Consider the following 56,534-nt stretch of genomic DNA (forward strand, 5'->3'; position numbering starts at 1 on the left):
TCGGCATTCAGGCGCCGTGCTTTAAGCACCGTGTGCTGTTGGGTTAAACGCCCCATCTCAATAATTTGCGTCCAGCGGTAGCTGAACCAGCCATTGCGAATGACCAGGGTTTTCTGGTCAACGGCAAACTGGCGCGCCACCGCTTCCATTCCAAAGGTACCGCTCCCCGGTACGATGACCGCAGCGTGGGCGTGATACACCTCCTTAAGCGTGGCGGAAATATCCCGCATCACACCTTGAAACTGCTGTGACATATGGTTCAGCGAACGGTCGGTATAGACCACTGAGTACTCAAGCAGGCCGTCGGGGTCGACGTTGGGCAGTAAGCCAGCCATGGCGTTCTCCTGGTGTTAGAGACAGCTAGTTAAACACGCGCTTTAGCGGCGCTAAAGCGCGTGGGAACACATCAGAATACGGATAACCAGGGCGCTATGCCAATAGCGTTAGCGAACAGTGTGCTCTCTCTAGCGCGACTAAAGTTGCAGATAAGTAAACGTTTACGTATTTGTAGTAAACGTTTACCTTGGCGGTTGAGAGTTACATAGACGTCATTTAGAAGCGACTGCCAGTCTGGCTGAGGAGAAGAGATGACCATTAACGTCACGGTGTGGGGGGAGAACGTCCACGAACAAACCAATGAAGTCGTGGCACGCATTTATCCAGATGGCATGCATCACTGCATCGCCGAAGGCCTCAACGAAGTGGCAGAGATCAACGCCACCGCCGTTACCTTGCAAGACCCCGAGCAAGGACTAAGTGAAGAGTTCCTCGACAATACCGATGTGCTGCTTTGGTGGGGACACGCTGCCCACGGCGATGTGCTGGAAGAAACGGTTGATCGCGTTCAGAAACGCGTGCTGCAGGGCATGGGGCTGATTGTGCTGCACTCCGGACACTACGCAAAAATCTTCAAACGCTTGATGGGCACCACCTGCTCGCTCAAGTGGCGTGAAGCGGGAGAGCGCGAACGGCTATGGGTGGTGAATCCTGGGCACCCTATCGTGCAGGGCCTGGGCGACTATATCGAACTGCCGCATACCGAAATGTACGGCGAGCCGTTTGCGGTGCCCAACCCCGATGAAGTGATCTTTATCAGTGCTTTTGAAGGTGGAGAGGTATTTCGTTCAGGGCTGACCTATAAGCGCGGCAACGGCAAGATTTTCTACTTCCGCCCTGGCCACGAAACCTACCCAATCTACTACGACACACAGGTGAAAATGGTACTGAAGAACGCCGTAAATTGGGCCCGCCCGGAAGGCTCTCGATGGATCGACAGTTGCCCTAATGTTCCTGCCGATCAGGCGCCCAACCCGGTGGAGATCAAAGGGGAAAGCCTGCATAAACCCGGCGAGGAGGGCTTCAAATGATCCGTTTAGCGATTATTGGCGCTGGCAGTATGGCGGGTGAACACGCCAAGCACTTTAGCCGGATCGAGGGAGTGGAAGTGGTGGCGGTATGCGATATGGAGCTGGCCAAGGCCCGCGACTTTGCTGGTCGTTTTGGTATCGCCGATGCGTATGACGACCTGGAGGCTATGCTGGCGCGGGAGGATATCCAAGCCGTTAGCAACGTCACACCAGATGGTGTTCATAAGCGCACGTCACTGGCCGTGATTGCCGCAGGCAAACACATTTTGTGTGAAAAGCCGCTGGCGACGAATGCCGACGATGCCCATGCAATGGCCCAAGCGGCAGAGGCTGCCAACGTCATCAATATGGTCAACTTTAGCTATCGGGATGCACCGGCCATTCAGCACGCCCGTGCACTGATTACCGCTGGGGCGATTGGGCAAGTACGTCACGTGGATGCCAGCTACCGGCAGAGCTGGCTGGTCAGCAATGCCTGGGGGCGTTGGGATCAGGATAGCCAGTGGCTTTGGCGGCTCTCGGAAGCCCACGGCAGTAAAGGCGTGCTAGGGGATGTGGGCGTCCATATTGTCGATTTCGCCAGCTTTCCCGTTGGCGATATTACCCGCGTTAACTGCGAACTGACCTGCTTCGAGAAAGCCCCGGATAACCGTATCGGTGACTATCTGCTGGATGCCAACGATACCGCGCTAATGCGGGTAACCTTTGCCAATGGGGCCAAGGGCACCCTTCAAGCCACCCGCTGGGCGACTGGGCACCACAACTCGCTAACCCTCAGCGTACACGGCGATAAAGGGGCTATTCGTGTCGATTTGGATACATCATTAGATGAGGTGCAGGTATGCCTGGATGACAATGTTCACCCCGCCCGCTGGAGCACGGTCAAGGCTCCGTCCACGCCGAATATCTATCAGCGTTTCATAGAAAGCATCCGCCGTGGTGAAAACGACCAGCCGGATTTTGCTCGCGGCGCGGCGATCCAAACCGTTCTTGATGCCTGTGTTATCTCCAGTCAGGAGGATCGCAGCCTGGACATTGCAGTGTAATCAGCGTCGCAACGCCGGGCGTTTTTCGGCACACTGGACGCTTTCCAGGTGAGAGATAGGGCGAGAAAGAGTCGGTGATAAAGAGCAAACAAAGCGCCCAAACGGCCACCATTCGGGAAATTGCCCGGCGGGCCCAGGTATCGATTGCCTCGGTCAGCCGGGCATTGAACGGCAAGCCGGGCCTTAGCGACGCCCTGCGTGAGAAGATTTTGGCGATTAGTCGGGAAGTGGCCTACCAGCCCAGCGCCGCGGCTCGTCAGCTAATAAGCGGTAAAATGGCGGTGGTGGGCATCTCTCTCGGCCGTCAGGATATTGAGCTGCGCCCTTACTATATCTTGCTCTACCAGCATCTTACCGTGGCGCTTCATCAGCAGGGTATGGTGCCGGTGTTCTTTAATCACCAGCAAACCGCTGAATTACCCGAACGCGCGGGGGCGGCTATTTTGCTTGGTGACGCCCCAGGCGATGAGCGCCCGGCACTGCTTAAGGCCGCTGCTATTCCTTTTGTACGCATAGGTGACGCCGGAGAAGGCTTTTCGGTCGCCCCGGACGATCGGCAGGGGCTGTATGAGATCACCCACCACCTCATTGCCCAGGGTCGCCAACGACTGGCCTTTATGGGCGGCGAGCTAGAGGTGCCGCGTCCCCATAGCCGTTTGGAAGGATACCGGCGGGCATTGGCAGAGGCGGGGCTCGCCGAACGCTTGATCAGTCTACCGCATCGCTTGGCGTCAGACTCCCTTAACAGCTATCGCTACCTAAATCGCTATTTAGACGAAGAGGGCACTCAACCACTGCTTTTTGATGCGCTGGTGTGCGCCACCGACGAACTAGCGTTGGGCTGTGTGGCCGCGCTGGAAGATCGCGGGGTTGAGGTGCCAGGCCAAGTGGCGGTCACCGGTTTTGATGACCTGCCCACCCTCGCCACCGGGCTCACCACGGTACGACAGGATATTGCCGAGATAGCGGCGACGAGCATGGCATTACTGGCAGAAGCGCGGGCGGGAGCAGCGCCCCGGCATGTATCGTTGCCAGTGGCGCTGGTGGTGCGGGATACGGCTTAACGCTGCGGCAGTTGCTCAGGCCCAAAACCGTCGGGTAGCAGGGCTTCCATGGTGTAGGTTTTCAGCAGTTCGCCGCTGCCGGAGAGCACTTTGATTTGCGTTTCTGGCGTGGCGAACTCGCGGATGCGCTGGCGGCAGTCGCCACAGGGCGTGCACAGGTGATCGCCCGGGCCCATCACGTAGACGGTGGCCAACTGGCGCTGCCCAGCGGTGATCATGGCGGAAATGGCAGAGGCTTCAGCACACAGGCCTTTGTAGTGGGCCACTTCTACGTTAGTGCCTGCAAACTGCTGGCCATCCGGCGTCACCATTACTGATGCCACCGGGTGTGCTGAGTAGGGCACATAGGCGTTAGCCCGCGCGCTGAATAGCTTCTCAACGATCTCTGCTGATACTTCATCCGTTTGCTGACTCATCACAACTTCCTCTTAAGCGCGGGCTTCGTCGTCGCGTAACACGGTGTCCAAAGCAATCAGCATCATGTCGTCAAAGGTCGTTTGACGGTCTGCGCTGGAGAGCGAATCGCCTTTCAGAATGTGATCCGACACCGTACAGATGGTCATGGCGCGAGCGCCAAACTCGGCGGCGACGCCGTAAAGGCCAGCAGCTTCCATCTCTACACCCACAATGCCGTAACGCTTAAGCATTTCAGCCATCTCAGTTTGCGGGTTGTAAAACAAGTCTGCCGAGAAGATGTTGCCAACTTTGACTGGCACGTTTTTAGCTTTGGCGGCAGCCACGGCGTGCTGGGTCAGCTCAAAATCCGCAATGGCGGCGAAGTCGTGGTCGTTAAAGCGCATGCGGTTAACCTTGGAGTCGGTGCTGGCGCCCATGCCGATGACCACATCGCGGACGTTAACGTCGTCGCGCACCGCGCCGCAGGAGCCCACGCGAATCAGTGATTTAACGCCGTAGTCGGTGATCAGCTCTTTGGCGTAGATGGAGACCGACGGAATGCCCATGCCGTGGCCCATTACGGAAATCTCGCGGCCTTGATAGGTGCCGGTATAGCCGAACATATTGCGTACATCGTTGACCTGGCGAACATTCTCCAGGTAGGTGTCGGCGATGTACTTGGCGCGCAGCGGGTCGCCTGGCATCAGTACGGTATCAGCGAAATCGCCCATCTCGGCATTAATATGCGGTGTAGCCATGTCACGCTCCCATATAATTTAACGGTCTGAATCAACCCTTCGCGGGGGCGCTGTGAACCCTTCCCTGGGCGCTACTTTCGCCATCCATGGCGAAAGACCCCCGCTACGGGCTGATTCAGACCTTGCACGATTTTGTGCTAGAGGTTGGTTATTTGCCTTTAAGCAGCGTCAGGTAGAAAGCTTTTGCCATCGGCCATGGCCGGAAGCAGGAAAAAGTCGGCGAGGGTTTGGCCGATATCGGCAAAGGTGCCACGCTCGCCCAGCGAGCCGGGGGTAAAACCGGAGCCGTGTACCAGAATGGGGATGTACTCGCGGGTGTGCTCGGTGCCGTGCCAACTGGGGTCGCAGCCGTGATCGGCGGTGAGAATCAGCAAGTCATCTTCGCTTAGCGCAGCCAACAAAGCTGGCAGCTTGGCATCGAAGTCTTCCAGCGCGGCGGCGTAGCCCGGCACGTCCCGGCGGTGGCCGTAGACCGAGTCGAAATCGACAAAGTTGGTCATGATCATGGCGCGTTCGCCGACCTCGCGCTTAGCGGTACGCTCGATCTCTTTGAGTGTTGCCTCCATTAGCGCGTCGTGACCGCTGGCTTTGACCTTGTGGGTAATGCCGCAGTGGGCGTAGATATCGGCAATTTTGCCAATCGAGACCACTTCACCACCAGCATCGGCAAGCTTCTGCAGCACCGTAGGCGAGGGCGGCTCTACGCTATAGTCGCGGCGGTTGCCGGTGCGGGCGAAGGTGGTGCTGTCCTCGCCGATAAACGGACGGGCGATGACGCGGCCAATGTTGTAGGGCTCTAGCAGTTCACGCACGGTTTCGCACAGTTTATAAAGCCGCTCGAGACCGAAATACTCTTCGTGGGCGGCAATCTGAAACACCGAATCCGCTGAGGTATAAACAATCGGCTTATCGGTGGCAATGTGCTCTTCACCCAGGCGGGCGATGATCTCGGTACCTGAGGCGTGGCAGTTGCCAATGACACCCGTTAGATTAGCTTCCTGGACAATAGCGTCGAGCAGCTCAAGGGGGAAGCTGTCGGTTTTATCCAGAAAGTAGCCCCAGTCAAAGCGTACCGGCACGCCGGCGATTTCCCAGTGGCCGGAAGGAGTGTCTTTGCCACTGGAGATCTCTTTAGCGTGGGCGTAAGCGCCTTCCAGGCTGTCCGGTAGCGTCACGCCTTCGGCAACGCTGCCGGTGGCGTCGCGGTGGGCGTGGAATAGCCCCATCTTGGCCATGTTGGGCAGCTTGAGCGGGCCTGAACGGTTGGCGTTATCGGCCGCATTACGGGCGCAGGCGGCGGCGATATGCCCCAGGGTGTCGGAGCCTTCATCACCGAAGGTGGCGGCATCCGGGGCGGCGCCAATCCCAAAGGAGTCCAGTACCAGGACTATCGCGCGGCTCATAAGGCTTCTCCACGGAAGGTGTCTTGTAGCAGGGTGTCGGGGGTAGCCGCCGCTTCGCCAATCGTAAACGCGGTACGGAGCTGCTCGGCGGCGCGCTCAGCGGCGGCGTCACTGCGGGCGTGCACCATGGCGATGGGGCGCTGGCTATCCACGCGCTCACCGATTTCGACGATATCGGTAAAGCCGACGCTGTGGTCGACGCTGGCATCGTTACGCAGGCGACCACCGCCCAGCTCGACCACGCTCATGCCCACGGCGCGGGTATCAATGCGCTGAACGGTGCCAGCCTGCTCGGCATATACGGGTTTAATGACTTCAGCTTTGGCCAGGTAGTGCTCGGAGCGCTCCATAAAGTCGCTGGGGCCGCCGAGTTCTCGCACCATACGGGCGAACACTTCCGCGGCAGCGCCGGAGGTCAGCGCTTTTTCAAGCTTCGACAGCGCTTCTTCTCGTGAGCCAGCCAGCTTGCCGGCAATCAGCATTTCCACTGCCAGTTCACGGGTGACTTGCATCACGCGGCTGTTGGGGCGGTCGCCACGCAGCAGGGCCAGAGTCTCCACGATCTCTACAGCGTTACCGGCGCAGGGTGCCAGCGGTTGGCTCATATCGGTAAGCAGGGCAGTGGTGGGTGTGCCTGCTTGGGTGGCCACATTGGCGATGCTTTTGGCAAGCTCCCGGGATTTTTCCGGCGTGGGCATAAAGGCGCCGCTGCCGACTTTTACGTCCATGACCAGCGCGTCCAGCCCGGAGGCCAGCTTTTTACCCAGGATAGAGGCCGTAATCAGCGGAATAGACTCTACCGTGGCGGTGACGTCACGTACGCCGTAAATGCGCTTATCGGCAGGAGCGAGGTCACCGGTTTGGCCAATAATCGCCACGCCGGTGGATTTCACCACCTCGCGGAAACGCTCTGGCGCGGGGTAGGGGTCGTAGCCGGGAATCGATTCAAGCTTATCCAGCGTGCCGCCAGTATGGCCCAGGCCACGCCCGGAGATCATCGGTACAAAGGCGCCGCAGGCGGCGACCCAGGGGCCGAGCACCAGCGATACCAAATCACCCACGCCGCCGGTGGAGTGCTTATCGACAATTGGACCAGGCAGGTTCAAATCGCTCCACTGCATCACATGGCCGGAGTCGCGGGTAGCGGTGGTCAGCGCGACCACTTCTTCACGGCTCATGCCGTTGAGAAACACTGCCATGGTAAAGGCGCCAATCTGGGCGTCGCTGATGCGGTCATCGGCAATGCCCTGGACAAAGGCTTTGATCTCTTCCGCGGGCAGCGGCTGGTTGTCACGCTTTAAGCGAATCAGCTCCTGGGGGAGCAGGGTGTGTTGAGTGGCGTTGGCAGACATTAGTAACCTCCCTCTGTAGTGGCCGCGTTGGTGTTGCCGGTCAACGTAGCCATCAGGTTGCCGAGCAGGCTAGAGGCCCCAAAGCGGAAGTGCGCGGGGGTCGCCCAGCCTGGGCCCATAATCTCGTTGGCAAGGGCTAGATACTCGGCCGCATCTTCGGCGGTTTTGACACCCCCCGCCGCTTTAAAACCAACGTCCTGGCCACTGGCTTTAATCGCCTTGAGCATAATTTCAGCGGCTTCCAGCGTAGCGTTAACGGCTACTTTACCGGTCGAGGTTTTAATGAAATCCGCGCCGCCTTCAATGGCGAGCTCGCTGGCACGTTTGATCAGCGCAGGCTCTTTGAGTTCGCCGGACTCAATGATCACTTTGAGCAGTGCTTGGCCCGCGCAGGCGGCTTTGCACATCTCGACCAGCTCAAGGCCGGTCTCCTCATCGCCGGCCATTAGCGCGCGATAGGGGAACACCACATCGACTTCATGGGCGCCGGAGGCAACTGCATCGCGGGTTTCACGGGCGGCGGCCATAATGTCGTCGCTGCCGTTAGGGAAATTTGTGACCGTGGCGATCTTCACCTGGTCATTTAGCTTGTGAGCAGTCAGGGCGCGTTGGGCGGTGACAATAAACTGTGGGTACACACAGACGGCGGCAGGCGTGCCAAAGGGCGTTTTCACCTGCTGGCAGAGCGCTTCAATGGTACTGTCACTGTCGCTTTCGTTCAGGCTCGTTAGATCCATGAGGGTGAGTGCTTGGCGGGCGGCTTGGACGATATGAGGAGAGGCGGTCGCAGTCATTGAATTCTCACAAATCAGTAAAAGATAAAAACGGGCACTGCGGATAAAGCCGCAGCGCCCGTCACCTTCAGCAAATCTCGCTGCGTTAAGCAGTCGCGTTACTGAGGGCGATAAAGAAGCCGGCAATCGAGGCCGACATCAGGTTGGACAGTGTACCGGCCAACACGGCTTTAACACCAAAACGGGCAATCTCTTTACGGCGGGTAGGCGCAATGCTGCCCAGGCCACCCAGCAGAATCGCAATGGAGGAGAGGTTCGCAAAGCCACACAGCGCAAAAGAGAGAATCGCCATGGTGTGCGGTGTCATCATCTGACCCGTAGCAGCCACTACCTGTTCCCCATCGATGTAGGGTGCCAGATTGATATAGGCGACAAATTCGTTGACTACCAGTTTTTGGCCAATGAATGAGCCAGCCAGCGTGGCCTCTTCCCAGGGTACACCCAACAGGAAGGCCAGTGGGGCAAACAGCCAGCCCAAGATCAGCTCCAGACTCAGCGAGTCAAAACCTACCCAGCCGCCCACGCCACCTAATATGCCGTTGACCAGTGCAATTAATGCGATAAATGCCAGTAGCATGGCGCCCACGTTGGCGGCCAGCATTAAACCTGAGGTCGCGCCTGATGCAGCGGCATCCAGGACGTTGGCAGGCTTATCTTCCTGGGCGTCAATCTCTTCTTCCACCTTGGAAACGCTGTCGCTGTCGGTAACGTCTTGGGTTTCCGGCATGATCAGCTTGGCAAACAGCAGCCCGCCTGGCGCCGCCATAAAGGAGGCCGCTACCAAATACTCCATGGGAATACCCAGGGCGGCGTAGCCCGCCAATACTGAACCGGCCACCGACGCCAGACCACCACACATAACGGCAAACAGCTGCGACGGTGTCATGCGGGCGATAAAGGGACGTACCACCAGCGGTGCTTCGGTTTGGCCGACGAAAATATTCGCGGTGGCGGAGAGCGACTCTGTACGTGAGGTGCCTAGCGCTTTCTGCAGCGCGCCACCCAGGATACGAATGACCCACTGCATAATGCCGATGTAGTAGAGCACGGCGATGAGTGAGGAGAAGAAGATAATAACGGGGAGTACTTTGATCGCAAATACAAAGCCGACATTATCCACATCCGCTAAGCCGCCGAATAGAAAACCGATACCGTCGTTGGCATACACCAATATTTGGCTAACACCGGACGAAATGGCCTGCAGCACCGCCTGGCCAAACGGCACGTAAAGTACAAAGGCACCGATACCCGCCTGGATAGCAAAGGCGCCCAGCACGGTACGCAGCCGGATCGATTTACGGTCATAAGAGAAGATCAGGGCAATGGCCACCAGAGTGACCATACCCACCAAGCTCATAAGGAGTGTCATAAGGAGATCCTTCGAGTCCGCGAGGGTTAAACGCGTTTAAAGTAAGTTGAGCTTGACGGAGTAGATCACCGCATTCTGATAGTCGTTGGGCGTGCCCAACTTATTCTCAGAGTAGCGGTACTGAATACCGGTGGTGATTAAGTCACTAGGATGCCACCACAGGCTCAGCGCACCGTTAGTGCCCACACTGCCAGCTTTGTCGCCCACGTAGTTCTGCTCCAGGTAGTCATCGTCGCGGCCAAACGTCTGTTCGTGCCAGTTGGTGACGCTGAAGTTCTGGTTGAGCGCGTTGAAATCATAACCCGCGACCCAGCCTGCCATATAGCCGTTCATACCGGTATAGCTGTTACTTTGCACCCGCGCAGCCCCGATAAAGGGCTTGAACCAGAGGCCGTTATCAAAGGTGGTACGGTAACCCAGACCCAGAATCTGATCCTGTTCGCGGCTGTTATAGCCGTAATCGCGGAAGTCATACAGGTGGGCATAAATCGACAGCGGGCTATCACCCAGGTAAATATGCGAGGTCACTTTGCCCGCAGTGCGGAAATTGTCTTTACCACCGCTTGACTCATCGAACTGGTCGTTGGTGGGGTTCTCGAAATCAAAGAAGCCATAAAACTCACCCCAGCTAAAGCCAGCGCCGCCTTCGATTTCGAGAAACATAAAGTCGCTTTTCGCCGCGTTGGAAGCGGTGCGATCTTCGGTACCGTTTGACCAATCAAGATAGTTAACCGAAACATTGGCGAATGACCACAACCGGTCAAGCGGATGGGGCTGAGCATCATCTGCCATTAGCGGTGTAGTGAGCATTGTTGCCAATACACCTGTTAAGCCAGCGCTAAGCGCGACAAAAGACGAGGTGTGAGAAGAGTGAGTACGAACTGTCATAGGAGCCTCAACAAGGTTATCGCGGAGCCATTTGGATGGGCTATCCGGGGGTTGTAATTGTGCGGGCTGGCGTTAATGTTAAAATTATAACATTTAGTGTTATTTTTCTAACGTTGATTTGCAAGTGTTGTCACATCAACGCTATTTAAATGTCATATAGCTCTCATTATGGCACTAATAGGATCAATGGCCGTCGTAGCAGTGGAAATTACGCCGCAGCTCGCTCAGCATAGATATGGAAATAGATATGCAAATAGCTATGCAAGGGGATGCAACACCCATGCTCCCGCTGGGAAGATCACAATAAGAGGGTTTGCCAGGAGATGCCCACCATGAATGGCCGTAGCGCGATGCGCCTTGCCAAACTTCAAGAAGCGCTTGCCAGTGGCGGCACTCTTCATCTGCGCGATGCCGCAGAACTGTGCAATGTTTCTGAAATGACCATCCGCCGCGACCTCACGACTCAGTCCACTGCCATTAGCCTGCTGGGTGGGCGCCTGGTGATGGCAAATTATCCTGGCGTTACGCCTATTTATGACTTATCCGAACAGCAGGCTAGCCACTACCAGGCTAAGTATCGTCTCTGTCAGCGGGCATTAGCCTACATAGAAGAAGGCGATACGCTGTTTATTGACTGCGGGTCAACGCTGATGCCGCTGCTAAGCCAGTTGAGCCATTTCCATGAACTGACGGTAGTCACCTATGCGCTGAATGTTGCTAATGCCGTCGCCGCTCTCCCCAACGTGCGCTTGGTGCTGTTAGGTGGGTTGTTTTATCCCGCTTCGCAGTCATTTGGCAGCGACAATATGGCCGCTGCCATCGAACGGTTGGGTATTAATAAAGCGCTGATATCGGCGGCTGGGGTAGATCTAGAGCGAGGTGTTAGCTGCTTTCACTTTCACGAGGTTGCTCCCAAACAGGCAGCCATTGCCACCGCCATGCAGCGACTGTTGGTGGTAGATGCCAGCAAGTTCGGCGTAGTACGCCCGGCCTATTTCGCTGCCCTGGAAGATTTTGATGTGGTGGTCACCGACGACGAGGGAGTGCATAGCAGTCAATACCTGGGGTGCGGCAATGCGCCACTTCTTTCATGATCTCGATCAATAGAAAATACTTTAGTCTTAACTGCTTAAGTCTTTAGTGCTTAAGCCAGCGAGGCTCGTCGCCAATTCCCATCCGGCGACGCATATTTTTCCCGGAGCAATGGCGCCCGGCGTCACGTGTGCACTGTCCTTGAGAGCGTTTTACTAGCGCGTTTTCAAGAGCGTCCTGCAGAGCATGTTTTGGGAAGAGTATGGGGTGGTAGTTAGCCTGCTATGTAGAAGGGCGGTATGGCTAGCTAGTGTTTTAAACAACCTCTGACGAGATCACACCATGCAACGACGCTCACTTTGGCGCAGGCGAGGCACGCTAGTGCTCCTTGCGCTGTGTCTGTTTCTAGCAGGCTGTAGTTCAGCGCTGCTAGACCCAAAAGGCCAGGTTGGCGCTGAGCAGCGCACACTGATTCTGACCGCCTTTGGCCTCATGTTGATTGTGGTTATTCCTGTGATTGTCATGACGCTGCTGTTTGGCTGGCGTTACCGGCGTAGTAATAGCCTGGCTAAATACACGCCTGATTGGGCGCACTCCAACGTGATCGAAGCGGTGGTGTGGATCGTGCCCTGTGCGATTATCGTGGTACTCGCCCTGTTGACCTGGAAGACCTCCCATACCCTTGATCCCCACAAACCGCTGGAAAGCGATGTGGCGCCGATCGAAATACAGGCGGTGTCGCTTGATTGGAAGTGGCTGTTTATCTACCCCGAGCAGGGTATTGCCACTGTTAACGAAGTGGCCTTTCCGGTAGATACACCGGTGCGCTTTCGGGTCAGCTCAGGCTCAGTGATGAACGCTTTCTTTATCCCCCATCTTGGCAGCCAGATTTATGCCATGGCGGGCATGGATAACGATGTCCATCTGATCGCTGATGAAATTGGTAGCTACCCAGGTCGTTCCACCAACTACAGCGGCGCGGGCTTCTCTGGCATGACCTTTGAAGCCAAAGTGACGATGCCTGCAGATTTTGACGCTTGGGTTGAAACCGTGCGCGGCGCCCCACAAACGCTGACCTACCCCGAAGGTTATGAGGCGTTGGCTGAGCCTAGCAAATCGAACCCGGTGGAGTACTTCTCGGCGATTTCGCCCTCGCTGTATGAAAGCATCTTGACAAGCTTCCATACCGGCGGCGGCCACCAGATGGGCAGCGACCATGCTGAGCCACACGATGGCGAAAGCGCTCACGCTATTGATCATGCGGCCGAATCAGGCCATGAAACCAACAACCATGCTAGTCAGGATAATGCCATGCGCAGCCACTCCTCTAGCGTAGAAGCGGGAGGTTAAGCCGTGTTTGGAAAACTCACGTTAGAGTCAATTCCCTACCACGAGCCGATCATCATGGTCGTCGCGGCCTTTATGGCCATTGGTGGGGTTGCACTGTTTGGTTTAATCACCTATTACCGTAAATGGGGCTGGCTATGGAACGAGTGGTTTACCTCCGTCGACCATAAAAAGCTCGGTATCATGTACTTCATCGTCGCCCTGGTGATGCTGCTGCGCGGCTTCTCGGATGCGATAATGATGCGCACCCAGTTGGCGATGGCCGCCGGGGATGCAGCGGGCTATTTGCCGCCACACCACTACGATCAGATCTTTACTGCCCACGGCGTGATCATGATCTTCTTTGTCGCCATGCCCATGGTCATTGGCCTCATGAACCTAGTGGTGCCGCTGCAAATTGGTGCTCGCGACGTTGCCTTCCCTTTCCTGAATAACTTAAGTTTTTGGCTGTTTGCGGTCTCTGCGATACTGGTCAATATTTCGCTGGTAGTGGGGGAGTTCGCAGCTACCGGCTGGCTCGCTTACGCGCCGTTATCGGGGATAGAGTTTAGTCCCGGCGTGGGGGTCGATTACTGGATATGGGCGTTGCAGATATCCGGTATAGGCACCACGCTCACCGGTATTAACTTCTTCGTGACCATCATTAAAATGCGCACCAAAGGCATGACGATGTTCCGCATGCCGATCTTCACCTGGACATCGCTGTGTGCCAATGTGCTGATCATCGCTTCCTTCCCGATTTTGACCGCGACCATCGCGCTGTTAACCCTGGATCGCTATTTGGGTATGCACTTCTTCACCAATGATTTTGGCGGCAACATGATGATGTACGTCAATCTCATCTGGGCCTGGGGCCACCCGGAAGTCTATATCCTGATTCTGCCAGCCTTTGGCGTGTTCTCTGAAGTGATTGCGACCTTTGCTCGTAAGCGGCTATTCGGCTACGCCACCATGGTGTGGGCGACCATTTCGATCACCTTGCTCTCGTTTGTGGTTTGGTTGCACCACTTTTTCACCATGGGAGCGGGCGCCAACGTCAACGCCTTCTTCGGCATTATGACAATGATCATCGCCATCCCTACCGGGGTGAAAGTGTTCAACTGGCTGTTCACCATGTTCCGCGGCAGTCTGGAGCTGACGTCGCCGGTGCTGTGGACGCTGGGCTTTATTATTACCTTTACCCTAGGCGGTATGACCGGCGTTATGCTGGCGGTGCCCGCGGCTAACTTTGTGCTGCATAACAGCCTGTTCGTTATTGCCCACTTCCACAACGTTATTATCGGCGGCGTGGTGTTCGGCATGATGGCGGGGCTTACCTATTGGTTCCCCAAAGCGTTCGGCTTCACGCTCAGCGAAAAGTGGGGCAAACGCTCATTCTGGTGCTGGTTTATCGGCTTCTATGTCGCCTTTATGCCGCTCTACGTGCTGGCCTTCTTTGGTGCCGTACGCCGCATGCAGTCTTATCCCAACACTGAGTGGCAGCCGTGGATGATTCTGGCCTGGGTTGGTGCGGTGATCATCATGTTGGGCATTGTCTGCACCATTATTCAGTTCTGGGTCAGCATCCGCGACCGCAAGCAAAATGCGGATGTCACTGGTGACCCCTGGGATGGCCGTACCCTGGAGTGGTCAACCTCTTCACCTGCACCGTTCTACAACTTTGCGCGCCTACCGGAAGTGGGTGATATCGATAGCTTCTGGTCGCAAAAACAGCGTAGCAACGAGCAGTTGGAAGAAGCCCCCTACACCGATATCCATATGCCGCGTAATACCGTGGCCGGGCCGGTTATCAGCTTCTTTGCACTGGTCATCGGTTTTGCCCTGGTATGGCATATCTGGTGGTTAGCCGGCGTCGGCGCTGTGGGTGTATTCGTCAGCTTTATGGCGCGTGTGTTTAACGACGATATCGACTACTACGTTCCTGCTGCTGAAGTTGAGCGCATCGAACGTGAGCATCAACTCAAATGTGAACAAAAACTAGGCGTGGAGGCGCAAGCGTAATGTCGACTGATACGCTAAATCATAGCTCGCACCACCCGGTAGAGCACGAAGAAGAGCATCACGATGCCTCGGGCACGAAACTGTTTGGTTTCTGGGTCTACTTAATGAGCGATTTGGTGATCTTCGGGTCACTGTTCGCCACTTACGCCGTGCTGATGAGAGGCACGGCGGGTGGGCCAACGGGCGCTGATATCTTTGAATTACCGTTGATCCTTTTCGGCACCTTTGCGCTGCTGATCAGTAGTTTCACCTTCGGCATGGGCGTTTTGGCCATGCATGCCAACCGTGTTGGCCAAGTGAAAGTATGGCTGATTATTACCTTTCTACTGGGCTTGTGCTTCCTGGGTATGGAGCTCTATGAATTCCAGCATCTGATCCATGAAGGGTACGGTCCGGATCGCAGCGCCTTTTTGTCATCCTTCTTTACCCTAGTAGGTACACACGGGTTGCACGTTACGTTCGGCATGATCTGGATTCTGGTGATGCTGGTACAGCTGTCGACCAAAGGGTTGAACGATATGACCCGGCCGAGGATTTTGTGCCTAAGCCTGTTCTGGCACTTCCTCGATATCGTCTGGATCTGTGTCTTCTCATTCGTCTATCTGATGGGAGTGCTGTGAGATGAGTGCAAGTTCAACCAATGCCCATGGCAGCGTTAAGTCGTATGTGACAGGACTGGTATTGTCGCTGATACTGACCATTATCCCCTTTGCGGTGGTGATGAGTGGTGCTTTTAGCGTACTGGCTACCGTGATTGTGATCGCCGTGACCGCCGTGCTGCAGATACTGGTACAGCTGGTCATGTTTATGCATATGAGTACCAAAGCCGACGAAGGCTGGAACCTGATGTCCTTCGTCTTCACACTGACGGTTCTCGTCTTAGTGGTAGGAGGCTCGCTGTGGATCATGCAGCATCTGCATCTCAACATGATGATCGGCTGATTTCAGCACCTAGCCGTTGGCGGGATCTGCTGGAACTGACCAAACCGGGCATTATCGGGGGCAACCTGATTGCTACGTTAGGCGGCTACTTTCTGGCCGCCCAGGGGCAGTTCGAGTGGCTCAGCTTTGTGGCGGTCATGGTGGGGATTGCATTAATCATTGCGTCGGGCTGTGCGTGTAATAACGTCATTGACCGCGATATTGATGCATTGATGGCGCGTACGCGCCATCGTCCCCTGGTCAGAGGCAGCATTTCCATCACCCAAGCGCTGGGCGTTTCGGCGCTGCTGGGGGTGTCGGGAGTGGTGTGTCTGGCGCTGGGCACCAATGGGCTGACGGTTGCCCTGGCGGTGATTGGCTGGGGCGTGTATGTGGGGCTGTATAGCCTCTACATGAAGCGCCGTTCAGAGTACGGCACACTAGTGGGCAGCCTTTCCGGCGCCATGCCGCCGGTAGTGGGGTACTGCGCAGTGTCAGGTCAGTTCGACAGCGGTGCGATCATGCTGCTGGTGATTTTCTGCTTGTGGCAGATGCCGCACTCCTATGCCATTGCGATCTTCCGCTACGCTGATTATCAACGGGCATCGATTCCGGTACTGCCGGTGGTGCGCGGGGTCAAAATGGCCAAGCACCATATCCTGGGCTACATCGTAGCGTTTATTCCCGCCTCGCTGGCGCTAGGGCTGGCCAGCCAGGCGGGCGCGGGGTATCTGTGTGTGGCGCTGACCATGGGCGGCTACTGGCTCTACCTGGCGCTGCGCGGCTACCGCTTAGACGACGATGTGCGCTGGGCCAAGAAGGTGTTTGGCGTCTCCATTTTGACCATCACCGCGATGAGTTTAGTGATGGTGCTGGAAGCCATGGTGCCGATGCTGGTGTAATACACTCACAGCGCCAGGCCCTCAACTAGATGCCCCGAGGAAATAGCTCGGGGCGTTTTTTTATGGGGTAGATTATAGTGTTTTAGGTTTTTCGCTGGGAGATGGAAATTGTTGAATACTGTCAGTCTCTAATTCGCTTTTTCTTAAAGTAAAGAACAAACGAAAGTATAAGCATCAAAATATTAAATAACAATTCAAAGTAAATATATGCCATATAGCCTGGGCCACCATGCTCACGGCTAGCCATGTGGAACACTTCATCATTAAAAATAAAGTCAGCATTTCCTAGGATTAGAAAAGAAAGCACTGCGACATATGGCCAAAAAATCCAACTTTTTCTAAACTTAGTTAATAATAAAAAAACACAAAGTAAAAAGGCTAGCATTAATAAGCTAGACTGGGGTGTTGTTACTTTATCTAAAACTTCAGAGTGTGCTATAGGTGTAAAAAATGAAATTGAGAATAATGTTAATAACTTCATGGAAGTACCTCGACAGGAATAGCCTCTTTTGACATCCTGATAATTGTTTTTACAGTGTCAGTGTCCTTGTCTCCTAGCAAACCTCCACCTATATCAATACAGCCTGCAGAGCCAGGGAGAGAACCACCATGAAGGAAAAAGTTATCTCTACCATATAAATCGAATTCAACTTCTTCTTGAGGATACAGCCTGATTCTCCAGTCACCCCAATCTCCATGTCTTAAATTTCGGTAGGCTCCCTTCAATAGCCCTGGGTCACTTAAATCTTCTTCTCGAATTTCATAGCTTCCCACAGGCAAAGGTCCTTCCCAAGCGGCTCTTTGACATTCAATGGAGCTGTTATTTAAACACTCCCCATTGCCAGTTGTGGCATCTATAGTCATTGAGAAGCTGGGGGTGACAATAAATAATTTACCAATAGAAATGTGAAACTCAAACCTAATGACATGTTCTGCCACAATTTCGACTGGTTGCGTGTTTTTATTACTTGTTGTTACTAGCTCTCCTATTTCTGCTAATAATTCAGTATCAATTAGCTGTAGTTCTGTATCATCCACAAGACTTATCCTTTAATAACTAATGAGACTTTTATTTTTTCAGGAGAATCATGATCTTGGACTAGGTGTGTTACACCATATTCATTGGTTTGACCGTATTCTTTCGTTCCATCTTTACGCACAACTACATACTTTTGATATGCAAAAGGAATTCCTCTGGGATCAAGAAGTTTTAATTTTTCGTTATACTTATTTTTTGTAATGTTTTTTAAATTTGAAAGCGAACTTCTCTCGCTACCAGTAGGGGCGCCAGTCTTGCTGCTAGAGCTAGCAATAACTTTTCCTCCACACGAAGTAGTGCTGCCATCTATAGCTGCAGGCAGTCCTTCAATTAGAAACCAACCTAGCCCTGATGTGATGGTAGCGCCACATGAGCATCTATCTCCCACTCTAGCAACTGGCGTACCGTCTAGGGTGCTTGAGTTAGCCCCTTCTACTACTTTATGGGGCCCACCTTTGCAGCTACATGCTACGAGGTCTCCTACTTTTGCTTGATCCAATAGTATTCTCCTTTTGCTTCAATGGTACCTGAATGTACACAATACTTAGTGTATAAGCTTAAGTTAATAAAAAAAACCGTATTGTCTGGTTTTTCTATATCAGAAGGGTCTAAGTTTATTTTTCTTAGTGCTTTTGTGTAACCTTATGGCTAAGAGAATTTGCTAGACTAGAGTTAAGAGAAGATATGGTTACTAACCAACCACCCCGAGCAGATAGCTGCTTGGAACGGTTGGATTTTAGAAATAAAAGCTATTGACCTAGGTCTAGTCTATCCTATCCTTCCCGCTGGCTGGCCTGAATCGCGGTTAGGGCGATGGTATAGACGATGTCGTCGACCAGCGCACCGCGGGAGAGATCATTCACCGGCTTGTTTAGACCTTGCAGCATGGGCCCAACGCTCACCACCCGGGCGCTACGTTGCACGGCCTTGTAGGTGGTATTGCCGGTGTTGAGGTCGGGGAATACAAACACGGTGGCTTTACCCGCCACCGGCGAGTCAGGGGCTTTCTGCTTGCCCACGCTCTCGATGGCGGCGGCGTCGTACTGTAGCGGGCCGTCGATGGCCAGGTGCGGCGCACGCTGTTTAGCAATCCTGGTGGCTTCGCGGACTTTATCCACATCGGCGCCAGTGCCGGAGTCGCCGGTGGAGTAGCTGATCATGGCCACTCTGGGTTCTATGCCAAAGGCCTCAGCGGAGCGGGCGCTTTGCAGGGCGATCTCGGCCAGGGTTTCAGCGTCCGGGTCGGGGTTCACTGCGCAGTCGCCGTAGACCACTACCTGCTCGGGGAGCAGCATAAAGAAGATCGACGAGACTTGATTATACTCCGGCGCGGTTTTAATCAGCTGAAACGCTGGCCGCACGGTGTTGGCGGTGGTGTGTACGGCGCCGGAAACCAGCCCGTCGACTTCATCCAACTGCAGCATCATGGTGCCGAGTACTACGTTGTCTTGCAGCTGCGCTTCGGCGGTTAGCTCGTTGAGTTTGCCGCGACGACGCTCAACCATCGGGCCAATATAGCGTGCGCGGCTGCTCTCGGGGTCGATGATCGTCAGCGTTTTGGGCAGCGTTAGCCCGCGGTTACGCGCTACGTTTTCGATATCGTCACGCTTACCCAGCAGTACGCAGTCAGCAATGCCGCGGCGCTGACAGATGATTGCCGCTTCTACGGTGCGCGGCTCATCACCTTCTGGTAGTACCACGCGCTTTTTAGCCAACTGGGCGAGTTTAACCAACTGATGGCGAAATGCTGAAGGCGAAAGGCGGCGGGTATAACCGCTGCTCAGGTGTTCTTTCAGCCACTCAAGATCAATATGAGCGGCAACGTAGCGAGCCACCTGTTCGGCGCGCTCGAAATCGTCCATGGGGATTTCGCTGCTTAACTGGCTGAGGTGCTGCGCGGTGGTCAGGCTGTCGGTCTCTACTGCTAATACCGGTAGGCCCGTTTTGAGCGCGGGGCGGCACATTTCAATCATGTTGTCATTAGGCATAAAGCCGTTGGTCAACAGGACGCCTGCCAGCTGAACACCGTTCATGGTCGCGAGCGCCGAAGCCAGCACCACATCATCGCGGTCACCGGAGGCCACTACCAAGCTACCAGGAGTGAAAATATGTAGTGCGTTGGCAGCACTGCGGGCGCAGAGGCTGGTGGAGAGTACCCGACGGCTGGCCGCCTCACCTTCGTTCAACAATTTGGCATTAAGCGCTCGGGCCACATCCAGGGTGCGCAGGGCGCTGAGCGTTTTGCTGTAAGGCACCACCCCAATCAGGTGGAATTTATCGGTTGCCAGGGCAGGGGAGTACTGGCGTAGCTCAGTGAGTACCGATTCTTCCAGCTGCGGTTTGAAGGTGCCGGGGGCGGCAGAAAGATCGTCTTCCTGAGCATAAGGCAGGTTCTTCATACGCATCAAAATACCGCCCAGGGTGCGGCTGGAGCTAACCCCGCCAAAGCTGCGGGCGTGCATATCAAGCTGCTCGGCCAGCGCCTGGGGCTCGTTTAAGTCACCCGATCCGACAAGAATAATCCGCGCATTAAGCGCGTTAGCGAGCTGGGCGTTGGTTTGGGTGGCGTAGGTGGTGTGCTGGGTGGGCACCACGCCCTCTACCACGACGAGGTCTAGGGTACTGCCATCGCGGTGGGCCTGCTGAACAACCTGATCATAGAGCTCGACGGCATTCTCCATCAGCTCATCGGTTTGGTCGTCGCGCAGCAAGCGTTCCAGACGAGCCTGGGAAATCGGTGACGGCGGGCGCTGGCTCAGCGCCCGGGAGACAAGTGCTGTGGAGCGATCCAGGCCTGGGCCGTTCAGCTCGTTCTGCATAAACGGTTTTAAAAAACCGGCTTTCAAACCGATGGTATCCAGCGCCTGAATTAACCCCAGGCAGGCGGAGGTAAGCCCGACGCCCTGGCTGGTGGGCACGAGTAGAATCGCTTGTGGCTGGTCGGGGTGGTTAGTCATACAGGTGTCTCTAAGCAGTGACGGGTTTCCATGGCAATGCGGCCCTCTTCATCGGTAGGGATTACCCATACCTGGGGGCCTTGGTGTCCAGCGCTATCCAACTTGCCCTCTTTGCCGCGGATAGTCGCTTCGTTAGCGGCGTTATCCAACGCGAAGCCGAAGTGGGGCATCAGTGACAATACATGACGGCGCACGATGGGCGAGTTTTCGCCGATCCCTCCGGTGAAAATAACCCCATCGAGCTGGGGCAGCGCGCAGGAGAGCCCTGCTAGCGATTTAGCGATCCGGTAGCAGAATACTTCTATTGCCAACTGAGCAGTGGCGTGGCCCTGTTCGGATGCCTCCTCAATTTCGCGCATATCGTTGGTTAAGCCTGAAAGCCCTAGTAGGCCGCTCTCTTTATTGAGCACGTCATCAATTTTGTCTAACGACCAGCCTAGTTGACGGTGCAGGTGGGCGTGCAGACCAGGGTCAACATCGCCACTGCGGGTGCCCATTACCAAGCCTTCCAAGGGGGTAAGACCCATGCTGGTGTCCTGGCTTTGATTGTTCCAAACCGCACTGGTGGAGCAGCCATTACCCAAGTGGGCGGTCAGCCAGCCGCCTGCGCCACGGCTACTCAGTTCACCGGTACGCTGGCTAACGTAAGCGTGGCTGGTGCCATGAAAGCCATAGCGGCGAATGCCATGCTCAGCGTAGAGTCTTTCAGGCAGAGCGTAACGGTAAGCACGCGGCGGCATGGTTTGGTGGAAAGCGGTATCAAACACGGCCACTTGGGGCAGCTCCGGAAAAACGTGCTGGGTCGCTGCAATGCCCGCCAAATTCGCGGGGTTATGCAGAGGGGCAAGCGCCGCGGTGGTTTGGATAGCCGCGATGACGCTATCGTCGATAAGTGCAGCTTGGGTGAAATGCTCGCCGCCATGCACGATGCGATGGCCCACCGCCGCTGGTAATCGTCCCTCCATACGCTCAAGAATGGCGTTAAGCGCTTGGGTATGGTCAGCCTCAGGAAGTGGCTGTGTAAAACGCTCACCGGCACTGTTTTTGCCCTTGAGGCGTGCTTCCTGGCTACCTAAGCGCTCTGCTATGCCTTCGAGTCGCGGTGCCTGAGGGTCTGAGTCAATCAACGCGTATTTAATCGAAGAGGAACCGCAGTTAATTACCAGCACCGGTGCGTTCATAAAAACCTTTTCGCTAGGAGGTTAGTGAGCAAAGAGATAGACTTTAGTTTAACATGCTGCGCTGCGGAAAAGCAGCGCCTGAATTTCGTTAGCCTTCTATGTAAAAGCGAGGCATGCTGGGCTATTGATGGCTACACGCCTGGTATTCACCTTACACCTTCTTACTCCCTTAATGAGCCGTTCTGTTCTTATGTCAGCGTCCCCTTTGCCTAAACTACTGCCGCGTCACCTGGCCATTCTGTTAATGATGACCGTGGCCACTATGTTTGCCGCCAATCATGTCTCGGCGCGGCTGGCGTTTGATAACGGTACTGGGCTGTTACTGGCGGTATTAACCCGTTCAGGGGTTGCCTGCCTGATTTTGGTGGCACTCGTTATCGTGCAGAAAAAGCGGCTCTGGCTGCCTGCGGGGAGTTGGCCTTGGCAGCTTGCGGTGGGGCTGCTAATCGCGATTCAGAGCGTTAGCCTCTACTCGGCCGTGGCCAGGCTGCCGGTGGTGATTGCGCTGCTACTGGTCAATACCTTTCCGATTCAACTGGCACTGCTCAGTTGGGCGCTGGGCGGTCCGCGGCCGACGCTGCGCAGCTGCCTGATTATGGGCACCATTCTAATCGGCTTACTGGTGGTGCTGGATATCCCTTCATGGATCGCCAGCGCCGATGGCATGGGGCCAGGGTGGATCGCGGGCATCGGGTTTGGATTGATGGCGGCCTTCGTCTTTGCCTGCGCGCTGTGGGTCACCGAACACCGCCTGGCGGGTGTGGGCAGCACGCTGCGCAGCCTATTGACCATGCAAACGGTGTTTATCGTCATGATCATTGGCGGCATCGCCGGAGTGGTACCTGGAGGAATGAGCCTGCCGGATAACAGCACTGGCTGGCTTGGACTAACGCTTCTGGGCCTGCTGTATGGCTCGGCATTCTCAACGCTGTTTATTTTTGTGCCGCGACTCGATATGGCGCGCAACGCGCCGGTGATGAATATCGAACCGGTGGCCTCCTTGGTGCTGGGGTACTTCGTGTTGGGGCAAATGCTCAGCCCTGGCCAACTGGTCGGCGGGGCCGTCGTCGTTGGGGGAATTGTCGTGCTGAGTTTATCCAAGGGGCGGTAAATGTTTGCGTTCTCCATAGTTATGAATCACAATACAAAAGCGTAAGGAAACACTGTTTTTTAACTGAGGTACAAGCTATGAAGATGTCTCTATTGTCACTTACATCGGCGGTACTCCTGGTAGGTGCAGGCGCATTTGCAACGAGTGCTCAAGCACAACAGTCCTTCGGTTATCCGCAAGCTTACTTGGGTGGCGATGCCATGTTCTGGAGCCTGGATCCAGACAGGGGCTCTTCCCGTGATGACGTGGGCTTACGCCTGCGTGGCGGCGCTCAATTTAATGACTACTTTGCGCTGGAAGGGCATTTAGGCACGGGCGGTTCAGATGGTGGCGCTGATCTGGATCATTTAGCTGGCGCTTATGCAAAAGGGATTTTTCCGGTGGCGCCTGAAGTGCGGTTATACGGTTTAGCAGGCTTCACGGAAGTTGAGGTTAGTAATAACCGGGAGAGTGATTTCTCCTACGGTGGCGGCGCTGAAATGGACGTAGCTCCCAACTTGTCGGTGAATGCCGATTACATGCGCTACCTGGATAAATCTGACTACACCTTTGATGCGGCCAGCGTTGGTCTACGTTATCGGTTCTAAATCGTTGGCTTGAAAGTGTAGCGAATCACTAAGCACTCAGTACTCAGCCCTGTGGCCTTTATGCCATGGGGTTTTTTGTTTTTATAACTTGTTATGGCGCGTTGATGCAGTGAATAAGTACACATATATTGTTAGCAAGCTAATTAATTGTTAGACTAAAGTCCCCTATGCTATTTCCTACACGATACGCGCCCGTATAGAGGCGCTGGCCAGGCAGTTGCCTGGTGGCTAACAAGTGAGTTCTGCATGACCCCTGATCAAACATTTGCCCGCTGGGTGAAAATAGCCCTTGCTGCCTTTGTACTGCTTTTTATCTATTTTCTGGTGGCCGATAGCTTTATGCCCATGACCCCCGAATCGCGGGTGATGCGGCCGGTAACGCGTATAGCGCCCGAACTGAGTGGCCCAGTGAGCGAGGTGTTGGTGCGTGATCACCAACATGTGGCTAAAGGTGATGTGCTGTTTCAGATCGACCCGACGCCGTTTCGTTTAGCCGTTGAGCAGGCGCAACTTAATCGCGAACAGGCCGAGCGAGAGAATGCCCAGTTGGAAGCGGAGCTTACCTCTGCCCAAGCGGAGCTGGCATCCGCTGAAGCGACGGCAGCCGAACGTCGGGGCGAGCTACGTCGTGCCGAAACCCTGGTGGCGCAGCAGAGCGTATCGCGCCAACAATATGAGCAGCAGGTGGCTGCTGAGCGTACCGCACAGGCCAGTGTGGCGGCAGCCAGGGCTAAAATAGTCAGCCTGGAAGTGCAATTGGGCGATGCCGGCGAAACGAACCTGCGTTTGCGCCAAGCGGAAAACGCGCTCTCCCAAGCGCAGTTGGATCTTGCCCATACTCAGGTGCGCGCCGCACAAGCCGGGAGTGTTTCCAACCTGCAGCTAGAGGTTGGTGACTATGTTCAGGCGGGACAGCCCGCGGTAGCGGTAGTGGCGGATGCGGTCGATATCATTGCCGATTTTCGTGAAAAGAGTTTGCGCCATGTGGCGCCCGGCGATGCAGCAAAAATAGTGTTTGATGCCTGGCCCGGCCATGTATTTGATGCCCAAGTTCTCGCCATGGATGCCGGTGTCCGCGAAGGGCAGTTGGCTGCCGATGGGCAACTGGCCGATATTCCCACCACTGATCGTTGGGTGCGCGATGCCCAGCGTATGCGCGTACACCTGGCGCTCACTCAGCCAATCGCGAACTTATTACCCAGCGGCGCCCGTGCCACGGTTCAGCTTCAGCCCGGTGATACTGTCCTGGCCAAGCCTTTTGTATGGTTACAGGCACATCTCATTAGCTGGCTGCACTATGTGTATTAAAAAAAGATTGGCGTGTATTAAAAAAAGATTGGCCAGATCGCGATCCCCTAGCATGGCGGCCACCAGGCGCAAGCCCGAACTCTCAAAGAATGGCTTGCGTCAGTGCCTTAGAGTGGCCGGGGGCGGTACGCTGGGGTTTATAGTTAGCCAACTGATGGGCTGGAACTACGGTGTATTTTTTACCGTTTTCCCGATGTTTTTACTGGGTATGGTGCCGGTACTCAATGGGCATATCATTCGTCAGTTTTTAGCCAATGTATCGATCAACGTGCTCGAAGTCAGCCTGGTGGTGGGGTTACTCAAACATATGCCGGTAGTGATGACCCTGGTGGTGCTGGGCATCTTTCTGTTTCGCTTTAATCTGATGGCGAAAGGGCCGCTGTTTCTGTTTGGCGCCAATGGCGTGCTGACACTCAGTATTCTGCTGCACTTCGCCAGCTACCCTAATGTGGACTTGAGCGATTTACTGGCCAGTAACCTGGTTGCCAGTGGTTTAGCAGTGTTTATTGCCATGCTGATGCATACGCTGTTTCCCGATGTAGAAGCCCGTCAGCCACCACCGAGGGCCACCAAGACATCTTCGCAAATTCGCCATGAAACCCTTATTGGAGGATTAACCGCCACGCTCTCGTTTGTGGTGTTTCAGGTGTTCGACTTGCAAGGGTCGCTTTCTGCGCAGATGGCCACCATTTTGGTGCTGTTTACGCTGGGCTACTCTGGAGCGAAAGTATCCGCCGCCAAACGCGCCGTAGGAACGCTACTGGGGTGCAATTTGGCGCTGCTCATGCAGTTGCTGCTATATACCCAGAGCCACCATTTTTTGCTGGTGGTGTTGCTCTACTGGCTGGGGTTAATGCTTTTCGCTCGGGAGCATATTCATGAAGGGGGAGGTTCGGGGATCGGCTTTGGTGGGCTGACCACCCTGGGGATTCTGTTTGGCCAGTCACTAGGCCCGCAGCAGGATCTGGTGTACAGCGCGCTCTATCGGTTCTCGTCAATGAGTGTTGCACTGACCCTCACACTGCTGACCATGGCTTGCTTACACGTTGTGTTAAACCGTTGGACACCAACGCGTTTACCCGCAAGCAACCGGCCATAAAAATCCTGACATCAATAAATCAGCGCAACTTTTTTAATACAGGCTACTCTGATGAGTGTGCCGACATGTGATTAGCCGTGCTATTGGCACCTTTCTCATACGGCACTTTCCCTACTAACGGATTAGAGGTGTTCGTCATGGCAACTGGTAAAGAAGATAAAGCGAAAGGAACGGCCAATAAAGCAGCAGGCAAAGTGAAAGAAGCCGCGGGCAAGGCAACGGGTAGCAGCAAAACAGAAGCCAAAGGTAAGGCCCAGCAGGCGAAAGGCGAACTGCAAAAAGGCAAAGGCGATGCCAAGGAGAGCCAGAAAAAACAGCGCTAGTTATATAATCCTGACACCAACAGGGGGCTTCGGCCCCCTGTTGGTGTTTATGCGGCCTGGAAACTTCCGTCTCCCATTTTCTGTTTGGGAATAGCCTAGAGAAGTTTGCTTAGTCGTGACCCAGTAGCTTCCACCACTCGCCTAGCCTTAGGTAGCCCGAGCCAAAAGTGACAGGCGATGTGCCCGTGGCATAGTGAGTTAAGGTCATCATGATGGAGGAAGTGGCGGCCATAATAAGCATGAACGGCATGGGCGGTGCGCCGAGCGTTAACCCAACGGTCAGAAAAACCGCCATCATGGCTGTGATATACGCGGTGGTGCTGGCAAAGAAGTAGTGGGTGTAGAGGAAGGTCAGCACCAGCAGCGCAGATGCTTCCATCCAGGCGATGCCCATCATAGTGATCCAGTTCTGTATGTTAGTGGAGAACCAATCGATCAAGCCGGTCTGGTTGAGCTGGGTTGCCATCATGATTAAAGCGCCGAACCAGAGTAGGGTATCCCAGGCGTTCTTTTCCGCCAGCACATCATCCCAGATTAATACGCCGCTCAGCAGCAGTATCGATTGCCCAATAAACGTCGACGTTGTGGTGTTAAGGGTGACCGAGTCTCCCAAAAATAGTGCTGGGATATCCGCCCTTAGTAGTAATAGCACCAAGAAGGCAAACAGCATAATGCCTTCGTCCCGGCTGATCTTACCCATTTCGGCAAGTTTATCCAGCGTCATCTGTGTGGCATGGGTGTCTGTTTAATGTCCGGCGGATAAAGCAGGTAAAGAGTATAGGGCATAGCCAGGATGGCGACCAAACCTGGGAGTAGCTCCATGAGATAAGTAATAGTGCCGTGCTCGCGACTAGAACTCAAAGAACAAAGAAGTGTATTTTTTTCTATTTTAGCCTAAATCTAGGAGGCGCTCGATAATTTGCTCTATGTCAAGATTGGCTCAATGGAAAGAACTTTTGAATGAATGCCCTTTTATATGGGTGGTTGGGTATCTCTCAAGATAAATACTTTATTGGAAATGTTTTTAAATATTTGTTTTTTTGATAATTTTTTATTTATTTTTTGTTTCTTGATGTTTGTCAACTTTTTATAATGAAGCAGGGCTATAGTTGATAAGTAAAAGACTAATGTTGATTGGTTTGTGTCGTGGTCATAGCTTTTTTAACCCGTAAAAAAGCAGGGGACGATAACTTATAGGGGAGAGGGCAATGGATAACATACCAACGAATGGTAATAAGAAAGTGAAAAGCTTTCGTTTTCCAACGGCTTTTACCATTTTATTTAGCCTGACAATCTTGGCTGCAATGCTGACTTGGTTCGTACCAGCAGGCCAGTATGAGCGGGAATTTGATGAATCGCTGGGGCGCGAAGTTACCGTTGTGGGTAGCTATCAGCAGGTGGAACCTAATCCACAAAATGCCTGGGATGTGTTAATGGCCCCAATTGCAGGGCTTTACGACCCTGAGAGCAATACGGCTAATGCAATCGATGTGGCGCTTTTCGTGCTCATTATTGGTGGCTTTATTGGGGTTGTGACGGCAACCGGTGCGATTGATGCGGGAATCGGGAGAGCCATGACACGCATGGCGGGGCATGAAAAATGGATCATTCCGTTGCTAATGGGGCTGTTCGCCCTGGGGGGCAGCACCTATGGAATGGCCGAGGAGACACTGGCTTTCTACATGCTGCTAATTCCTATCATCATCGCTGCTGGCTATGACTCAGTAACGGCCGTTGCCATTATTCTGCTGGGGGCGGGAGTAGGTGTGTTGGGCTCGACAGTCAATGCATTCGCTACGGTTATCGCATCCGATGCTGCAGGCATCCCCTTCACCGATGGCCTTGTTCTAAGGCTAGTGATACTGACGCTGTGCTTCGTGGCCACTGTTCTGTATGTGATGCGTTATGCGGCGAGTGTTCGCCGTAATCCCAAAGCCTCAATTGTTAGTGATCAGTATGAAGCGGATCGTGAGTACTTTCTAAGCCAGCGCGACGCGGAAACATTGCCGTTTACGCGTACCCGTAAGCTAGTGCTCATTCTATTCGCTTGCACCTTCCTCATTATGGTGTGGGGTGTACTGGCGCAAGATTGGTGGATGGGAGAAATGACGGCACTCTTCCTGGCATCCAGCCTGGTAGTTGGCGTCGTGTCCCGCCTGGGTGAAGTACGTTTTGTCGAATCGTTTGTCGGTGGTGCCAAAGAGCTGCTGGGGGTCGCGCTTATCATCGGCCTGGCCAGGGGGATTGTGGTCATCATGGATGCTGGCTTAGTCACCGATACGCTTTTGCACTGGTCTGAAGAGCGTGTGAGCGGCCTCTCCAGTGTTGCCTTCATCAATGTGATGTATTGGTTGCAAGTGATGATGTCGTTTTTTGTTCCCTCCTCATCAGGCCTAGCGGTAATGAGTATGCCTGTTTTAGCACCTATGGCGGACTTCGCTGGGGTAGGACGAGATTTGGTAGTGACCGCTTATCAGTCGGCGAATGGATTAGTGAATCTGATCAATCCAACCTTTGCCGTGGTAATGGGGGCGCTTGCAATAGGACGTGTGCCCTATGAGCGTTGGCTGCGATTCATGTGGCCGCTGCTGTTGATTCTGACAGTGATCATTCTGGTGTGTTTGAGTCTGGCAGCTCTGCTGGGCTGAAAGGCTCTCAATGTTGGCCGTGGCCACAAGCTGCTAAGTCGCAAATGACTAGGCCACAAATTACTGGGCTACAAGTTACCGGGCCACAAGCTTAACGATACATGCCTACCGGCATGCAAAGGAGAAACGTGATGTCTACCAATACCCGAATGCTAGGTGTCCATTCCGAAGCAGGCAAACTGCATAAAGTAATGGTCTGCTCACCTGGGTTGGCTCATCAGCGTCTGACGCCGAGTAATTGTGATGATTTGCTGTTCGACGATGTACTGTGGGTTAGCCAAGCCAAGCGTGATCATTTTGATTTTGTGACAAAAATGCGTGAGCGGGGCGTGGAAGTGCTGGAGATGCACAACCTATTGACGGATACGCTGAAGCTTCCCGAAGCTCGCAGTTGGCTCCTGGATCGTAAGATTACCGCTAATCAGGTGGGTCTAGGGCTACAGGATGAGGTGCGTGCCTGGCTTGATGAGATGGAGCCGCGTCGGCTAGCTGAATTTCTTATCGGTGGGGTATCAGGCAGTGATATGGCGGGCTCCGAGGGTGGTGAAATACTTAAGATGTTCCGCGATTACCTGGGCCATTCAAGCTTTATTCTGCCGCCTTTGCCGAACACTCAGTTCACTCGGGATACCACATGCTGGATCTACGGCGGTGTAACACTGAACCCTATGCATTGGCCAGCTCGGCGTCAGGAAACGCTGCTTACCACGGCGATCTATAAATTCCATCCTGAGTTTGAAAAGGCCGATTTTAAGGTTTGGTACGGTGATCCTGATGTCGACCATGGCTTAGCGACTCTGGAGGGTGGAGACGTGATGCCGATAGGCAACGGGGTGGTGCTTATTGGAATGGGCGAGCGCAGCTCCCGTCAGGCCATTGGTCAAGTAGCGCAGGCGTTATTCTCTGCTGGCGCGGCCAAGCGAATCATTGTTGCAGGTCTGCCTAAATCTCGCTCGGCCATGCATTTGGATACCGTTTTCAGCTTCTGTGACTATGATCTGGTGACGATTTTTCCTGACGTCGTGCGCAACATCGTCGCGTTCAGTCTGAGGCCCGATGAGAGCCGCCCAGGCAGTATTGATGTACGCCGAGAAGAAAGTAGCTTCCTTGATGTGGTGGCAGAGTCTCTTGGATTGCCCGCTTTACGTGTTGTTGAAACAGGTGGCAACAGCTTTGAATCAGAGCGTGAGCAATGGGATGACGGCAACAATGTCGTGGCACTGGAGCCCGGTGTTGTCATTGGCTACGACCGCAACACCTACACGAATACCTTGCTACGTAAGGCAGGCGTGGAAGTGATTACCATCAGCGCCAGCGAATTGGGTCGTGGCCGTGGCGGCGGCCACTGTATGACCTGCCCAATCATTCGTGACCCCATTGATTACTGAGAGCACCCACCATGGCATTTAACATTCATCACCGTAGCCTGCTAAGCCTAATGCATCACAGCGAGCGAGAGCTTTGCTATCTGCTCGACCTTGCCCGCGACCTCAAACGCGCCAAGTACTCCGGTACGGAGCAGCAACTTCTCAAGGGGCAGAATATTGCATTGATCTTCGAGAAAACCTCGACCCGTACTCGCTGTGCTTTCGAAGTGGCCGCCTATGACCAAGGTGCCAACATTACCTTCATTGACCCAGGATCCTCACAGATTGGCCATAAAGAGAGCATGAAGGATACCGCCAGGGTGTTGGGGCGTATGTATGATGCTATCGAATATCGTGGCTTTAAGCAGGAGGTTGTCGAAGAGCTGGCCAGATATGCCGGGGTACCGGTATACAACGGTCTGACTGAGGAGTATCACCCGACTCAGATGCTAGCTGATGTGATGACCATGCGGGAAAGCACGGACAAACCACTCCATCAGATTAGCTATGCCTATGTTGGTGATGCACATAACAACATGGGAAAGTCGTTGCTGCTCATTGGTGCCAAACTTGGCATGGATGTGCGTATTGCTGCGCCCAAGGCGTTGTGGCCTCACCAAGAGCACATTGATGCCTGTCAGCGCTTCGCTGATGAAAGTGGCGCCACTATTACCTTGACCGAAGACCCAGTAGCGGCAGTTAAAGGTGTCGACTTTATTCACACGGATGTTTGGGTCTCAATGGGCGAGCCAGTAGAGGCCTGGGGGGAGCGTATCGAGCAGTTATTGCCTTATCAGGTCAACAGTAAATTGATGCAGCTCTCCGGTAATCCGCGCGTAAAATTCATGCATTGCTTGCCCGCTTTCCATAATACGGAAACTAAAATCGGCAAGCAGGTTGCCGACCAGTATCCGCACTTGGCAAATGGCATCGAAGTGACCGAGGAGGTCTTTGAATCGCCCGCTTGTATTGCATTTGAGCAGGCGGAAAACCGTATGCACACTATCAAAGCGCTGCTTGTTGCCACCTTGGGTGGGGTTTGATCATCTGTGGTTAATTATGCCGTTGGGGATCAAGGAGGACGGTCTATGCGTATCGTTGTTGCACTGGGTGGAAATGCTTTACTACGCCGGGGAGAGCCAATGACAGCAGAGGCTCAACGTGGAAATATCAGAATCGCGTGTGAACAAATTGCCAAGATTGCGCCAAATAATGAACTGGTCATCGCCCATGGCAATGGCCCTCAGGTTGGATTGCTGGCCCTGCAAGGGGCCGCTTACACAGATGTTAGTGTCTATCCTCTGGATGTTTTAGGTGCGGAAACTGAGGGCATGATCGGCTATATGATCGAGCAGGAGCTTGGCAATCTGCTGCCGTTTGAGGTGCCACTGGCCACCCTGTTAACGCAGGTGGAGGTTGACCTGAATGACCCCGCTTTTCAGCACCCTAGTAAGCCCATAGGCCCCGTCTACACAGCAGAGGAAGCCGAACGCCTAGCGAAGGAAAAAGGGTGGAGTATTGCCCCTGATGGCGATAAATTCCGCCGTGTAGTGGCCAGTCCCCGTCCCAATAGAATTTTTGAGCTTCTCCCAATAAAGTGGTTGTTGGAAAAAGGGGCCATCGTCATTTGTGCAGGAGGCGGAGGCATTCCTACCACTTATGATGAACATAATAAGCTGCATGGCGTTGAGGCCATAATCGATAAAGATCTCTGCTCAGCCCTGCTAGCTGAGCAACTACAGGCAGATTTACTGATCATTGCGACAGATGTTGATGCTGCTTATGTCGACTGGAATGGGCCAAACCACAAAGCAATTGCGAGTGCTCATCCGGACGTACTCAATGGCATGAAGTTTGAGGCGGGTTCCATGGGGCCAAAAATAGCAGCGGCTTGCAGCTACAGCAGAAATACCGGTAAGGAAGCTGTTATTGGCTCTTTGTCTGATATCGAAGAAATCCTTCAGGGAGTCGCAGGTACAAGAGTCAGCACTGGCATACAGGGTATTAGCTTTCGTTAGTGAGTCTCTGTGCGGCAATACGTTAATCACCCAGATCGCCTTCGGTTAAATATTCGTCGTGATGTAGCCTGACACGATACCGATGAGGCATACATTAACTAAGTCGAAGAAGCTGTGTTGTGAGAATTAGTACAAAGCTGCATACGCACGCAGGCTTTCAAACCCATTGGAGTACTTCCGTGCATTAACAACATGAAGAATTCGCTCAATGCTGGCGACAGCCAATGTTGCTAGTTAGCTTACCTGGAACAAAGCCAAAAGAGATGTATGGCTGCCGTCGATTGGTACGAGCAATTTGGTGTACAAAAGGGCACCTGCTTGATGGGGAGTGATTAACTTCAGACCATTTGACTGATGGTCTTACGGAAACGGGCCAGGGAAATGGTGAATAGCACACTACCAATCACGATGAGCGCCAGGAACTGGCCCCAGACGACATCGAAGCCAGCGCCGCGGAACAAAATAGCTTGGCTGAGCTCGACGAAATGCGTGGTGGGGGCGATGAGCATGATGTTCTGGACGAGCTCGGGCATGCTTTCACGTGGTGTGGCACTCCCTGAGAGCATTTGCAGCGGTAGCAAAAACAGGATCATCAGCATGCCGAATTGCGGCATGCTACGGGCCAGCGTAGCCAGGAAGATGCCCATTGAGGTGGTAGCGAACAGATGCAGTGCGGTTCCCGCCAGGAACAGGGCAACCGAGCCCTCCACTGGTACCTGCAGCAGGCCCTGCACAACGAAGGTGAGCGAAAGGGTCACGGCCAGCAAGACCACCACCCCCATCGACCACACCTTGGCCAGCATGATCTCCGTCGGAGTGACCGGCATAACCAATAGGTGTTCGATGGTGCCGTGCTCACGCTCGCGGATCAGTGCGGCACCGGTGAGAATGATGGAAAGCATTGTGACGTTATCGATAATCGACATCAGCGAACCGAACCAGAACTGCTCCAACCCAGGGTTGAAACGCGCGCGCAGGGCTAGGTCTACCGGTGGTATAGCGCTTGTGCGGTAGCGCTGGACAAACGCATTGACCTCGCCCATGACGATCTGCTGTACATAGTGGTTGCCCGAGAAGGCCTGACTCATACGAGTGGCGTCGATATTGAGCTGGAGATCGGGGGTGCGTCCGGCCAGCACGTCGCGTTGGAAATTGGCGGGAATGACCAGCACAAAGGTATAGTCTCCAGCATCCAGCCCCGCGTCCATTTCTGGAAACGAGATGATTTTCGGTTTCACAAATTGGGGAGGGTAGAAGGCCGTAGTGATCCTTGCGGAGAGCGGCGAGTCGTCTTCATCAACGATAGCTACAGGAGCGTTGTTCAGCGTCTCGGGCATCGCCGTTGCAGAGGTGTAGACGGCGATGCTGAACACGTAGACGATAAGCACCAGCATGATCGGGTCTCGCAGCAGGCTCCAGAACTCCTTGATGCCGAGACGAAAGATAGTGGCAATCTGGCGCATCTTAACGCTCCTGCTTTTTGAGTAGGATGATCGCCATTCCCATGATCACGGGAACCGACAGCAGCAACGGTAAGAACGAACCGATAAGGTCGCGAAGGTCTAGCGCCTTGCTGAATACGCCGCGACTGATGGTGAACATATGGCTTGCCGGGTAGATATTGCCGATGAAGCGGCCGACGCCATCCAGTGATGAGACGGGGTCGGTCAGACCTGAAAACTGGGTAGCGGGGATTAGAGTGCCGATCATGGCAAAAAACATGGCAGCGATCTGACTCTTGGTGATGGTCGAGGCCAGCAGGCCCATGCCGGTAGCGATGACGGAGAACACCAGCGCCGAAAGTGCCAGTGTCAGGAAACTGCCGGTGATAGGTACGCCGAACAGGGTGATCGCAAGCCCGGTCATCAACAGGAAGTTGACCATTGCCAAGCCAATATAGGGAATTTGCTTGCCGATCAGAAACTCGGCTCGAGTGACCGGGGTGACATAGAGGTTGATGATCGACCCCATCTCTTTTTCACGCACCACCGAGAGCGCGGTAAGCATGGCCGGGAGCATCAGCAACAGCAATGGGATCACCGCAGGTACCATGGCCGGAAGGCTCTGGACATCAGGGTTGTAGCGGTAGCGGTTCTCAATGTTGGCCGCCATTGAACCGGCTGCGATGCCAGACTGCCGTGCTTGTTCCTGCAGCCACTGTTGGTGCATGCCCTGGACATAGCCCTGCACGGTTTCAGCGCGCTGGGGCATGGCGCCATCGATCCAGGCGCCTATCGCTACATGGCGACCGCGCATCACGTCACGTGCAAATCCCGGAGGAATCTCGATCGCCAGGGCCAGTTCCCCGCTGCGCATGCGGCGATCAAGCTCTGCATAGTCAGTCAGGGGCGGGCGCTCAATGAAATAGTGAGGTGCGCCGGAGAGGTTCAGCGCGTAATCGTGACTAAGCGAGGTTTGGTCGCGGTCGAGGATGGCGTAGGGGAGATCCTCCACATCCATGCTGATACCGAAACCAATCACAAACATCAGGATCAGCGAGCCGACCAGCGCCAGGGCCGCACGCACCGGGTCTCGGCGTAACTCCAAGATTTCGCGCCACATGTAGCTAAGCATGCGCTGCAAGCTGAAACGCCGGTGGCGCGGTGCATTAAAGTGAGTTACTTCAGTGAGAGGGGATGTTGTCGGTGCGTTGCCAGACACTTGTAATGTGGCTTGTGACGCGGAGCTCTCCTGATCGGCCCCAGCCTCAAGTAAGTAACCGATAAACGCTTCTTCGAGTGTCGCCGCGCCGCGCTTTTCGACCAGCGCCGCCGGTGTATCGCTGTCGAGTACACGGCCGGCGTGCATCATCGACATGCGGTCGCAGCGCTCGGCCTCATTCATGAAATGAGTGGAGATGAAGATGGTCACCCGGTCACGTCGAGACAGTTCGACCAGCAGGCGCCAAAAGTTGTCGCGAGCGATGGGATCTACGCCGGAGGTGGGTTCATCGAGTATCAATAACTCGGGCTTGTGAACCATTGCTACTGCCAGCGAGAGCCGCTGACGCACGCCAAGTGGCAGGCTTTCCGGTAGGTCGTCGAGTACATTGTCGAGCTCGAAGCGGTTGACCATCTCCGCGACACGTAAGGAGATATCGTGTTTTGAAAGTTGGAACAGATTGGCATGCAGCACCAGATTCTGGCGTACCGTGAGCTCGCCATACAGTGAGAAAGCCTGGGACATGTAGCCGACTCGTCGGCGAGTGTCGATATCGCGGGGGTCGACCTTCTGGCCGAACAGCCAAGCTTGGCCTTCGCTGGCGGGCAGCAGGCCGGTGAGCATCTTCATGGTGGTTGACTTGCCGCAGCCATTGGAGCCGAGGAAGCCGAAGATTTCGCCGCGTCGGATACGAAAACTAACATGGTCAACGGCAACAAAGTCGCCGAAGCGCATGGTCAAACCTTGGGCTTCGATAGCGATGTCGGTGTCGGCACCAACTTCCAGCGCGGGAATATCCACAGGTTGATAGTTGCGCTTTTTCTCCTCCGGCAGCAGCTCGATATAGGCGGCGTCCAGTGAGTCGCTGGCGGTGCGCTCAAACAGTTCCTGGGAAGTTCCGGTAGCGAGTATCCGCCCAGCATCCATCACCACCAGCCAGTCGAAACGCTGTGCTTCGTCCATGTAAGCCGTTGCAACTATCACGCTCATCTGCGGGCGATCAACGCGGATACGGGTGATCAAGTCCCAGAACTGAGCACGTGCTAGCGGGTCTACGCCAGTGGTGGGTTCATCAAGAATCAGCAAGTCAGGGTCGTGAATCAGCGCACAGCACAACCCGAGCTTCTGCTTCATGCCGCCAGAGAGCTTTCCGGCAGGGCGCGTCAAGAACGAGTGTAGCCCGGTGCTGCGAGTCAGGTCATCAATGCGACGACGACGCTCCCTGGCCCCGTGGCCGAATAGCCGGGCGAAGAACTGTAGATTCTCCTCCACGGAGAGGGTGGGGTAGAGGTTTTTACCTAACCCTTGGGGCATGTAGGCAATACGTGGCCCTATGCGGCTGGTATGCTGCTTGTCACGCATGTCACCACCTAGCACGGTGACCTCGCCCTCTTGCACCTTGCGAGCGCCAGCGAGTAGCGCTAGCAGGCTGGATTTACCGACACCATCCGGGCCGATCAGGCCGATCATGCAGCCAGCCGGCAGCTCCAGATCTAGTGCGTCAAGTGCCGTGATACGGCCGTAACGCAATGTTAGGGCGCTGACGCAGGCGACGGTGAGCTTCTCTGGGGTCATGGTGAAACATTGACCTCAAGATGGTCGGGCCAGGGCGCCTCCTCCTCAATCTTCAGGTAAGCCATGCCCGGCAGTCCTGTCTTGACCTGATTGATGTGCTTGAGAAGTAGATCTGGATTTATCTGAGCGCGAACTCGGAACATCAGCTTTTCCCGCTCGCTCTCGGTTTCCACGGTTTTGGGGGTGAACTGAGCGGTGCTGGCTACGAAGCTGACTTGAGCGGGGATTACATAGTCGGGGGCGGCGTCCAGCACCAGTCGTACCTCGTCACCGATGGCAATTCGACCAGCCTCTCTAGTGGGCAAGAAAAAGGTCATGTAGACCTTGGTGAGGTCGACCAGATTGAGTACTTTGCCTCCGGCGCCGAGCACCTCGCCCGGTTCGGCCACCCGGTACTGTACTCGGGCCAAGCGGTCAGTTTTCAGCTCACTGTCGTCCAGGTCGGCCTCGATGCGTTGGATGGCGGCCCGGGTAGCTTCCACTTCCGACTCAGCTTCAATAACCTGGGATTCGGCAGCGCGGATAGCAGCCTGGGCAGAGAGCACCTGGGAGTTGGCCGAAGCCAGGGCGGCCTGCTGGCTTTGGTAGTCGGCTAGGGTATCGTCGAATTGCTGGCGAGAGATGGCGTTTCGCTCCACCAATTCAGCCGAGCGCTCGTAGCGCTTTCGAGAGGCATTCAGTTCAGCTTGTCGCTGGTTGACTACGGCTCGCGCGGTTTCCAGTTCGCTCTGGCGCATGGCAACTATGGCTCTGGCTGTCTCCAGGGCGTTCTCGGCCCGGCGAGTCTGTGCTCTGGCCTGGGCCAGATCGGCCTCTAGGGTGGCGGTATCCATGCGGGCGACTACTTGGCCGACTTCGACGAACTCTCCCTCCTCGACCAATACCTCGGCGAGGCGGCCAGCGACGCGGGTGGCAATATCTATCTCAGTGGCTTCAATACGTCCGTTGCCTCTAGTGATACCCTTGCCTGGGCCATCTGGCTGCAGTTCCCGCCAGACCAACCAAGCCACGATACTGATAGCGGCAAGGGCTACCAGACTCTTGATCAACTTGCTTCTGCTGCTTGTCTTCATGATATCGAATCCACGGTTGGCAGTCGGTTAATAGGTGAATGTTCTGTGTCGAGCCACAGCATCAGTGAGATGGCTGCCATAGCTCAGCAAGTTTGGCCTGAACCCAGTCGATATCGGCAGTGGTTGGTGTTGCTGATGAGCTTGCGAGCCTATCTTGCTAGTGGGAGGGCAGCTCCACATAAGGGGTGAATCGTTGTGAGGGAGACGTCAGCCAACGACAGCACAAGCTTATACTGTGTTCTTGGAGAATAAAAAAATGAAACTTCCAATGTTGCCGCCATACTCAAAGTAAAAACGTTAGGATAAATTAGGAAACCTTTTCAATTATCCTAGTGTTGTTAATATAAATTTTGATTTGAATCAATTAAAAACAAGCTGGCTGGTTTTAATTGATGGAAACTTATCCTCGCGAGGATAAAAGAGAAATTACTTTTGCCGTCAGTTGATTACTGCGGTGAATATGAGTGCGGCGACGCTTTCGATGGCCTCCGATGTTAAGCGCGGCGTGCAGTTTCTCTCGGGCGCTAATTTCTGGGTGAGTATCGCGGTAGTGGGTTTCATACTATTGCTTGGCTCGATCTAGCACCTAAGTGCACTAACCATGGAATCTGCTGATGACTGCCATACAGAGCGGCCTAAGGCACATCGCATTTGCGCTCAAAGTGTTGCGCAATAAGCGGTTTGTTGCTCGTGCCAGCTCGCGCACCGAAGCTTCATACGAGCCGTGGGTAGACTGGGAAGATGCCGGAGTTCGTTCAACCGACGCCAGCTCCGCTGTGTAAGAAATTTAAGCTCAATTGAGGTAGAGTTGGGCCTTTGGCATTGCAGTGCCAGTTTATTGAGTATTGTAAAGCTTGATCCAGCGCAATCTTACTCGCTTTCAGCTATGCCTTAATGGTGAGGTGCCATGACTCCCCTCACTGAGGAAGCGACCCATGCCTACCATGATGAAAGCGGCCATCTTCGTTGAACCTGGCCGTATCGAAATTGATGATAAACCCATCCCCGAGATTGGCCCCAACGATGCCTTAATGCGCGTGACCACCACCACGATCTGCGGCACCGATATCCATATCCTAAAAGGCGAATATCCAGTAGAGCGCGGCTTAACCATCGGCCATGAGCCAGTGGGCGTTATCGAAAAACTGGGTGCCAACGTTAAGGGTTACCAAGAGGGGCAGCGGGTTATCGCTGGTGCGATCTGTCCCAGTTTTACCTCCTACGCCTGCCAGGATGACTGCTGCTCGCAAGATGGCGGCCACCACAGCCACGGTTATAAACCGATGGGCGGCTGGCGCTTTGGCAATACCATTGACGGCGCCCAGGCGGAATACTTGCTGGTGCCCGATGCCCAGGCTAATCTCTCGCCGGTGCCAGACGGCCTGACTGACGAACAAGTGCTGATGTGTCCGGATATTATGTCAACCGGTTTTGCTGGCGCTGAAGCTGCCGGTATCAAAATTGGCGACACGGTGGTGGTGTTTGCTCAAGGCCCGATTGGGCTATGTGCGACCGCTGGAGCGCGGCTGCGTGGGGCGGGGATGATCATTGCCGTAGATGGTGTTGATGAGCGCCTGGCAATGGCTAAGCAGATGGGCGCTGATGTAACGTTGGATTTTCGCAAGGTCGATGTAGTCGAGGAGGTTCTCAGGCTCACAGGTGGGCGCGGGGTCGACTCCGCCATTGAAGCACTCGGCTTGCAACAGACGTTCGAATCCGCTCTGCGCGTACTAAAACCCGGTGGAACGCTATCAAGCCTTGGCGTTTACTCCCAAGATCTAACGATTCCGCTAGGCGCTTTCTGTGCTGGTCTTGGCGACCACAAGATCATTACCTCGCTATGCCCCGGTGGCAAAGAGCGCATGCGCAGACTGATGAGCATCATCGCCGCCGGTCGGTTGGATCTTGGCCCCATGGTCACCCACCGCTACGCGCTGGAGAATATCGTCGAAGCCTACGATCTCTTCGCCCACCAACGCGACGGCGTATTGAAAGTGGCGCTTGAGGTCTCTTAAGACATCAACGCCACATTCAGCAGTCAGTCTATCAACGAAAACCCGCTAACGAGCACTTGTATAGCATTCACTTATACAACCAAAAGCGGGTTATTTCGAATAACGGACGCAGCCTAATCTCAATTCAATTCCAGCGAGAAGCTCATTTCAACCCCAGCGTCATCCACTCTGAACCAGTACTCTGTGTTCTGGTAAGCGTCACCATACTGCTTGAGCACTTCAATATCAGATGCAGTTATTTCATCGGACGGTGTCTGCTCCATAATATTGGCCAGGGCCTGATAAAACTCGCCTGTCATATGGCCATGAAATAGCAGATCACGCTCCGAAGCGGAGGCTTGTAGCTCTGACTGCAGTGCCGCTGAATCGCTAATACCCACGCCTAACGCAACCGCCGTCTCAGACATGGCGGCGTAGAGCGGGGGTGAGTCAGGTGGCAGCATCATGCTCTCGACCTGCCTGGCTTTTCCGCCTGGTTCAAGCCCAAGAGCCCCTATCTCCGGCATGAAAGCGCTCACTGTAGACAGCAGCGCCAGCGGATTTTGTGAGGCGAGGGTGAGGATGCCAACACCGTTGGGTGCACCGTTTTTCATCGTTAGACTGTCAATGCGAGCATTGAAGCCAGACAACGACGGGCCAATCATCATGGTGATCGGGTTATTGATCGCCATGTTAATTTCATCCCAAGTGCCGTTTAGCTCCTGCAGTTCATCACAGCTGAACGGGTTTTGACGCACTTCCTGCGCATATTTTTGAACGGTTTGAAGCAGTACAGGCAGATCCAGGCCCACTCCAAAGCTGGCCATTCCATCTGTGCTGCCAAGGCCCGGAACCTGTGTGGTCAGGGCGCGTAGATCGCTGACAATCGCCTCATCGGTTTCCAGGATGAGGTTCATCTCCATACGGTCGAGGTTGTACTCACGCATGCCCATGACAAGACCAGGGAAGCGGCTGGTGATGCGGTCAATATCTGCCTGGCAGGTGGAGAGATCCAGAGGTTCCCCATCGACGGCATTCATCAACGCTTGAGTACCTGAATGCGTAGGGCTGCTTAGCTCATCAAACAGCCGAGAGGAGTCAATCTGCCCAGCACCGTAAGGTGTGAAGTCATGGCGCTGTTCAAGCTCTGCCAGTGCATCGGTATCACCGATACTGCTGTCAGGCAGCGTTTTACCCAGCACCTGCGCTAGCAGCTCATCGCTGGCATCCTGCGGCACCACCGATACCAGTAGCTGCTGGTCTTCAATGACTAGAATGGCCTGGAGTGGGCCCTCAGGCGTCAGTATCCAGTAGTCGGTGCCGTTAGTGGTGGCCGTGCGCGGGGTGATGTCTGCTTTGGTCAGGATGCGCTGCAGCGTTTCACGAAAAGCCTCTTCATCCTGCAGTTGCATGCGCATAACAGGCAAAATACCCAGCCCATAGAAAGCCGCCTGAGGGCTCATCTTGAGGCCCAGCGCATGCACATCTTCCAGTGATTCAACCCCGATTAGCTCTTCACCCGTGGCGATTAACAGCGTCATTATCGAATGCAGTACTTCATCGTCTTCTATCTCGGGCAGCGTGTTGCGCAGTTCATCCAGATCCGACTCAAGGGTCGTCATGGGCTGCATACGCTGATAAAGATCAAAGGCATCTTGCTCAGGCAAGGCTTCGCGCGTTGCCATGAAGTAGGGTGAGTTAGCCGGAACGTATTTCAGCATTGGTGCAGCGTTATTTTTCGGCGCTTCCTCTTGCGTTGCCGCTTCGGTTGGCTCGTTATCATCGCTGCAGCCGCTGAGCAGGCCAGCACTGAATAGGGCAAGGGTAACCGCTATGGAAAGTTTGGTTTTCATCTGGAATCAGTTCTTTGAAAGGTATTGGTTTTAAATGGGCCGTGTCTGACAGAGCACTCGTAAATGGGAATCATACACGAGCAATGTATAATTAACCTCTACTTAAGCGAAAATTTATTATTACTTCAGAGCTGATTGAGCAAGGGAAAGGTCAGAAAATTATGCAGAATAAAGGTGGCCCTTGAGTTTTGCTAAGACGCAAGAGCCACATTCCACAGCGAACCTGTTAGTTATATTTAAACTTCCTGATACAGCTCGCTGCCTTTCTGGCGAAACTTCTCTGCCTGCTCTTCCATCCCTTTCATCACCGCTTCCTGGTCGCCATTTAGGCCGTGCTCATTGGCGTAGTCGCGCACTTCCTGACTGATCTTCATGGAACAGAACTTCGGCCCGCACATGGAGCAGAAGTGGGCCACCTTGGCGGAATCCTTGGGCAGGGTTTCGTCGTGGTATTCCCGGGCGGTGTCCGGATCTAAGCCCAAGTTGAACTGGTCTTCCCAGCGGAATTCAAACCGCGCCTTGGAGAGGGCATTATCACGCCGCTGCGCCGCCGGGTGGCCTTTGGCCAAATCCGCCGCGTGGGCAGCAATCTTGTAAGTAATAATGCCGGTTTTAACGTCGTCTTTATTGGGCAGCCCCAAATGCTCTTTAGGAGTGACGTAGCAGAGCATCGCACAGCCAAACCAACCGATCATCGCCGCCCCAATGCCCGAGGTAATGTGGTCGTAGCCGGGGGCGATATCGGTGACCAGTGGGCCGAGGGTGTAGAAGGGCGCTTCGTCGCAGTACTCCAACTGCTTATCCATATTCTCTTTCACCAAGTGCATGGGCACATGGCCGGGGCCTTCGATCATCACCTGCACATCGTGCTTCCAGGCAATGTGAGTAAGTTCGCCCAGGGTTTTCAGCTCTGCCATTTGCGCTTCGTCGTTGGCATCCGCCACCGAGCCGGGGCGCAGGCCATCGCCGAGGGAGAACGCCACGTCGTACTGTTTGCAGATCTCGCAGATCTCTTCGAAATGGGTATACAGGAAACTCTCCTGGTGATGGTACAAACACCACTTGGCCATAATGGAACCGCCGCGGCTAACAATGCCGGTGACACGCTTGGCGGTGAGCGGCACATAGCGCAACAGTACGCCCGCGTGAATGGTGAAGTAGTCCACGCCCTGTTCGGCCTGCTCAATGAGCGTATCGCGGAACACTTCCCAGGTGAGGTCTTCGGCCACTCCTTTGACCTTTTCCAGCGCCTGATAGATAGGCACCGTACCAATCGGCACCGGCGAGTTGCGCAGAATCCACTCGCGGGTTTCGTGGATATTTTGCCCCGTGGAGAGATCCATAATGGTGTCCGCGCCCCAGCGGATGCCCCAGGTCATCTTGTCCACCTCTTCTTCGATAGAAGAGGTCACCGCGGAGTTACCCAGGTTGCCGTTAATCTTGACCAGGAAGTTACGGCCAATAATCATCGGCTCGCTTTCCGGGTGGTTGATGTTATTGGGAATAATCGCCCGCCCGCGGGCTACTTCATCGCGTACAAACTCGGGTGTGATCTCTTCTGGTAGGCTGGCGCCAAAGCTCTGGCCTTTATGCTGTTGGCCCAGAATACGCTCCACTTCTGCGCTACCTAGCGTTTGGCGACGCTGGTTTTCGCGAATGGCAATAAACTCCATTTCCGGAGTGATAATGCCCTGGCGCGCGTAGTAAAGCTGAGTGACGTTTTTACCCGGCTTGGCCCGCCGTGGAGTGCGGGTTAAATCAAAGCGCAGCTGGGCCAGCGTCGGGTCGTTGGCGCGGCGGTTACCGTACTCCGAGGTGGGGCCGGTGAGAAACTCGGTGTCATCGCGTTCTTCAATCCAGGCTCGGCGTAGGGCGGGTAAGCCTTTGCGTAAATCGTTGATAGCCTCTGGATCGGTGTAGGGGCCAGAAGTGTCGTACACCAGCAGCGGCGGGTTCTCTTCATCAATGCCGGTGGTTTTGGTGGGTGAAAGTGAGATCTCCCGGAAGGGCACGCGGATATCCGGTCGCGAACCTTCAATGTAAACCTTGCGCGAGCCGGGCAGTGGTGCAATGGCGGCGGCATCGACCTGGGCGGTTTCGGCTAAAAAGTGACTGGTTCTATTGTTGACGGACTTAGTCATTACGGTCTCCATAGGTTGTTGTAGTGCTGTATTAAGCTGTCAGGTCTTGGTCTATTAGCGCTAACCCCATCTGCCAGAAGTCGATTTCCAGGCGAGTGGCATCGCGGAAAATTTTGCTGAGTTCAGCAAAGCGGGCGGGGGTGACATCGGCTAAGCGGGCGTTGAGCCATTCAAGCTCCGCCTGCATGGCGGCCTGAAACTCGTCGCCTTCATACATGGCAATCCAGGCGTCATAGGGGTTTTGCGCGCCGCGCAGGGTTGTGGGCTGGGCGTTTAGCCAATTAGCGATTTCGCCATAGCCGACCAGACAGGGGGCTAGCGCCACGTGCAGATCGAGTAGATCGCCGCGGTTGCCGGTATCCAATACATAGCGGGTGTAGGCAAGCGTCGCCCTGGCTTCGGGGAGCGCTTCCAGCTCTTGCTCGGAAATCCCCCACGCCTGGCAAAAGCCCACGTGCAGGCCCAACTCCACATCCACAATGGCTTTTAAGCCTTCATGGGCCTGGCGAAGATCGGCAAGGGTGGGGCTTTTATAAGCCGCCAGCGCGTAGGCACGGGCGAAGTGAATCAAAAACAGGTAGTCCTGCTTCAGGTAGTGGCGAAACGATGCTTCAGGCAGCGTGGTACTGCCCAACTGACGCACAAAATCATGCTCAATATAGGCGCGCCAATCGTTATGGCAGGCGGTGGTGAGATCAGTAAAGCGGTAGCCCATAATGCCTCCGGTGGTACAACGAACCGGCGCACGGGCGAAGGGAGAGTGAGTTGGGGCAAGCTATCAGGTGAAAACGGTGCACCCCAACCACCGCTTGATTCCTACGCCGGTACTAGCCGGATCAGGTTCAACGGGCCCCGCCGTGACGACTTGCTGTAGCAGCCAGTCGTATAGCGATCTCAGCCGGTTCCACCGGCACCCCGTCAAGCAGTATTCAGGGCAGTGTAGGAGGCGGGTGGGGGAGATGCAAGGGGGTAGTTGCCGGAGCTGTGTGTTAGTTTTTATTCGATAGTGCCATCAATACTCAGCCTCACGGTGTGATGTGATACGGGAATACCGACATTGAAAAACAAACACGGAGCGGGCTGGGAAGCCTTCTACCAAGCCCATCAAACACGCGCCGCTTCCCCGCTGTTAAGGCGCGCTCTAGGTGATGAATGCTTACCCATCGGTAACGGTCACGCCGTCGATTTGGGCTGTGGCAGCGGTATCGAAACTGCCATGCTGTTGCGGGCGGGCTGGAGTGTTCTGGCAATCGACAAGGAGCCCCAAGCCATTGCACGCGTCGAGGCATTAAAAGCCGAGCAGTTCTCTGCTGATCTGACGGTCATGCACTCGCCATTCGAGGAGTTGAAAAGCCTAGCACCTTCAGCACTCATCCATGCTGGGCTAAGTCTACCGTTCTGTGAGCCAACGCACTTTACCGCGCTGTGGGACAAGATCCTATCAGCGCTGGAACAGGGAGGTGTCTTCGTTGGCCACCTCTTTGGCGACAGACACGACTGGGCTACACATTCAGCGATGAGCTTTCATTCACAGCAAGCAGTGGAGGAGATGTGTGGAGGCTTGAATATCGAGCTTTTACGTGAAAGCGAGGGCGAGGGTGGGCTGGTCCCGCACCACTGGCATCGGTTTGATCTTATCTTGAGAAAGCCGGTAGTTTGATTGAACACCAAGTTTTGGGTGGCGGCTGCCACATGCCTTTTGATGGCCAGATACTCTAAAAATTGCCCTACTTCTTGACCTGTCTTGGTGGCAGGGTGCCTTAAGTTGTGGAACTGAATGTAATAGCGGATCCGGTAGCAATAGGTTTTCTCAGTACGCAGGCTGTAGCGCTTGACCCTCATGGTTGCCTTGACGCGTTCCATCAGTTTCATGGAGGAAATCCTCAATGTTTATGTTTATATGTACAGTGTTATTGAGGAAGGCAAAACGCGCAAGCCCACGAATTTTGGCTACATCGCCGAAATTCTCTTTGCACGCTGTAGAATCAATGAAGTAGATTCAATTTGGTGGCAATGAAACCTCAGTCATTGTGACGTCGCGTTCATTGAGGTTTCATCGCAGGGTGTATAATCTCTGTTAACTGCTTAGGAGTGTCATGCACTACTTCGCTTACGGATCGAATATGTCACTTTCTCGACTAAGGGAAAGGGTTCCAAGTGCCGAGGCTATTGGTTGTTTTACTCTTAGTCACCATGACTTGAGGTTTCACAAGTTGAGCAAAGACGGTTCGGGAAAATGTGATGCATTTTTCACTTCTGATTCGGAGAGTGTCATTTATGGTGTCTTGTTCAAAATTGATTCTGCTGAAAAATCTGCTTTAGATAGGGCTGAAGGCCTTGGATATGGATACGAAGAAAAAGAAGTAACTGTATTATCAGTCCATGATGAAAATCCAGTAACTGCTACAACCTACGTTGCCACCAAAATCGATGAAAAATTAAAACCGTACTCTTGGTATGTAAATCACGTTCTGATAGGTGCAAATGAGGCTTCGCTTCCACAGGATTACATTGATATAAAAATCACCTCGGTTGAAACGGTCGAGGATAGTGACAAGGAAAGAGATGCAAAGCAGCGTGCCATATACAGTTAACAAGGCCAGGCACAGCGACGGCTTTTTCGTTGAGGCTTTGCCTTCACTACAAAGCCGTGCATGCTGGCGGCGCTATGCATGAGTGTTGAGAATGGAATGGCCTAAATTAGTACCGGAACTTACTGTTCTTGATTTTAATGAATCTTATAAGTTTTACGTCGATGTCCTAGGGTTTGAAGTGGAAAATTTAAGAACCAGTCCAAGCTTTGCATACTTAAAACTAGATGAAGCTCACTTAATGATTGAAGAGCACCATGAGGAAGGCTGGAATGTTGGAAGTTTAAAGTACCCTTTGGGTTCGGGGTTAAATTTTCAAATTGAGTGTAATGATGCGATCTTATTGAAGCATCAGTTAGTGAAAGCCGGATACGAGCTTTATAGAGACGTTAAAGAGTCCTGGTACAATACCGGTAAAGAACTTAGTAGATTTAAGGAATTTCTTGTGCAGGATCCAAGTGGCTATTTATTACGTTTTTCCCAATATTTGGATGAGAAGCCATTACCTGCATAACAAGGCCCAGCAACAACAGGCCCAAAATAGCCCCTCCGCGTTGCTACGGACGGGCCTTGGATTCGCTGCCGCTCGCGGTTGTGGGCAGCGTTAGCTCTTTCGGGGTGGAAATTTGAAACGTATAACTAAAGATTTCATAACGTTATTTAATGTTCTCTGGTATCGGGACTTTCCCTTGACTAAGGAGCACAAAGAAATAGCCTCAAGAGCTGAATGGACAACACATATTGGGTTCTGCGCAAGAACTGCTTCAGATCTACTTGGCTATTTCATGTATTTTGAGCATGGCAATAGAACCGATGCTGTTATTAAAGACAATGCCGAACAAATAATTGCAAATTTAGAATGGGAGTGGTATGAGCCTCGTAAAATTGAAAAGGTAAATGAAGTTAGGCAGTTACATGAAGCAAAAGAAAGCTGCCAGTTTTCAGTTTTTGTAACATATTCTGATAACAGATTTTATAACGATAATTTAAATGCAGTTAAAAGCCAATGGGGCGATTCTGCCGAGCCTATTATACTTTTTTTGGTGCGATTCAACCGTAAAGGCAAGAGAATCTTTGACACCATAGAAACACATCATATTCAAAATGGCAGAAGCAAAAAGATCAGAAGCCAGCCAGCATTGCCTTGGCATGCGGAAGGCAAGCGTTGGGAAGATTGGAGCTAACAAGGCCATTAAACATCGTGCAGCAAGCTGCACTGGACTCGCAACAAGTTTATGGCGGCGTTATGGGGTTTATAGGATGGAGGAGTATACAGGTACTGAATTGCGCTATAGCAGATATTGAACAAGCGGCTGTGATCTTTTGCGAGGCGTACACTGTCCCACCGTATAACGAAACTTGGGAGTTGGCCAATGCACAGGCCTACTTACAGAGTTTTTTCGAGATTGACCCAGCGAACTGCTTTATTGCTGAGGAGAACGGCGAGGTGTAATCCCCCCCGAAAATCCGAAGCGGCTGTAAGTAGAAAATTCCGATAAAATGAGCGTGAGGAGTTTTCCATGAGAAAGTCACGATTTACCGATAGCCAGATTCTAGCCATCCTCAAGCAGGCCGACTAGGGCGTGCCTGTCCCAGAACTATGCCGTGAAGATGGCATGAGCCGCGCCACTTTCTAAAAGTGGCGCGCCAGATTTGGCGGCATGGACGTCTCGCTGATCGACGGTCGAACACTGCGAACCTTCAATGTCATTGATGATTACAATCGCGAAGGCTTGGGTATCGAAGTTGACCTGTCATTGCCGAGTGCCCGCGTTAACCGCTCTCTGAAGCACATTATCGAGTGTCGTGGAAAAACCGGCAGCCATCCGGCTGTATAACGATTCTGAATACTTCGCTCAACCGATGATCGACTGGGTTAACGGCAACCGGATAACGCTTTTATATATTCAGCCGGACAAGCCGACTCAACATGCCTATATTGAACGCTTCAAATGGACGGCACGGTATGAATGGTTGGAGTTGCACCAGTTCGACTCGGTCAGCCATGTCCATGAACTCGCGACTGAGTGGCTATGGCAATGCAATAACGAGCAGCGGCCCCATACCGCTATCGTTGGTGTTCCTCCACGGCAGCTACTGATGGCGGCTTAAATTTCTACGAAGAGCTGCTTCGTAAAATGGGGGAATTACAGCAGCTGGCGATAGAAGTGGCTCTAAAATAGGTGTTTCTACAGCCTCGTTAGGCTCCACATTAAAAAAATTGAAGGTTCTTATTATAAAAGCTGTGTTTGCATCATTAGTTTCAATCTTGCTCAGTCCCAGTGTTTACTCTGACGATTTGTGTAACACAGACGAAAGAGTGTCTTTTTCCTGCAGCGCTGAATCCAAACGTATTTCGGTGTGTCGAAATAGCGAAGAAGTCTTGATTTATCGGTTTGGCACTCCGCAAAAAATCGAACTGGAGCTAGAGTCTGACATCCATTTTAGTCGTACCGCATACAGTGGTGGTGGAGAGGGTAATTTAACCTTCCAAAATGGTGACTACAGTTATGTTGTGTACTCGAGTATCAGCAATGGAGATTGGCTTGAGGACAGTACGAGAGAGAAAATTGAGCGTGCCGGAGTATATGTGGTTGAAGGTGATAAGTTACTCGCAGATATTGAGTGTCAAAGTGATTCAGGTATGCCATTTATCCATGATTTACCTGCATTTGAAGAGCAGGAGTTTCGATACTATGAGTGATACGTACTCACTAGTTTAACAAGGAGTTCAGGTATGCACTGTTTAGCAGCCCAATGGATCGTGGGATTATTGAGAGACAGGAGTATCCCTTTTCTAATCTGCGGAGGGCTCGCCGCAAAAGGATATGGCTCTGAGAGGGAGCTGAATGATATCGACCTTTTCGTTCCTGGTGAACACTTTTCATCAGTGGTTCAGGCTGGCCAGGAGTTTATATCCAAAGCTGCCGCTCATCGCCAAGAGGAAGGCTGGGATCTAACCTATGTCCAGTTCAAATATCACGGTATCAAAGTGGAGGTAGGTAGCGCTGATAGCCCGCATATCTTCGATGCAGGCAAAGAGACCTGGGCTCCACTCGATATAGATTTTTCTCGATATGCGACCGTGCATTTGCTGGGCCTTGAGCTTCCCCTTATGTTGAAGGAAGATTTGATTCGATATAAAACGTTACTTTCGCGCCCGGTTGACATCCAAGATGTTCGTGCTATCCGTGAGAACGCATAACCAAGCCAATCACGTGGCATTTTTTTCGTTTCGGCCGCGCCTTCCCTACAAATCAGCGCGTGTTGGTAGCGTTAAGGAGTACATTCGAGTGCAGTTAATACTTCCGAACTCAGACTTTGAGAGAAGCTATCGAGAATACATCCAGGAGCTGGGTGAGGAAGAGCGCTATCCATTCCCTCTGGACTTTGATCACTCTGATTTCCCAGCGCTGCTAGCAAGATTGGAGCAGTTCAGGTATGGGGATGATCTTCCAGAGGGATTTGTCCCCGCATCCACATACTGGCTGGTGGATGAAGGCGAAATACTGGGAGTGTCCAATCTCAGGTACCACCTCAACGAGAGAATTCGCAACGCGGGAGGCCATATTGGGCTCGGCATAAGGCCTTCCAGCCGGGGTAAGGGGCTTGGTAATACACTTATGAAGTTCACTATCGAGAAGGCTATTGAACACGGAATTCGGGAAATAAATATCCATTGCCACAAGCACAATGAGCCTTCAACGAGAATGATTAAAGCGAATGGTGGAAGCCTGGAGTCTGAGATTCTCTATGGCGGAGCGGTTGTCCAACGCTATGTGGTCATTGCTCCTTAAATAGCAGGCAATACGATCCTTCGGGCCCGGACGTCGCTGAGATAGAATCCCAGTGGTCTTTACTGGCTTTCAAGGAGCGATTATTCATAGTTGTACGCGTTACTCTAAAGTAGGTTTTATTTTTCCAGGAGGCACCATGCCCTTTACCCAACGCGGTGCAAATCTCGCCGTCACTCTGTTAGCAAGTGTGCTGGCCATCACCTTGATCACCGGCTGCTCCAACCCGTCCTCGGACGCAGAGGAAGAGGCGGCGCAATCGTCGTCGACCTCACCGTCAGCCGAGGCGCCGAATGATTCCGATCAACAGGAAAGTGCCGCTCCCTCGGGGCAGACCCAGGGCGGTGATGGTTCCGAGATTACGCTGAACGCTCTTACGGAGGAGGACATGAACGAGGCCAGCCTTCCCGGCGAGCTGGGTTGCCAGTTCACCACGGATGATAGGGAAGTGTTACTGATAGCCATGGGCAATGTGGGGTCGTCCGATGCGGCGCAAGGGGTGGTCAAGGTCGCCGGTTATGTGGAGCGCGTGTCGGCACCGGGGGGCTTTAATGGCATAACGGAGTCTCCAACTTTCAGTGGCAAGGGCAAGACCGTCCACATTGAGGTCATCGGTGAGCCCACTGAAGGCGGGGAGTCGCCGCCAAGGCCGGCGACGTTGACGTATGACCGGGCCGACGGCGCTCAGCGTGATTGGCAGGGCGAGTGGCGCTGCGGGCCTTAAGGCGCTGGATGTCCCAAGATATAAGCATCGCAAGGCGTATATTAGAGCTCAGACGATCATATCTGAGCAGCTAGCGGTCACTTATCATCAGCCAGGCACGGCGATGCCTTGTTCGTTGCGGCTTTTGTCTCCACTAACAAGGCGCGCATGCTGCAGCGTTAGATGCGGAGCTTTCAACTGAGGTGTGTCATGACACAAAAAATATTTTGGCAAAACCCATACCAAACTAACCACGATACATTCGTTGCTTCAGTTGATGGATCTCAGATTACTTTGGAATCAACCATCTTTTTTGCCTTTTCAGGGGGGCAGGAGAGCGATTACGGAACTATTGGGGGTTATCCGGTTATTTCGGCAGTGAAAAAAGGTTCCGAGATCATCTACACCTTACCTGACGATCATCAGCTTGGGCTTGGCCAATCTGTCCGCATAGAAATTGACTGGGAGAGGCGCTACCGGCTTATGCGTCTCCATTTTGCTGCCGAACTTGTTCTGGAACTGTTTTATAAAGCGGTGCCAGGGATAAATAAAGTGGGTGCCCATATCGCCCAAAATAAAGCGAGGATAGATTTTGAGTGGCCTGAAAGCATATCTCCCATGCTGCAAGGATTTGCCGATGAGGCAAACCGAATTATTGAATCAGGATTAACGATACAGACTGGCTTTGATGACAGTAAAAACGAGCGCAGATATTGGGAGATTGAGGGGTTCTCAAAAGTACCTTGCGGGGGAACCCATGTCAGAACGACCAGAGAGATCGGGCCTATCAGGTTGAAAAGAAATAACATCGGTCGAGGAAAAGAGCGAGTCGAGATTTTATTAGATACTCAATAGTCAAATTTTCATTTTATGAAAGCTTCTGAGACTTGGGTGATGTCACCACGCTGTCACCCAGACTTCCCTAAAATGGGTGCACTCGTTGAAAGGGCACCGGTGCTTCTCTCGTGATGCACCGAGCCTGGAAGCCCCCGCAAGGGTTGCCGTTTTCGCCCATCCAGCGGGCGTTACCCAAAGGCCCACGGCAAACGGCCGATGAATCAGGCCGAGGAAGTAAATATGCCCACGATTGCTGAGTAAGGTCATGAAACATCCCGATATTGGCCTGCACATACGTACCTATGACGATGAAGTGAAACGTCATTCCCACGACCATCATCAACTGGTACTGCCCTTGGTCGGTACGCTTTTTCTGTCGATAGATGCCATGGCGGGGGAGGTGGCACAGCACCGTGCGGCGATCATTCCTTCAGGAAGCGTCCATGGGTTTGCTGCAACAGAAGATAACCGGTTTTTGGTGGTCGATTTGCCGGAAGGGCTGGCGCCTGCGCTAGATAAGCTGCCTTGTTTCGCCGAGCTTGATTTGGCACTGCGCCATTACATCCAGTTCCTACATGCTCAGGCTATGAGCGGGGCGGTGGCGGGTGCTACCCAGCATCACATGCTGCTATTGCTGATCCAACTGCTGCAAGAGCGCCATGGAAGTCAATTGCAGCTGGATCGCAGGGTTCACGCAGCGCAACAGTTTCTGGATGATCACTTTCAGCGACCGATTTCCATGGCCGAGGTAGCCAGCGTGGCCCATCTGAGCATTCGTCAGTTGAACGATCTTTTTCGCCATCAGGTGGGTGTGACGCCTCATCAATATCTCACAGACGTACGGATGAAAGAGGCGTGGCGGCTTCTTGAGCATTCAGGCCTCAGCGTTCAGCGGGTGGCTGATGCGGTGGGCTACTCGTCGTTATCGGCCTTCAGCGACCGCTTCAGACGCCACTTTGGTAAACCGCCTAGCCACTTCCGCCGTCTCTCGACATAATTCCGCCAGGATTCAAAAGATCCTCATCGATGCTATGGATACGCTCTCCCGTCATTGCTAACGCACGACAATTTCGGGGAGAAGAGACATGGCAACCGTTAACGCCGCTACCTGGATCGGATCCATTTCCGTGCTGCTGTGGGGCACGTTGGCTTTGCTGACCAAGCTATCCGGTGGCGAAATTCCTGAGTTCCAACTGATGGCCATGACTTTCGGCATCGCGTTTCTGTTGATGGGTGGGCGTTGGATCTTGGCTGGCCATACGGGCGTTCGCTATATACGCCAACCGCCGTTTGCCTGGTGTATCGGTATCGTCGGGTTATTCGGTTATCACTTTGCCTATTTCAAGGCGATGACGCTAGCACCGGCGGTGGAGGTCAGCCTGTTGGCTTACCTCTGGCCACTACTGATCGTGCTGTTGTCTGCGCTATTGCCAGGCGAGCGCTTACGCGCGACGTCTATCGTGGGGGCGTTGCTGGCTCTGTTGGGCTGCTGGCTGTTGATCAGCCGTCAGGCCGGTGGTTTTGCATGGGAGCACCTGCCTGGCTATCTGGTCGCGTTGGCGTGTGCATTGATCTGGTCTTCTTACTCTGTGCTCAGCCGATTGGTGCGTACAGTGCCAACGGATGCCGTCGGTTGGTTTTGTGGCGTGACGGCGCTGCTGGCTTTAGGATGCCATATGCTGTGGGAAGAGACGGTGTGGCCGGATGGCTTGATGCAATGGGTAGGTGTGGTTGGGCTGGGCCTGGGGCCGGTTGGCATCGCATTTTTTACCTGGGACTATGGCGTCAAACACGGGAACATCCAGCTACTTGGCACCTTGGCCTACAGCGCGCCACTCATTTCGGTGGTGCTACTGCTCCTGGCGGGATACGGCGAGGCCACGGTGGCCGTATTGAGTGCCAGTGTGCTCATCGTCATTGGTTCCTTGATTGCAGGTAGCGCGAAGCAGCGGGGCTCGCATCATAAGCAATGATGACGCTGGTGCTGCAAATGGCGACTTGCTCGCGTTATCTCCAACTCCGTCAAGACCGAAGTGGCCACCGAGATTCAGTGTTCAAGATAGAGGGCAAGCTACTTATTCGTTAGCAATAATAGAAAACGCTTTGTTTGGCGCTAACACGACAACTAAAGCTCTGATTTGCAACTTCAATAACGAGCCTATTGGTTTTGCCGTTTATTTTTTCAACTTTTCAACATGGCTCGGCAAGCATGGGTTATATCTTAAAGATTTGTATGTTTCTCCTGAGTATCGAAGCGTTGGTGCTGGCAAGGCGCTTTTGAAGTACCTTGCTAACATTGCTGTGTCAAAAGAGTGTGGTCGTTTCGAGTGGAGCGTGCGTGACTGGAATGAGCCCGCGATTCAGTTCTATGAGTCAATAGGTGCAAAGCCACAACATGAGTGGGAGGGCTACCGTTTGGCAGGAGAAGCGCTTGAAGCGTTTGCAGGTAGCTAGCAACCCATTGCGACTTAGCGAAGCGCAATAGAGTAAACATGAATACAATTTATCGAAAGTACACTCACCAAGACACTCAAGCGCTGATCCCGCTAATGGCCCAGCTCGGCTATGATCTTTCTGGGGAGGTGCTCGTAAGCAGTGTTAGCGCTGTGCGGAAGCAGGGTGGGGAAGTGTTTGTCGCGGAGGTGTCTGGTAACGTTCTCGGCTGTGTATCCGCTATTTTTGATGTGCGTTTGGCTGAGGGCGTCAAGGGAGAGATCGTTAGCCTGGTAGTAAGCAAAAACGCCAGAGGACAAGGGCTTGGTAAAGGCTTGGTTCTCGAAGCGGAAAAGTGGCTGTCAGGAAAAGTGGATGTTATCCGAGTGCGCGCTAATGCGCTTAGGGGGCAGTCACACCTCTTCTATGAGTCTCTGGGGTACAGGAAGGATAAGGCCCAGGTTGTCCTTCTGAAGAAGAGCCCCTAGATATGATCACTGGTTCAGAACGGCTAGGATTGCGCTACTACAGGCCTGAGGATACCCCGTCGATCTTTAAGATCTATACTGGCGACCTGGGCTCAGCGAAGTACTTGGCTCGGCAGCCACACATCGACGTTGCGCAAACTGAGAGCATGCTCAAGAAGCTCTCTAATCCTAGTAGCCTGGCATCTAATGGCACGTGCGTCTGGGTAATAGAGGCCATTAGTTACGGTACTGTTGCAGGGCTGATAACCGTTGCCAAGGATGATGCGTCGATGGCTGTTCACTTCGGCATCGGCATCCCATACAGAGGTCGCGGGTTCGCAGCAGAGGCTTTGGCACTAACCTCCCAACACTTGCTCGCAACCGGCCAGGCGGCAGGCGTTAGCTCTTTCACAGACGTAGATAACGCTGCCGCTCAAAGCGCTTTAGTTAAAGCGGGGTTCGTGCTTACTGGAAGAGCCCCGAGTTTTTATCAAGCTCCACAGCTGGGCGGAGAATATAGAGATGTTTACCGTTACCAGTACATAGTTTAATTAAGATTAGCCCCCGAGTCGTTTTGCTCCAGCTTCGGTGCATCAAGGAGATGGGTACCTTACCCAGCGAGATCAAGTCGATGTGCATCTCGCACTAGCTTCGTCAGCCGCCGTGCCTATGAGATTAAAGCGCTGTTCGAACAAAACCTGCCGCTTTGCAAACTTGATGCGCATATAATGCGCGCATATTATAAGTCTATGGTTCCGCGCGAGGATTGAACCATGCACGCTACTGAAGTGACCAAATCCACCCGAAAACCAACGAACCTATCGCTAGATAGTGCGCTTCTCAAAGAGGCAAAAAGCTTGGGAATCAATGTATCGAGATCCGCAGAGGAAGGGATTGCGGAAGCTGTGAAGCGGCATAAGCAGGAGAAGTGGCTGGAAGACAATGCCAGCGCCCTGGCAAGCTCGAACGCATACGTGGAAGCTAACGGCTTGCCTCTCGCACGGCACCGTCAGTTCTGATGGCTCGTTTCGACGTTTTTGAAAATGAGGGTGGGACTGGCTATTTGCTGGACGTTCAGTCAGACCTTCTCAGCGGCTTGAACTCCAGAGTTGTTGTGCTGCATGTGCTAGCTCTGCTCGTTAATAGTCGCAACACAGTGTGCAACATCCAGGTCTTTGAATAACACTCCAGCCATAAAATCAGTAAATACGCTTAGCTTGGATGCCAGCTCCTTTTCACCCGCACTGCTGGTACTGCTTACGACAACACTGCTGGTAGTATTGGGTGCACGGTGGCATGGTTTCTCCGTTTTATAATAAGTAAACAGGACGGTAGTCTTCGTAAGAATCCTAGCTGCGTTGTTGCGTCCGATACTCTGTGGGGCTGACCCCTGTCTCCGCACGAAAGCGGTTGCTGAAATGGCTGCTGGAGCCGAAACCGCAGCGCAGCGCGATCTCAGTCATATTTAGCGAAGTTTCCGCCAACAAGTGTCGCGCCCGGATAAGGCGACGGTGCAAGACATAACGATGGGGCGGGTAGCCAGTGGTCTGTTTGAACATCCGGGCGAAGTGGTAGTCGCTTAGGCCAGTGATGCCCGCCATGTCTTTCAGTGTGAGCGGCTGGTTCAGGTGGTGCTCAATAAACTCCACCACTCGTTTTAATTGCCACGTAGGCAGCCCACCCGTCGGGCGTAGAGTCGGCAGACGGCGCTGGCTGTAGTGGCGTAGGGTGTGTATCAATGCCGTTTGGGTGGCGGAATCCAGCGCTAGCTGATCCAGCGGGTCTTGCCAGTCGCTCTGCCCAAGGGTAGTGCAAAACAGCTGAGTGAGCAGGGCGTCCTCGGCAAAGTCGATTTCGTCCAGTTGTACACGTTGGCCATCTTTATCCCATACCTGTTCGATCAACTGGCTCAGGTGAGTGTCGCTGAAATAGAAATGCAGATGTGAGATAGGCCCGCGTACTTCCCAATTGGTGTCCAGGTTGGCGGGCATTAAACACACGCTGTTGCTGGTCGCGCTGGCAATGGTTTGTGAACCCTGCCAGCGCAGGGAGTTCTCTGCACCGTTAAGATAAACGCTCAGAGTGTGGTGGTTTGAGTGAATGTTCTCAATACGGTCTTTTAAGTTACTCCAAC

At 53.7% G+C, this 56,534-nt stretch carries 57 protein-coding genes, 2 pseudogenes and 1 riboswitch (2 of these 60 running past the window's edge); of the genes and pseudogenes, 37 read left to right on the forward strand and 22 right to left on the reverse strand.

The features are described from left to right. On the reverse strand, positions 1-335 hold the beginning of the coding sequence (locus tag ACFIOZ_RS05345) for an aminotransferase class V-fold PLP-dependent enzyme (protein WP_386082661.1). 790 nt of this gene lie to the left of the window's left edge; the window shows 335 of its 1,125 coding nt (coding positions 1-335); its start codon is at positions 333-335; its stop codon lies beyond the left edge, outside the window. Positions 336-587: 252 nt separating this feature from the next. Here ACFIOZ_RS05345 and ACFIOZ_RS05350 point away from each other — a divergent pair, with 252 nt between their 5' ends. The 3 genes from ACFIOZ_RS05350 (at position 588) to ACFIOZ_RS05360 (ending at position 3,477) form a co-directional block, all read left to right on the forward strand. Beyond that, the gene (locus ACFIOZ_RS05350) at positions 588-1,367 is read left to right on the forward strand and encodes a ThuA domain-containing protein (protein WP_386082662.1); all 780 of its coding nucleotides are present in this window, start codon (positions 588-590) and stop codon (positions 1,365-1,367) included. Beyond that, positions 1,364-2,413 carry a Gfo/Idh/MocA family protein gene (locus tag ACFIOZ_RS05355; protein WP_386082663.1) on the forward strand — a complete coding sequence of 350 codons (1,050 nt, stop codon included), beginning with the start codon at positions 1,364-1,366 and terminating at the stop codon, positions 2,411-2,413. The genes ACFIOZ_RS05350 and ACFIOZ_RS05355 overlap by 4 nt, the downstream gene beginning before the upstream one ends. Positions 2,414-2,487: 74 nt before the next feature. Next, complete coding sequence (locus ACFIOZ_RS05360) at positions 2,488-3,477, forward strand: LacI family DNA-binding transcriptional regulator (RefSeq protein WP_386082664.1); 990 nt, start codon at positions 2,488-2,490, stop codon at positions 3,475-3,477. Here the strand turns inward: ACFIOZ_RS05360 and cdd are convergent. The 7 genes from cdd to ACFIOZ_RS05395 all read right to left on the reverse strand — a co-directional run bounded on the left by cdd (position 3,474) and on the right by ACFIOZ_RS05395 (position 10,437). Beyond that, positions 3,474-3,893: a cytidine deaminase gene (gene cdd / locus ACFIOZ_RS05365; protein WP_386082665.1), complete on the reverse strand. Its 420-nt coding sequence runs from the start codon at positions 3,891-3,893 to the stop codon at positions 3,474-3,476. The two genes, ACFIOZ_RS05360 and cdd, sit on opposite strands and share 4 nt — an antisense overlap. Before the next feature lie 12 nt (positions 3,894-3,905). Beyond that, complete coding sequence (gene deoD, locus ACFIOZ_RS05370; protein ID WP_386082666.1) at positions 3,906-4,631, reverse strand: purine-nucleoside phosphorylase; 726 nt, start codon at positions 4,629-4,631, stop codon at positions 3,906-3,908. 158 nt (positions 4,632-4,789) lie between these two features. Continuing rightward, positions 4,790-6,034 (reverse strand): phosphopentomutase, encoded by a 1,245-nt coding sequence (locus ACFIOZ_RS05375; protein WP_386082667.1) that lies wholly within the window; start codon positions 6,032-6,034, stop codon positions 4,790-4,792. Further along, on the reverse strand, positions 6,031-7,386 hold the full coding sequence (deoA, locus tag ACFIOZ_RS05380) for a thymidine phosphorylase (protein ID WP_386082668.1): 1,356 nt from the start codon (positions 7,384-7,386) through the stop codon (positions 6,031-6,033). Before deoA ends, ACFIOZ_RS05375 begins: the two co-directional genes overlap by 4 nt. Beyond that, positions 7,386-8,180: a deoxyribose-phosphate aldolase gene (gene deoC, locus ACFIOZ_RS05385; RefSeq protein WP_386082669.1), complete on the reverse strand. Its 795-nt coding sequence runs from the start codon at positions 8,178-8,180 to the stop codon at positions 7,386-7,388. The genes deoA and deoC overlap by 1 nt, the downstream gene beginning before the upstream one ends. An 85-nt stretch (positions 8,181-8,265) precedes the next feature. After that, the gene (locus ACFIOZ_RS05390; RefSeq protein WP_386082670.1) at positions 8,266-9,549 is read right to left on the reverse strand and encodes a NupC/NupG family nucleoside CNT transporter; all 1,284 of its coding nucleotides are present in this window, start codon (positions 9,547-9,549) and stop codon (positions 8,266-8,268) included. A gap of 36 nt (positions 9,550-9,585) precedes the next feature. Next, positions 9,586-10,437 (reverse strand): outer membrane protein OmpK, encoded by an 852-nt coding sequence (locus tag ACFIOZ_RS05395; protein WP_386082671.1) that lies wholly within the window; start codon positions 10,435-10,437, stop codon positions 9,586-9,588. 332 nt (positions 10,438-10,769) lie between these two features. Between ACFIOZ_RS05395 and ACFIOZ_RS05400 the strand changes: the two genes are divergently transcribed. The 6 genes from ACFIOZ_RS05400 (at position 10,770) to cyoE (ending at position 16,640) form a co-directional block, all read left to right on the forward strand. Further along, complete coding sequence (locus tag ACFIOZ_RS05400; protein WP_386082672.1) at positions 10,770-11,531, forward strand: DeoR family transcriptional regulator; 762 nt, start codon at positions 10,770-10,772, stop codon at positions 11,529-11,531. A 280-nt stretch (positions 11,532-11,811) separates the two neighbouring features. After that, on the forward strand, positions 11,812-12,819 hold the full coding sequence (gene cyoA, locus ACFIOZ_RS05405; RefSeq protein WP_386082673.1) for a ubiquinol oxidase subunit II: 1,008 nt from the start codon (positions 11,812-11,814) through the stop codon (positions 12,817-12,819). A 3-nt stretch (positions 12,820-12,822) separates the two neighbouring features. Continuing rightward, positions 12,823-14,817 (forward strand): cytochrome o ubiquinol oxidase subunit I, encoded by a 1,995-nt coding sequence (gene cyoB, locus ACFIOZ_RS05410; RefSeq protein ID WP_386082674.1) that lies wholly within the window; start codon positions 12,823-12,825, stop codon positions 14,815-14,817. Further along, positions 14,817-15,437 (forward strand): cytochrome o ubiquinol oxidase subunit III, encoded by a 621-nt coding sequence (gene cyoC / locus ACFIOZ_RS05415; RefSeq protein WP_386082675.1) that lies wholly within the window; start codon positions 14,817-14,819, stop codon positions 15,435-15,437. The genes cyoB and cyoC overlap by 1 nt, the downstream gene beginning before the upstream one ends. A 1-nt stretch (position 15,438) precedes the next feature. Next, complete coding sequence (gene cyoD, locus ACFIOZ_RS05420; RefSeq protein WP_386082676.1) at positions 15,439-15,759, forward strand: cytochrome o ubiquinol oxidase subunit IV; 321 nt, start codon at positions 15,439-15,441, stop codon at positions 15,757-15,759. Next, a complete protein-coding gene (gene cyoE / locus ACFIOZ_RS05425) occupies positions 15,717-16,640 on the forward strand; it encodes a heme o synthase (protein ID WP_386082677.1) in 924 nt (307 codons plus the stop codon). Before cyoD ends, cyoE begins: the two co-directional genes overlap by 43 nt. Positions 16,641-16,761: 121 nt before the next feature. Here cyoE and ACFIOZ_RS05430 read toward each other — a convergent pair whose 3' ends face one another. From ACFIOZ_RS05430 to ACFIOZ_RS05450, 5 genes are all read right to left on the reverse strand, one after another. Beyond that, positions 16,762-17,121 (reverse strand): hypothetical protein, encoded by a 360-nt coding sequence (locus ACFIOZ_RS05430; RefSeq protein WP_386082678.1) that lies wholly within the window; start codon positions 17,119-17,121, stop codon positions 16,762-16,764. Beyond that, positions 17,118-17,678, reverse strand: a complete 561-nt coding sequence (locus tag ACFIOZ_RS05435) for a tlde1 domain-containing protein (RefSeq protein ID WP_386082679.1) — start codon at positions 17,676-17,678, stop codon at positions 17,118-17,120. The genes ACFIOZ_RS05430 and ACFIOZ_RS05435 overlap by 4 nt, the downstream gene beginning before the upstream one ends. Positions 17,679-17,683: 5 nt before the next feature. Next, complete coding sequence (locus tag ACFIOZ_RS05440; RefSeq protein WP_386082680.1) at positions 17,684-18,178, reverse strand: PAAR domain-containing protein; 495 nt, start codon at positions 18,176-18,178, stop codon at positions 17,684-17,686. Between the two features lie 274 nt (positions 18,179-18,452). Beyond that, the gene (gene pta, locus ACFIOZ_RS05445; protein WP_386082681.1) at positions 18,453-20,636 is read right to left on the reverse strand and encodes a phosphate acetyltransferase; all 2,184 of its coding nucleotides are present in this window, start codon (positions 20,634-20,636) and stop codon (positions 18,453-18,455) included. Beyond that, positions 20,633-21,817: an acetate/propionate family kinase gene (locus ACFIOZ_RS05450; protein WP_386082682.1), complete on the reverse strand. Its 1,185-nt coding sequence runs from the start codon at positions 21,815-21,817 to the stop codon at positions 20,633-20,635. The genes pta and ACFIOZ_RS05450 overlap by 4 nt, the downstream gene beginning before the upstream one ends. Before the next feature lie 190 nt (positions 21,818-22,007). Here ACFIOZ_RS05450 and ACFIOZ_RS05455 point away from each other — a divergent pair, with 190 nt between their 5' ends. From ACFIOZ_RS05455 to ACFIOZ_RS05475, 5 genes are all read left to right on the forward strand, one after another. Further along, entirely contained in the window at positions 22,008-22,928 is a 921-nt protein-coding gene (locus tag ACFIOZ_RS05455) for an EamA family transporter (protein WP_088700939.1), read from the forward strand. A 77-nt stretch (positions 22,929-23,005) separates the two neighbouring features. Continuing rightward, a complete protein-coding gene (locus ACFIOZ_RS05460; RefSeq protein WP_386082683.1) occupies positions 23,006-23,515 on the forward strand; it encodes a porin family protein in 510 nt (169 codons plus the stop codon). 246 nt (positions 23,516-23,761) lie between these two features. Then, a complete protein-coding gene (locus ACFIOZ_RS05465) occupies positions 23,762-24,823 on the forward strand; it encodes an HlyD family secretion protein (protein ID WP_386082684.1) in 1,062 nt (353 codons plus the stop codon). Between the two features lie 52 nt (positions 24,824-24,875). Continuing rightward, a complete protein-coding gene (locus ACFIOZ_RS05470; protein ID WP_386082685.1) occupies positions 24,876-25,922 on the forward strand; it encodes a DUF2955 domain-containing protein in 1,047 nt (348 codons plus the stop codon). Positions 25,923-26,059: 137 nt separating this feature from the next. Further along, a complete protein-coding gene (locus tag ACFIOZ_RS05475; RefSeq protein ID WP_041157792.1) occupies positions 26,060-26,245 on the forward strand; it encodes a CsbD family protein in 186 nt (61 codons plus the stop codon). 109 nt (positions 26,246-26,354) lie between these two features. Here ACFIOZ_RS05475 and ACFIOZ_RS05480 read toward each other — a convergent pair whose 3' ends face one another. Continuing rightward, on the reverse strand, positions 26,355-26,969 hold the full coding sequence (locus ACFIOZ_RS05480) for an anion permease (protein ID WP_386082686.1): 615 nt from the start codon (positions 26,967-26,969) through the stop codon (positions 26,355-26,357). Between the two features lie 484 nt (positions 26,970-27,453). Between ACFIOZ_RS05480 and ACFIOZ_RS05485 the strand changes: the two genes are divergently transcribed. The 4 genes from ACFIOZ_RS05485 to arcC all read left to right on the forward strand — a co-directional run bounded on the left by ACFIOZ_RS05485 (position 27,454) and on the right by arcC (position 32,278). After that, a complete protein-coding gene (locus ACFIOZ_RS05485) occupies positions 27,454-28,893 on the forward strand; it encodes a YfcC family protein (protein WP_386082687.1) in 1,440 nt (479 codons plus the stop codon). A gap of 131 nt (positions 28,894-29,024) precedes the next feature. Further along, positions 29,025-30,281, forward strand: a complete 1,257-nt coding sequence (gene arcA / locus ACFIOZ_RS05490; protein ID WP_096651643.1) for an arginine deiminase — start codon at positions 29,025-29,027, stop codon at positions 30,279-30,281. 11 nt (positions 30,282-30,292) lie between these two features. Then, complete coding sequence (locus ACFIOZ_RS05495; RefSeq protein ID WP_096651642.1) at positions 30,293-31,303, forward strand: ornithine carbamoyltransferase; 1,011 nt, start codon at positions 30,293-30,295, stop codon at positions 31,301-31,303. A gap of 45 nt (positions 31,304-31,348) precedes the next feature. Then, positions 31,349-32,278, forward strand: a complete 930-nt coding sequence (gene arcC, locus ACFIOZ_RS05500) for a carbamate kinase (protein ID WP_386082688.1) — start codon at positions 31,349-31,351, stop codon at positions 32,276-32,278. 338 nt (positions 32,279-32,616) lie between these two features. On the opposite strand, the gene ACFIOZ_RS05505 is transcribed toward arcC, so the two are convergent. From ACFIOZ_RS05505 to ACFIOZ_RS05515, 3 genes are read right to left on the reverse strand one after another with little or no spacing between them, the layout of a single operon-like run. Continuing rightward, positions 32,617-33,741 (reverse strand): ABC transporter permease, encoded by a 1,125-nt coding sequence (locus ACFIOZ_RS05505; protein ID WP_386082689.1) that lies wholly within the window; start codon positions 33,739-33,741, stop codon positions 32,617-32,619. A gap of 1 nt (position 33,742) precedes the next feature. Then, positions 33,743-36,514 (reverse strand): ribosome-associated ATPase/putative transporter RbbA, encoded by a 2,772-nt coding sequence (rbbA, locus tag ACFIOZ_RS05510; RefSeq protein WP_386082690.1) that lies wholly within the window; start codon positions 36,512-36,514, stop codon positions 33,743-33,745. Next, positions 36,511-37,587 (reverse strand): HlyD family secretion protein, encoded by a 1,077-nt coding sequence (locus ACFIOZ_RS05515; protein WP_386082691.1) that lies wholly within the window; start codon positions 37,585-37,587, stop codon positions 36,511-36,513. The genes rbbA and ACFIOZ_RS05515 overlap by 4 nt, the downstream gene beginning before the upstream one ends. Positions 37,588-38,029: 442 nt before the next feature. Between ACFIOZ_RS05515 and ACFIOZ_RS05520 the strand changes: the two genes are divergently transcribed. Further along, complete coding sequence (locus tag ACFIOZ_RS05520; RefSeq protein WP_386082692.1) at positions 38,030-38,170, forward strand: hypothetical protein; 141 nt, start codon at positions 38,030-38,032, stop codon at positions 38,168-38,170. A 352-nt stretch (positions 38,171-38,522) separates the two neighbouring features. Then, positions 38,523-39,602 (forward strand): NAD(P)-dependent alcohol dehydrogenase, encoded by a 1,080-nt coding sequence (locus ACFIOZ_RS05525; RefSeq protein ID WP_386082693.1) that lies wholly within the window; start codon positions 38,523-38,525, stop codon positions 39,600-39,602. A gap of 119 nt (positions 39,603-39,721) precedes the next feature. Here ACFIOZ_RS05525 and ACFIOZ_RS05530 read toward each other — a convergent pair whose 3' ends face one another. The 3 genes from ACFIOZ_RS05530 to tenA form a co-directional block, all read right to left on the reverse strand. Continuing rightward, positions 39,722-41,434 carry a hypothetical protein gene (locus ACFIOZ_RS05530; RefSeq protein ID WP_386082694.1) on the reverse strand — a complete coding sequence of 571 codons (1,713 nt, stop codon included), beginning with the start codon at positions 41,432-41,434 and terminating at the stop codon, positions 39,722-39,724. A 236-nt stretch (positions 41,435-41,670) separates the two neighbouring features. Beyond that, positions 41,671-43,575, reverse strand: a complete 1,905-nt coding sequence (thiC, locus tag ACFIOZ_RS05535) for a phosphomethylpyrimidine synthase ThiC (RefSeq protein WP_386082695.1) — start codon at positions 43,573-43,575, stop codon at positions 41,671-41,673. Between the two features lie 31 nt (positions 43,576-43,606). Then, positions 43,607-44,290: a thiaminase II gene (tenA, locus tag ACFIOZ_RS05540; protein ID WP_386082696.1), complete on the reverse strand. Its 684-nt coding sequence runs from the start codon at positions 44,288-44,290 to the stop codon at positions 43,607-43,609. An 81-nt stretch (positions 44,291-44,371) separates the two neighbouring features. Then, positions 44,372-44,503, reverse strand: a riboswitch (TPP riboswitch). Positions 44,504-44,632: 129 nt separating this feature from the next. On the opposite strand from tenA, the gene ACFIOZ_RS05545 reads away from it, so the two are divergent. After that, positions 44,633-45,235, forward strand: coding sequence for a class I SAM-dependent methyltransferase (locus tag ACFIOZ_RS05545; protein WP_386082697.1), 603 nt, complete (start codon positions 44,633-44,635; stop codon positions 45,233-45,235). A 53-nt stretch (positions 45,236-45,288) separates the two neighbouring features. Here the strand turns inward: ACFIOZ_RS05545 and ACFIOZ_RS05550 are convergent. After that, a pseudogene (locus ACFIOZ_RS05550) lies at positions 45,289-45,447 on the reverse strand (phage integrase N-terminal SAM-like domain-containing protein); the annotation flags it as partial. Positions 45,448-45,671: 224 nt separating this feature from the next. Between ACFIOZ_RS05550 and ACFIOZ_RS05555 the strand changes: the two are divergent. The 16 genes and pseudogenes from ACFIOZ_RS05555 to ACFIOZ_RS05630 all read left to right on the forward strand — a co-directional run bounded on the left by ACFIOZ_RS05555 (position 45,672) and on the right by ACFIOZ_RS05630 (position 55,583). After that, positions 45,672-46,169: a gamma-glutamylcyclotransferase family protein gene (locus ACFIOZ_RS05555; protein WP_386082698.1), complete on the forward strand. Its 498-nt coding sequence runs from the start codon at positions 45,672-45,674 to the stop codon at positions 46,167-46,169. A 91-nt stretch (positions 46,170-46,260) separates the two neighbouring features. Next, a complete protein-coding gene (locus ACFIOZ_RS05560) occupies positions 46,261-46,680 on the forward strand; it encodes a bleomycin resistance protein (RefSeq protein WP_386082699.1) in 420 nt (139 codons plus the stop codon). A 175-nt stretch (positions 46,681-46,855) separates the two neighbouring features. Continuing rightward, complete coding sequence (locus ACFIOZ_RS05565; RefSeq protein ID WP_386082700.1) at positions 46,856-47,350, forward strand: hypothetical protein; 495 nt, start codon at positions 46,856-46,858, stop codon at positions 47,348-47,350. 336 nt (positions 47,351-47,686) lie between these two features. Further along, positions 47,687-48,278: pseudogene (locus ACFIOZ_RS05570) on the forward strand (integrase core domain-containing protein). Between the two features lie 208 nt (positions 48,279-48,486). Continuing rightward, on the forward strand, positions 48,487-48,870 hold the full coding sequence (locus ACFIOZ_RS05575; RefSeq protein WP_386082701.1) for a hypothetical protein: 384 nt from the start codon (positions 48,487-48,489) through the stop codon (positions 48,868-48,870). A 33-nt stretch (positions 48,871-48,903) separates the two neighbouring features. Next, positions 48,904-49,371, forward strand: coding sequence for a hypothetical protein (locus tag ACFIOZ_RS05580; RefSeq protein ID WP_386082702.1), 468 nt, complete (start codon positions 48,904-48,906; stop codon positions 49,369-49,371). 88 nt (positions 49,372-49,459) lie between these two features. After that, positions 49,460-49,963, forward strand: a complete 504-nt coding sequence (locus tag ACFIOZ_RS05585) for a GNAT family N-acetyltransferase (protein WP_386082703.1) — start codon at positions 49,460-49,462, stop codon at positions 49,961-49,963. Between the two features lie 52 nt (positions 49,964-50,015). After that, on the forward strand, positions 50,016-50,684 hold the full coding sequence (locus ACFIOZ_RS05590) for a hypothetical protein (RefSeq protein WP_386082704.1): 669 nt from the start codon (positions 50,016-50,018) through the stop codon (positions 50,682-50,684). Between the two features lie 189 nt (positions 50,685-50,873). Then, the gene (locus ACFIOZ_RS05595; protein ID WP_386082705.1) at positions 50,874-51,518 is read left to right on the forward strand and encodes an alanyl-tRNA editing protein; all 645 of its coding nucleotides are present in this window, start codon (positions 50,874-50,876) and stop codon (positions 51,516-51,518) included. A 247-nt stretch (positions 51,519-51,765) separates the two neighbouring features. After that, complete coding sequence (locus ACFIOZ_RS05600; protein ID WP_386082706.1) at positions 51,766-52,497, forward strand: AraC family transcriptional regulator; 732 nt, start codon at positions 51,766-51,768, stop codon at positions 52,495-52,497. 88 nt (positions 52,498-52,585) lie between these two features. After that, positions 52,586-53,473 carry a DMT family transporter gene (locus ACFIOZ_RS05605; RefSeq protein ID WP_386082707.1) on the forward strand — a complete coding sequence of 296 codons (888 nt, stop codon included), beginning with the start codon at positions 52,586-52,588 and terminating at the stop codon, positions 53,471-53,473. A 130-nt stretch (positions 53,474-53,603) separates the two neighbouring features. Next, a complete protein-coding gene (locus ACFIOZ_RS05610; protein ID WP_386082708.1) occupies positions 53,604-53,954 on the forward strand; it encodes a GNAT family N-acetyltransferase in 351 nt (116 codons plus the stop codon). A 38-nt stretch (positions 53,955-53,992) separates the two neighbouring features. Next, on the forward strand, positions 53,993-54,421 hold the full coding sequence (locus ACFIOZ_RS05615; RefSeq protein ID WP_386082709.1) for a GNAT family N-acetyltransferase: 429 nt from the start codon (positions 53,993-53,995) through the stop codon (positions 54,419-54,421). A 2-nt stretch (positions 54,422-54,423) separates the two neighbouring features. Continuing rightward, entirely contained in the window at positions 54,424-54,951 is a 528-nt protein-coding gene (locus tag ACFIOZ_RS05620; protein ID WP_386082710.1) for a GNAT family N-acetyltransferase, read from the forward strand. 222 nt (positions 54,952-55,173) lie between these two features. Further along, entirely contained in the window at positions 55,174-55,419 is a 246-nt protein-coding gene (locus tag ACFIOZ_RS05625; protein ID WP_386082711.1) for a type II toxin-antitoxin system CcdA family antitoxin, read from the forward strand. After that, entirely contained in the window at positions 55,419-55,583 is a 165-nt protein-coding gene (locus tag ACFIOZ_RS05630; RefSeq protein WP_386082712.1) for a CcdB family protein, read from the forward strand. Before ACFIOZ_RS05625 ends, ACFIOZ_RS05630 begins: the two co-directional genes overlap by 1 nt. 166 nt (positions 55,584-55,749) lie before the next feature. On the opposite strand, the gene ACFIOZ_RS05635 is transcribed toward ACFIOZ_RS05630, so the two are convergent. After that, positions 55,750-56,534, reverse strand: partial view of a helix-turn-helix domain-containing protein gene (locus ACFIOZ_RS05635; RefSeq protein ID WP_386082713.1) — the 3' portion only. Its footprint extends 97 nt past the window's final position; only the last 785 of its 882 coding nucleotides appear in the window; the start codon falls outside the window, past its right edge; the stop codon is at positions 55,750-55,752.

Origin of the sequence: Vreelandella sp. F11 (genome assembly GCF_042466685.1) — a bacterium.
Lineage (GTDB): Bacteria > Pseudomonadota > Gammaproteobacteria > Pseudomonadales > Halomonadaceae > Vreelandella.

Excerpts from the sequence above, each read along its gene's own strand:
- ACFIOZ_RS05600 (WP_386082706.1), top strand. The coding sequence starts at position 51,766 with ATGAAACATCCCGATATTGGCCTGCACATACGTACCTATGACGATGAA.
- arcC (WP_386082688.1), top strand. The coding sequence starts at position 31,349 with ATGCGTATCGTTGTTGCACTGGGTGGAAATGCTTTACTACGCCGGGGA.
- ACFIOZ_RS05350 (WP_386082662.1), top strand. The coding sequence starts at position 588 with ATGACCATTAACGTCACGGTGTGGGGGGAGAACGTCCACGAACAAACC.
- ACFIOZ_RS05530 (WP_386082694.1), bottom strand. The coding sequence starts at position 41,434 with ATGAAAACCAAACTTTCCATAGCGGTTACCCTTGCCCTATTCAGTGCT.
- ACFIOZ_RS05555 (WP_386082698.1), top strand. The coding sequence starts at position 45,672 with ATGCACTACTTCGCTTACGGATCGAATATGTCACTTTCTCGACTAAGG.
- ACFIOZ_RS05455 (WP_088700939.1), top strand. The coding sequence starts at position 22,008 with ATGTCAGCGTCCCCTTTGCCTAAACTACTGCCGCGTCACCTGGCCATT.
- ACFIOZ_RS05595 (WP_386082705.1), top strand. The coding sequence starts at position 50,874 with ATGACACAAAAAATATTTTGGCAAAACCCATACCAAACTAACCACGAT.
- ACFIOZ_RS05450 (WP_386082682.1), bottom strand. The coding sequence starts at position 21,817 with ATGAACGCACCGGTGCTGGTAATTAACTGCGGTTCCTCTTCGATTAAA.
- cdd (WP_386082665.1), bottom strand. The coding sequence starts at position 3,893 with ATGAGTCAGCAAACGGATGAAGTATCAGCAGAGATCGTTGAGAAGCTA.
- ACFIOZ_RS05625 (WP_386082711.1), top strand. The coding sequence starts at position 55,174 with ATGCACGCTACTGAAGTGACCAAATCCACCCGAAAACCAACGAACCTA.
- ACFIOZ_RS05495 (WP_096651642.1), top strand. The coding sequence starts at position 30,293 with ATGGCATTTAACATTCATCACCGTAGCCTGCTAAGCCTAATGCATCAC.
- arcA (WP_096651643.1), top strand. The coding sequence starts at position 29,025 with ATGTCTACCAATACCCGAATGCTAGGTGTCCATTCCGAAGCAGGCAAA.
- ACFIOZ_RS05580 (WP_386082702.1), top strand. The coding sequence starts at position 48,904 with ATGCACTGTTTAGCAGCCCAATGGATCGTGGGATTATTGAGAGACAGG.
- ACFIOZ_RS05480 (WP_386082686.1), bottom strand. The coding sequence starts at position 26,969 with ATGACGCTGGATAAACTTGCCGAAATGGGTAAGATCAGCCGGGACGAA.
- cyoC (WP_386082675.1), top strand. The coding sequence starts at position 14,817 with ATGTCGACTGATACGCTAAATCATAGCTCGCACCACCCGGTAGAGCAC.
- ACFIOZ_RS05560 (WP_386082699.1), top strand. The coding sequence starts at position 46,261 with ATGGAATGGCCTAAATTAGTACCGGAACTTACTGTTCTTGATTTTAAT.
- ACFIOZ_RS05430 (WP_386082678.1), bottom strand. The coding sequence starts at position 17,121 with ATGAAGTTATTAACATTATTCTCAATTTCATTTTTTACACCTATAGCA.
- rbbA (WP_386082690.1), bottom strand. The coding sequence starts at position 36,514 with ATGACCCCAGAGAAGCTCACCGTCGCCTGCGTCAGCGCCCTAACATTG.
- deoC (WP_386082669.1), bottom strand. The coding sequence starts at position 8,180 with ATGACTGCGACCGCCTCTCCTCATATCGTCCAAGCCGCCCGCCAAGCA.
- ACFIOZ_RS05400 (WP_386082672.1), top strand. The coding sequence starts at position 10,770 with ATGAATGGCCGTAGCGCGATGCGCCTTGCCAAACTTCAAGAAGCGCTT.
- ACFIOZ_RS05395 (WP_386082671.1), bottom strand. The coding sequence starts at position 10,437 with ATGACAGTTCGTACTCACTCTTCTCACACCTCGTCTTTTGTCGCGCTT.
- deoA (WP_386082668.1), bottom strand. The coding sequence starts at position 7,386 with ATGTCTGCCAACGCCACTCAACACACCCTGCTCCCCCAGGAGCTGATT.
- ACFIOZ_RS05630 (WP_386082712.1), top strand. The coding sequence starts at position 55,419 with ATGGCTCGTTTCGACGTTTTTGAAAATGAGGGTGGGACTGGCTATTTG.
- deoD (WP_386082666.1), bottom strand. The coding sequence starts at position 4,631 with ATGGCTACACCGCATATTAATGCCGAGATGGGCGATTTCGCTGATACC.
- ACFIOZ_RS05485 (WP_386082687.1), top strand. The coding sequence starts at position 27,454 with ATGGATAACATACCAACGAATGGTAATAAGAAAGTGAAAAGCTTTCGT.
- ACFIOZ_RS05355 (WP_386082663.1), top strand. The coding sequence starts at position 1,364 with ATGATCCGTTTAGCGATTATTGGCGCTGGCAGTATGGCGGGTGAACAC.
- ACFIOZ_RS05525 (WP_386082693.1), top strand. The coding sequence starts at position 38,523 with ATGCCTACCATGATGAAAGCGGCCATCTTCGTTGAACCTGGCCGTATC.
- ACFIOZ_RS05375 (WP_386082667.1), bottom strand. The coding sequence starts at position 6,034 with ATGAGCCGCGCGATAGTCCTGGTACTGGACTCCTTTGGGATTGGCGCC.
- cyoD (WP_386082676.1), top strand. The coding sequence starts at position 15,439 with ATGAGTGCAAGTTCAACCAATGCCCATGGCAGCGTTAAGTCGTATGTG.
- ACFIOZ_RS05390 (WP_386082670.1), bottom strand. The coding sequence starts at position 9,549 with ATGACACTCCTTATGAGCTTGGTGGGTATGGTCACTCTGGTGGCCATT.
- ACFIOZ_RS05465 (WP_386082684.1), top strand. The coding sequence starts at position 23,762 with ATGACCCCTGATCAAACATTTGCCCGCTGGGTGAAAATAGCCCTTGCT.
- ACFIOZ_RS05505 (WP_386082689.1), bottom strand. The coding sequence starts at position 33,741 with ATGCGCCAGATTGCCACTATCTTTCGTCTCGGCATCAAGGAGTTCTGG.
- tenA (WP_386082696.1), bottom strand. The coding sequence starts at position 44,290 with ATGGGCTACCGCTTTACTGATCTCACCACCGCCTGCCATAACGATTGG.
- ACFIOZ_RS05470 (WP_386082685.1), top strand. The coding sequence starts at position 24,876 with ATGGCGGCCACCAGGCGCAAGCCCGAACTCTCAAAGAATGGCTTGCGT.
- pta (WP_386082681.1), bottom strand. The coding sequence starts at position 20,636 with ATGACTAACCACCCCGACCAGCCACAAGCGATTCTACTCGTGCCCACC.
- ACFIOZ_RS05475 (WP_041157792.1), top strand. The coding sequence starts at position 26,060 with ATGGCAACTGGTAAAGAAGATAAAGCGAAAGGAACGGCCAATAAAGCA.
- ACFIOZ_RS05460 (WP_386082683.1), top strand. The coding sequence starts at position 23,006 with ATGAAGATGTCTCTATTGTCACTTACATCGGCGGTACTCCTGGTAGGT.
- ACFIOZ_RS05615 (WP_386082709.1), top strand. The coding sequence starts at position 53,993 with ATGAATACAATTTATCGAAAGTACACTCACCAAGACACTCAAGCGCTG.
- ACFIOZ_RS05515 (WP_386082691.1), bottom strand. The coding sequence starts at position 37,587 with ATGAAGACAAGCAGCAGAAGCAAGTTGATCAAGAGTCTGGTAGCCCTT.
- ACFIOZ_RS05605 (WP_386082707.1), top strand. The coding sequence starts at position 52,586 with ATGGCAACCGTTAACGCCGCTACCTGGATCGGATCCATTTCCGTGCTG.
- cyoA (WP_386082673.1), top strand. The coding sequence starts at position 11,812 with ATGCAACGACGCTCACTTTGGCGCAGGCGAGGCACGCTAGTGCTCCTT.
- ACFIOZ_RS05620 (WP_386082710.1), top strand. The coding sequence starts at position 54,424 with ATGATCACTGGTTCAGAACGGCTAGGATTGCGCTACTACAGGCCTGAG.
- thiC (WP_386082695.1), bottom strand. The coding sequence starts at position 43,575 with ATGACTAAGTCCGTCAACAATAGAACCAGTCACTTTTTAGCCGAAACC.